Source organism: Bradyrhizobium sp. CB1717 (genome assembly GCF_029714325.1).
Lineage (GTDB): Bacteria > Pseudomonadota > Alphaproteobacteria > Rhizobiales > Xanthobacteraceae > Bradyrhizobium.
Genome location: NZ_CP121666.1, coordinates 9,163,135 through 9,219,981, shown reverse-complemented (window position 1 = coordinate 9,219,981; position 56,847 = coordinate 9,163,135). Strand labels below are relative to the sequence as shown.

The following is a 56,847-nucleotide window of genomic DNA, read 5'->3' as shown; positions in this document are numbered from 1 at the left end:
GCGCAGCCGATGGAGCAGGCCATGAACTGGCTCAATCGCTACGCTCAATTCTGGTCCGACAAATTCGATCGTCTTGCCGCCTTCGTGGAGGAAGAGACATGGCCGACGCAGCCATCAATACCGCCGAACGACCAGCGGAACGCCCAAGCCTCACGCTTACGCGTCGGCTCCGCGCGCGGCCGGAAAAAGTCTTCGCCGCCTGGACGCAAGCCGAAAAGCTAATGCAGTGGTTCGGGCCGCCGAACATGAAGCCGGCGACGCTGCAAGCCGAGCTCGACGTCCGCACCGGCGGCAGCTTTCGCATCAGCTTCGTCCGCGACGACGGCGAGTATTTCGAGGCCGGCGGCACCTATCGCGAGGTGGTGCCGAACGAGCGCCTGGTCTTCACCTGGGCCTGGCACTCGACGCCGGAGCGCGAATCGCTGGTCACGATCTCGTTCAAGCCGGACAGTGCGGGCACCCTGATGGTGTTCCATCACGCCCAGTTCGCCGACGAGACGGCGCGCGACAATCACCTGCGCGGATGGAGCTCGTTCTTCGACAAGCTCGATGCCTTCGTCGCCTGAATTCCAAAGGAGAACGCCATGCAGCAACATCAGGTCGTTTCGCGCGAGCAGTGGATTGCGGCGCGCAAGGCTCATCTCGCTCGTGAGAAGGAGTTGACGCAGGCTCGCGAACGGCTTGCCGACGAGCGTCGCCAGCTTCCCTGGGTGAAGGTCGACAAGACCTATGTCTTCAACGGGCCGAACGGCAAGGTTACGCTCTCCGATCTCTTCAAGGGACGTCCGCAGCTCGTCGTCCAGCACGTGATGTTCGCGCCCGACTGGGACGCGGCCTGCAAGAGCTGCTCGTTCTGGGCCGACGGTTTCGAGCGCATGGTGCCGCATCTGGCCGCGCGCGACACGTCGATGGCCGCGCTGTCGCTGGCGTCAAGCGCAAAGCTCGAGGCCTTCAAGAAGCGGATGGGCTGGACCTTCGACTGGGTCTCCTCAGGCGACAACGATTTCAACCGCGATTACGGCGTAACCTTCTCGCCGGACGAGATCGCGACCGGCAAGCCGATGTACAATTTCGGCACCACGCCGATCTATGGGCCCGAGCTGCCCGGCATCAGCGTGTTCTACCGCAACGAGGCCGGCGAGATCTTCCACACCTATTCCTGCTTCGCCCGTGGCCTCGACATGATGAACGCCGCCTATCAGTATCTCGATCTCACCCCGCTCGGCCGCCACGAGGACGGTCTGCCCTATCCGATGGACTGGGTCCGCCTGCGCGACCAGTACGAGCCGCAGGCGACGAAGGCGGCGTGCTGCCACGGGTGAGGGCCACGCTCGGCGCACATCGGAGGTGTCATCGCCCGGCTTGACCGGGCGATCCAGTACTCCGAGACGGCAGTGCCTGAACCGATAAGTCGCGGCGTACTGGATTCCCCGCCTTCGCGGGAATGACAGCCGAGATTGAAGCGTAGCTCGCACTACCGCTTCGCGTCCACCTGCTCCGTCCCGTTGCACGAGATCAGCATCGTATAGGGCCGGGCGTTGCCGGCGATATCGGTGGTCTTGAGTTCGCTCTTCGGCTCGGCGGTCTGATAGGGCACCACGGAGTTGTCGAGGAAGTCGCGCAGCACGCCGGTCTTGATGGCGAAGTTGATGTTTTCAGGAATGTTGCCGGTCGCAGCGGCGATACGCAATGCCGGGATCTTTCCGGTGACCACGCCCACGATCTGACCAGTGGTATCGAACAGCGGCCCGCCGCTATTGCCGGGCTGTATGGGTGCACTGATTTGCAGGAAACGCGAATCGTTGCGCATGCCGCTGAGCGAGCTGACGATGCCGGTAGTCACGGTGAAATCCGAGCTTAGAAGGCCATGGAAGGGAAAGCCGATTGCGGTGACGGCATCGCCGGAGCGGATTGAACGGTCGCGAATGCGCGCAAAGTCCTTGAATGTCGTCGTCGACGGCGCCTGCAAGAGAGCGAGATCGTTGTTCGCGTCGCTCGACACGACGCGCAGCACCATCGAAGCCTCGCCGGTGAGGTTGCCCTTGATGTCGCCGACGCAGCCGTCGATCACATGGTTGTTGGTGACGATGTGGCCGTTCGCACTCACCACGAAGCCGGTGCCGCTCTTGGCCCTCGCAGGTTTGCCGCTGGCCGGCGGCGGCGCCTGCTTCTCCGCTACCGATGCCGGCTTGGCCGCGCCCTTGGTGAAATCGCCGGCCTTATTGAGCCCGTCGGCTTTCACCCTGGTGACGCAATTGGAGAGGGCCGCGATCACGGGTCCGGTCGAGGTCAGGTCGAAATTCAGGACGGTGCGGCCGCTCGTCGCGACCATCAGGCTGGCCTTCTGAAACGTTCGCACGACATTGGCGGGCATGACGGCCGTGAGCATGTTCGGCTGATTGGCGGTGGCAAACAACCTTGCCTGCTCCTGGCCGTCGAAGATGACGTCGATCGCGGCGCTCTCGCCCTGCTTGAAGCGGTAGCTGGGACTCGCAAAGGCCAGCGACCATGTGCCGGTGGCATTGTAGCCCACCACGAGAATGACGCCGTTGGCGTAGGGCGTCGTCGCCGCACAATGCGAGAACACGCCCGTCTCGTCATTGCTGAAGGCGCCGCCGATCCAGTTGCCGACATTGACGGAACCGTACGGCCCTGCCGCATGCGCCGCTACGACACCCACCTGCAACACGGACGCAACGATCAACGACTTAAGCCACATGCCAGCCCTCGGAACGCTTTTGCGTGCATCTTATCTGCGGGGACGGGCGCCGCGCAACCGACAGTTGTCTGAGCGGATCGAATTCGCCGGCCGCGACTTTTGGCGCTTGCCATTACTTTGCAATCCTATATACTTTGCAATACAAAGTAAGAGGCGTTTGCCCTCGGAAATCTGTGGCGGAGCGAGGTTTTGGCGTTGCCGATGCGCGATCTCGACAAGGCACTGGCTGATATCGTGGCGATCCGCAGCCAGATCGCGGCGGGCACGGCATTCCGCGGCTATGGCCCGGCGACGATGGCGGCGACGGGCGCCGTCGCGCTGATCACCGCGATCCTGCAATTCTGGCTGCTTGGCGATCCGACCAGCGAGCCGGTCGGCTTCTTCTTCGGCTGGCTCATCGCCGCCGTGCTGTCCGGCCTGATCATCGGGATCGAGATGCGGGCGCGCTCGCGCCGTCATCATTCGGGCCTGGCCGATGCCATGATCCACCAGGCGGTCGAGCAGTTTCTGCCCGCCGGCGTCGCCGGCGTGCTGCTTGCGGTGGTGATGTGGAAGTTCGCGAGCGAGACGCTGTGGCTGCTGCCGGGCCTGTGGCAGATCTTGGTGTCGCTCGGCATCTTCGCCTCGGTCCGCTCGCTGCCGCGCACCGTCGCGCTCGCCGGCGCCTGGTATTTCGTGTCCGGCTTCGCGGTCGTGCTGCTCGCAAGTCGAACCCATACGCTGTCGCCATGGACCATGGGGCTGCCCTTCGTGATCGGGCAGTCGGTGATGGCAGGCATTCTGTATTTCGCGTCCGGAGACAACGATGTCGAAGACTGACAGCGCGCCCTTTTCCTATGAAGGGCTCGACCGCGTGATCCACGAGAAGGCAAGGCTCGGGCTGCTGACCTCGCTGATGGCGCATCCCAAAGGGCTGGCGTTCGCCGATCTCAAGCAGCTCTGCGGCCTCACCGACGGCAATCTCAGCCGGCATCTTGCCGTGCTCCAGGAGGCCGGCCTCGTCGAGGTGACCAAGGGCTATGAGGGCAATCGCCCGCATACCACCTGCCGCCTGACGAAAGCCGGCCGCCGTCGCTTCCTCGACTATCTCGCCGTGCTCGAACGCCTGGTGCGCGACGCGGCGAAAGCCGCCGGGCGCGAGGCGCCGCCGCTCGGCCGCCTCGGCATCATCTCGACCTGATCCTCCCCTTTTTTGACCGGAGACTTTGCAATGCAAAGTGAAACCACGTCCCGCAACGAGAAGCTTCATGTCGGCATCATCATGGACGGCAACGGCAGATGGGCCACGCGCCGCGGCCTGTCACGCGTGCGCGGTCACGAGGCCGGCGTCGAAGCCATCCGCCGCATCGTCGAGGCCGCGCCCAAGCAGGGCATCGGCACGCTGACGCTCTATGCGTTCTCCACCGACAATTGGCGGCGACCCAAGGCCGAGGTCGCCGCGCTGATGACCTTGCTGCGCTTCTATCTCGCCAACGAGGTGCAGAGCCTCGTCAGGAACGGCGTGCGTCTCACCGTGATCGGTCGCCGCGACCGGTTGCCTGACGGCATCGCCACCGCGATCACGCGCGCCGAGGAGGCGACCGCCCAGGGCGGCACGTTGCATCTACGTATCGCCGTCGACTACTCCGCGCGCGATGCCATCCTCAACGCGGCGGCCAAGGCGGCGGCGCTGACCAGCCTGACCCGCGAAGCGTTCTCGCAGCTCGTCACCGGCGAGGCCGGCCTTCGCGATGTCGACCTCATCATCCGCACCTCCGGCGAGAAGCGGCTGTCGGACTTCCTGCTCTGGGAAGGCGCCTATGCCGAGCTGCACTTCACCGAGCGGATGTGGCCCGAATTCGAGGCGAGCGATCTCGATGAGGCGCTCGCCGCCTTCCACAACCGCGAGCGCCGCTTTGGCGGCCTGCAGGCCATCCTGCCCGAAGAGGTGCCCTCGCTCTCTCGTGTGTGACGTGCGGCACGGGAAACGAGCTGTTCGTTTTCAGCCGCATGATTGGCAGCGATGTCCAAGCCGCGAGCAGGCGGTCTCGCCAAGCGCCTCCCGCGCCAGTCGCTCCCGCGTTGATTTGCCGCCTGGCACGGATCGTGCTCTAGTATAGGGCGGGGTATCCCCAGCGATGGGAGCTTTCGCAAGATGCGCGCAGTCCTGGATCATTGCACCGGCGGAACGGAACGGCAGGTGGCGGCCGGTACGCTCGTCGTCACCGAGGGGGGCACCAGCGGCCATCTCTACGTGCTGATGCAAGGCAAGCTCGAGGTGCTCAAGGGTGAGATGGTGGTCGCCACCGTCACCGAACCCGGGGCGGTGCTGGGTGAGATGTCCGTGCTGTTGGGCGTGCCGCATACGGCGACGGTGCGCGCCTGCTCCGATGCCGTCATCTATGAGTTCGAGGACGCCGCCTCGTTCCTCAAGCAGGAGCCGGGCATCGCGTTGCTGATCGCAAAGATGCTGGCGCAGCGGCTCAACGTCGCCAACACCTATCTTGCCGATCTCAAGCGGCAATATGCCGGCCACGGCACGCATCTGGCCATGGTCGGCGAGGTGCTCCAGAGCATGATCAACCTGCCGCCGCTTGAGGTCTCGCCAGGCTCGGATCGGCAATCTGATCCAAGAATGTGAGCCAGTCGGGCGGCGACTCGATCGGAGCGGCGGGCCGCTTCAGCGGCGCGGCCAGGTCGATCCACTGCGCTTCGCCGGCCGCCAGCCAGAACGCCTTGTCCGCATCGAAATCCAGCACGATGTAGGTCGGGGGGCGCCCGGGTTGCAGGCCGGTGTTGAAGACCCAGGTCTGGCCCAGCCGGTCGAACCACGATCCATTGCTGATGAAGGGCGATTGATGCACATGGCCCGAGATCACCATCGACGGCTGGTATTGCATGATCCACTGCACCAGCTCGACATCGCCGAAGAAACGCTTGCCGCCCCAGCTCGTCGGTGAGTCCGCCGGCGGCGCATGATGCGCCCAGATCCAGCGCTGCGGCCGGCTGGCGGCGGCATCGCGCAACTGCTCGACGAGGCGTTGCTTGACCTGGGGCCCGTCCCACCACGGGCACACCGTGAACAGGATGTCGCCGATGCTGAGGCTGTCGCCGTCGCAGGCAATGCCGAGCTCGCGCACCTCCGAGATCCAGCGCGAGATCTTTTCGCCCTCCGCATTGCGCTCGTCGAGGTCGTGATTACCGGAGCAGAGGATCACGCGGGTCTTTGCGGCGAGCAGCGAGAGGTATTTCTTCACCACCACGATCTGCGCGCGAAAATCCACCATCGAGCCGATGTCGAGCGCATCGCCGGCGAAGATCAAGAGGTCGAATTGTGGTGCCGCATTGACCAGCCAGTCGAGCTGCGGCAGCGAGTAATGGAGGTCGGCCACCACCAGGCAGCGCATGGAAAATCCGTCAGGTCAGAGCAATCGAAGGCTTGCGAATAAGAGAATATTGCCAAGACTAACGTCCGAAGCAAGAAACAAACCAACACTGCCGCACCGCGGTTAGCTGCTCGGGCCGAAGCCGTCGATCAGTCGTCTGTGGCGCTGCCAAGGACGCCGCGATCGGCCAGAGCCTTGGCAAGCTCCTCGGTGTAGATGATCCGGCTCCATCGATGGAGATGTGCTGGGTAATGGGCATACATGATGTCCAGCATCATATCCGGGGTGTTCAGAAATTGGGATCTGTCGATGCCGAGCAGGGCGGCAATCCTTTCACCTGCCTCGACATGAAAGCTTTGTGGACCACCCTGGGCGTAGAGGGAATTGACCGGCGTGATGACGAGATAGACCTTCGAGCGGTCGAACTTCGAGAGCGTCTTCGACAAGGCGCCGAGCGCCTTCTCGAACTCCGCATTCATCACGAACGGCTTGATCTTGGGATCGGGTTTGAAGAAGACGTGCCCGGGCAGCGTGGCCTTGTAGGCCTCCAGCGATGGAATATCGAGCATCCGATTGGGATCGATCGCGCTGCCGTGCTCGCGCCAGATCGTTGAAATGAACTGGTCCTTGCCGCCGTAGTAGACCGCGTAACCGCCGGGCAGCGGATTGTACACCGCTCGCTCCATCAGCCGTCGGATGTACTCGAGGCCTCCGGCAGGAAACGACAGGCTGGAAGGAGCTTCGAAGTGGTCGGTCCGGATGAAATTCGCCCATTCATTCCATCTTGGATCGCGCTCGTATTGAATCGGATTGAACACCAGAACCAGTTTCCTGGGCTGATGTCCGCGGGCGATCATCTTGTCGAGCATCGCGCCGTAGCCGTCCGGACCGACGAATCCGATGGTGCAAAACGACTCGACATCGGATCCCGGGAACGCCTGCAACAGCGTCGGAATGTGGATTCCCATCAGGCACGAGCTGTCGCCGAGAAACGCGAGATCCGCTGCAGGCAGCCGCTCCGCACGTCTGATCTGTTCCAGGACGATGTAGGTCTCGACGCCGTGAGACCATTGATGCTTGCCCTGCTGGTAGATGTAATGCGCGACGCCGAGAACGAGTGCCGCCAATGCGGCAACCGGAACGAATTTGCGGGCGACGATTCGAATGGCATCGATGAGCGGCCAGCTTGCAATCGCCTGGATCGTGCGCTTCAGGGGCATGGGCTAGAACTGGAAATAGATGAAGGTTGCGTTGACGTGCCCGGATGCCGCGGCCGTCGCAGCCACGAGTACCGCAAGCAGCGGATACTTCATCCAAGCAGGCCAGCGCAGCAGGAAATAGTCTCCGCGTGACTGGAGTTGCCACTCAAGCAGCATCAACGGGCAGGTCAACGACAGAATGGCGAGCACGACGGCGCCGTGCACCGGTGCCCATTCCCATCTCTTGAGTGCGCTGAGCATGCCTATCAGCAAATTCCAGTCTGCCGCACGAAAAAGGAACCAGCCGACGAATACGACCAGCATGGTAAGAGCCCAGCCGGCCGCGCGACCAGCTTTCGAGCCGGGCTCGTCGCCGCCGGAGAACTTGCGCCGTATCCCAAGCGCTGCGCCGTGGAGCAGTCCCCAAAGAACGAATGTCCACGACGCGCCGTGCCAAAGGCCTCCCAGTGCCATGGTCAGCAGCAAGTTCCGGTTCGTGATCAACTCGCCGCCGCGGTTGCCCCCAAGGGGGATGTACAAATAATCCCGTAGCCAGGTGCTGAGGCTGATGTGCCAGCGACGCCAGAACTCGCTGATCGAGACCGACCAGTAGGGATAGCGGAAATTCCAGATCAACTCGAAGCCGAAGAGCAGTGCGATGCCTTTGGCGATGAGGCTGTATCCATTGAAGTCGGCATAGATCTGGATGCCGAATGCGAGCGTGGCGAGCACGACCGACCAGCCGAAGGGCTGCTGTGGAATGAAGAGCGTGTCGACGATGGGCGCGAGATTATCCGCCACCACGACCTTCATGGCGTAGCCGTAGATCAATAGCCAGAGCGCGCGGTCGGCGTGATCGGAGGTGAAGCGTCGCGGCGCCGAGAACTGATCGAGAAGGTTGCTGGCTCTTTCGATCGGCCCCGCCACGAGTTGCGGGAAGAACGCCTTGAAGGCGAGGAACTTGACGAGGCTTTTCTCGGCGGCATGCTTGCCGCGATAAACGTCGACCACATAGGCGATGCCCTGGAACGTGATGAAGGAAATGCCCAGCGGCAGGACGATGCGCAATGTCGGGAGGTTCGGATTCAGTCCCGCGCGGTGAACGATCGCCCCGAACGAATCGACGAAGAAGTTGAAGTATTTGAATATCGCCAGAACGACCATTGCCGCTGCAACGGCGACGAACACCAGAAGCTTTCGGACCGGTTGCCGAGCAGTCGCGATCAGGATCGCGGCGACATAGTTGACGATGGAAATTCCGACAAGCAGAGGCAGAAAGCGCCAGTCCCACCAGCCGTAAAATACGTAGCTCGCGGCCAGGATGATCAGATTCTGAACCGCCAGCCTCGAAGTGGCATGATAGAGCAGGAACGACGCGGGGACCAGGCAAAGGAACGCCACGGAAACGAAGGACATCGTAGGAGAGGCTCTCGGATCTGAGCGGTGGGGCGGGGCCGCTTACAATTCAGTTGGTCTGGACAACGAAACAATCGAAGCGTGGGGCGGGGCTCGTGCGCGGAGGCCGAGAGCGATATAAAATAACAACGTTGAAGTGGAATCAACAGAATGTCGCCGACGGTCTCGTCGGCAAGCCCGCAATATGCTCCTGGCGCGCCGGTGCCGCCCGACATCCCGGGGCTGGACCGGATCGCCGAATTCTGGTGTCGTGGCCTGCCCTCAACACCCCGTGTCCACATGACCTCCTTCAAGACCATTCGTGCCCGCGCCGAGAAGCGCAAGGGCGGGCCCAAGGCGCTCGACAAGCTGATGCCTGACAAGCCCGACCTGAAGGGGCTGGCGAGGCTCGGCGACGACCGCATCCTCGCCGAGATGACCAAGCGGGTGTTTTGCGCCGGCTTTGCCTGGAGCGTGATCGATTCGAAATGGGACGGCTTCGAAGCTGCCTTCCTGCATTTCCAGCCGGCCAAGCTCAGCTTCCAGCCCGAGGACTATTGGGAAGGCCTGCTGCGCGATGCGCGCATCGTGCGCAACGGCGCCAAGATCATGTCGGTGCGCGACAATGCCGCCTTCGTGCAGGAGATCGCGAAGGAGCACGGCAGCTTCGGCAAGTTTCTGGCGAAGTGGCCGCCGTCGAACGAGGTCGGCCTGCTCGACCTGCTCACCAAGCGCGGCAGCCGGTTGGGCGGCAATACCGGCCAGATGCTGCTGCGCTTCGTCGGCTGGGACGGTTTCGTCACCTCCAAGGACGTCGTCGCATGCCTGCGCGATGCCGGCCTCGACATCGCCGAGGAGGTGAAATCGAAGGGCGATCTCGCAAAGGTGCAGGCGCAGTTCAACGCCTGGGCCGAGGAGACCGGACTGCCCTACACATATCTGTCACGCATCTGCGCGCTGTCGGTCGGCGAGAACCGCAGCGAGCATTAGGTCACGAAAATCTCGGAGAAATAGCAAAATGGCCAAAGCCTATTGGGTTGCCACCTACCGCGCGATCAAGAATCCCGACGCGATGGCGGCCTACGCCAAGCTGTCGCGGCCGGCGATCGAGGCGGCGGGAGGCCGGGTACTCGCGCGCGGCGTGCCGGCGGCGGCCTTCGAGCTCGGCCAGATGGAACGCGTCGTTCTCATCGAGTTCGACAGTGTCGAGCAGGCCAAGGCAGCCTATGCAAGCCCGGCCTATCAGGCCGCGCACGACCTGCTCGGCGACGGTGCCGATCGCGACATCCGGATCGTCGAAGCCGCCGATTAGCGCGGTCCGCCGCCGGATCGTGTGCATCGTGTGGCGATCTCGTGCCGCCAGCGCGGCAGATGCAACGCGCGATCACGAAATGCATTTCACTGGAACATTTGTGCGCAGCACCCGTTCGGAAGTCTGAGCCAGGCGGCACAGGCGCAGGGAACGCCCGCTCTGGCCCAAGCCGATGAAACCGGACAGGACAGCAACGGAGCAGCGCATGAAGCTAACATCCGAACAGGTGAAGCAGACCGTTCATCAACTCGGCGCCCAGGTGCTGCCCGACGAACATCCCGCCATGCCTCAGCTCAACAGCATGTTCGGCGAGCACACTTTCTTCGTCGACGAGATGGGCCTCAAGGTGCTCGAACCCACCCCGTCACTCGGAGCAGATCGTCAGAGCGGCGAGGTCGTCAGTCTCGCCGACTGGAGCGATTCGGACCTCACGCGCCTGATGGCGCACGAGCCCGAGCCGACCGGCGTGATCGTAGTGTTCGAGCAGATGAGGCATTGAGCGGTCCGCCAGGGCCGGCGCTTTCGTCGGTGACGGGCTCGAACATCCCGTCACCGTCACGCCTCGACCGGGATCTCGATCGTGATCTGGGTGCCCGGACCGGTCTTGCTCTCGAGCCGCAGGCGCCCGTTGAGCGATGACGCCACCAGGTTGAACGCGATGTGCAGGCCGAGGCCGGCATTGCCCCGCTCGCGCCCCGTCGTGACGAACGGATCGAAGATGTGCGCCTGCAATTCGTCGGGGATCCCGACGCCGTCATCGGTACAGACGAGGCGGACCGATTTCGGCTCGGGCTGGCTGACCGTGATCGCAAACCTGCCGCCCCTCTTGTCGGGATAGGCGTGCCCCGCCGTATTGAGCGCGAGATTGCTGATCACCTGCGCCAGTGCACCAGGATAGCTGTTGAGCCTGATTCCCGCCGGGCACCGGACATCGACCGCTAGAGCATGGTGCGACAGCAGCGGCCCGAGCCTGGACACCAACTCCGACAGCCAATCCCTGAGCTCGAATGTGCGCCGGTCCTCGTCGGCCTGGTTGACGGCGACCTGCCTGAAGCTGTGCACCATTTCCGATGCGCGGTGCAGATTATCGAAGGTCAGGTTGAGCCCCTGCCTGAGCCGGTCGATTCCCTTCGTGAGATCGGATCGCCGCACCGACGTTCCACCCAACGCGTCCGCCATGGCCTGCAGGTCCGTCTGCATGGTGGTCGAGGTCGTCAGCGCCAGGCCGAGCGGGGTGCTGACCTCGTGGGCGACGCCTGCCACCAATTGACCGAGGGAGGCGAGCTTTTCTGCCTGCACGAGGTGCTCCTGGGTTGCTCGCAGATCGCGCAGCGATTTCTCCGAGCGTTCTTTTTCCCGCTGCAGCGCCTCGGACGTCCGGAACTGCTTTCGTGCCCGGTACTCGCGTGCCGCGACGGCGTAGAGCGACAGCGCATAAGCGTTTCCGACCAGGGAGTGATTGATGAAGCGCAAGCCCATCGGCAGCGTCGGCGCGAACGTCTCGGCGACGATCAGCGCCACCCAGGACAGCAGGCAGAAGATCGCCAGCGAGCCGATCCGCAGCGGCAGCATGGTCGAGACGAACAGGATGATCATCATCATGCCGGGCGCGGCAAAGGTGAAGCCCGACGGAAGGACGAGGTAGATGCTGGGCAGGATGCAGCCGGGAATGACGCAATAGACGAGGAAGATCGTCTCCGCCCAAGGCTTCATCCACCGCCGCGACAACAGCGCGGTCAGCGGCAGCAGAATAAAGACCGCCGTGCCGCCGCGGATGGCCAGCGTGGTCGGGACCACCTCGGGGTAGAGCACCCAATCCCATAGCGTGTAGCCGGCATAGGTGGCGGCGCCGAGCAGCATCGCAATCTGCGTCCACCCGAGGCTGCCGCGGACGTATTGGTCGACAAACCGCCGCTCCTCGATCCGGTCTTCGAAGCGCAGTCCCAGGCGTATCAATAAGGCGAGCATTCCGGCATCAATGGCAAAAAGGCATATCCGGTGTCTCTACGACAGGTCGGCCGCCGCGTCGCGGATAAAGATGTCGCGTTTGCCGAGGGCCGGCCGAGCCCGGTTCAGATGCCCAGAGTCAGCTGCGGCTCCGCATCGTTCCCGTCCTGGAGGGAGGATAGCGACACGCCCAGCAGCCTGACGCGCTTGGGCAGGGGCATTTCGATTTCGAGCAGGCCGCAGGCCAGCCGCTCCAGCTCGTCCCGGCCTGCAATCGCCGCGGCGACGGACCTGCTCCGCGTGATGATCTCGAAGTCGGCGAACTTGATCTTCAGGGTGACGGTGCGGCCGCGGTTGCCGGTCGCCTCGCAATGGCGCCAGACCTTGTCGACGAGAGGCTTGAGCTCGGCCGCCAGCGCGTCGAAGGCGTCGAGGTCGATCGAGAACGTGGTCTCTGCGCCGATCGACTTGCGGATCCGGTTGGCCCGGACCGGACGCTCGTCGACGCCGCGCGAGATCCAGTAGTAATACGCACCCGACTTGCCGAAATTCGCGTTCATGAACTCCAGCGTCTGGTTGCGGATGTCGAGGCCGGTGAACAGGCCGAGTGCGTTCATCTTCGCAGCCGTCGCCGGACCGATGCCGTGGAACTTGCCGACGGGCAGCGTCTCGACGAAGGCAGGTCCCATCTCCGGCGAGATCACGAACTGGCCGTTGGGCTTGCGATGATCGGAGGCGAGTTTTGCCAGAAACTTGTTGTAGGAGATGCCGGCCGAGGCATTGAGGCCCGTCTCGGATTTGATCTTCTCGCGGATTCGCCGTGCGACGTCCCGTGCCAGCGGGATGCCTTGCAGGTTTTCGGTCACGTCGAGATAGGCCTCGTCGAGCGACAACGGCTCGATGACAGGCGTGTGCTCGGCAAAGATCTCGCGGATTTGCCTGGAGATCGCCTTGTAGACCTCGAAGCGCGGCTTGACGAAGATCAGGTCGGGGCATTGCCGCTTCGCAGTGACCGACGGCATCGCCGAGCGAACGCCGAACTTGCGCGCCTCATAGCTCGCGGCCGCAACGACGCCGCGTTCGGCGGAGCCTCCGACCGCGACCGGCTTGCCGCGGAGCTCCGGATTGTCACGCTGTTCCACGGACGCATAGAAAGCATCCATGTCGATATGGATGATCTTGCGCACGGGCGAGGCGTCGCCCGTCACCGTGTCGGAATCGCTCATGCCATGATGATACAATCGCGCAAAGCGAAGCGCGAGGTGATGGATGCTTCAGCTGCCCATGTCCGTCGTCGCCGTGGTCGCGTTTGCCGGCGTGCTCAATGCGGCCATCTGACATTTGAATTGAGGCGTTCGGCCTCGACGGGGGGCGCCTCGGATACTCGACCGCCCGCGCGTTGCTCGCCTCAAAGCCTCCGCGGCCGATTTCGTATCCCTACAGATTTGCCGCGAATTCGAACCGATCGGGTTCCCGCGCGATCGCGCTTCGCAAAGCCCTTCGCCCGGTTGCCGCAAAGGGATATGCTAAACTCCGAGTTGACGGTCGGGGCTTCGGAATTGACGCAGACGAAGCTGGGCCGGTCCACCGATATTTCCTCGGTCTCGTGCGAGTCGCTGGCTTCTTTTCGTCCAGGTGCGGATCTGGCACGGCTCGCTATCCGGGGAGGGTAGGTCAGCATGCTCGAGGCATTGCAGTTGATCGCCGATATGAGCTGGATTCAGCTCGCGCTCGCGGTCATTATCTTAGATATTCCCCGCTATACGTTTTCGCTGCTGTCGCTCTCCCTGCTCGGCCTGACCGGCGCGCTGTCTCAACGCGAAACGCCGATCCGCGCATCGGTCAGCGTGATTGTGCCCGCTTTCAACGGTGGTCCCGGGCTGCTTCGTTCGATCGAAGCGCTGCGCCGGCAGACCCTGGCGCCGCTCGAGATCATCGTCGTCGATGATGGCTCCACCGACGACACGCGCGCAATTGCCGAGCAGGCACGCGCGGCGGGGCTGGTGGATATGGTCATCTGCCACGGCACGCGCTGCGGCCGAAGTGCCGCGATCAACGCCGCCGCGCGGTTCGCCAGCGGCGAGCTGCTGCTGACGGTGGATGCCGACACGATGTTCGAACCGGCGGCCGTCGCCGGGCTCGCATCCGCATTCACGGATCCGCGCGTCGCGGGCGCGAGCTGCAATATCGCGATCAGCAATGAAACAGGTTCGATCTGGACGCGGCTGCAAAGCATCGAATATTTGATGTCGATCAGCGCCGGCAGGACCATTCTCGACACCGTCGATGCGATCGCCTGCCTGTCCGGCGCCTGCTCCATGTACCGTCGCGATGTCTTCATGCGACATGGCGGGCTTGACGTTGGTCCGGGCGAGGATCTGGAGTTCAGCCTGCGGCTGCGCCGGCTGGGTTATCTCGTTCGTTTCGTGCCCGAAGCCTGGGTCGAAACGGCAGGACCTGTGAGCGGCCTCGGTCTGCTGCGCCAGCGCGCGCGCTGGGATCGCGACGCCTTGCGAATCCGCCTCATCATGTACGGCGAATTGCGGTTCTTCCATCGCTTCGAGCGGCTGCCCGATACGCTGCAGAGGCTGGATTTCATCCTGTTCGACCTGATTCCCACGCTCAGTTTTCCATTCTACCTCGTCTATCTCCTGGCCTTGCTGGGCACCGACGCCTTCTGGCTTCTCGCCGCGATCTACGTCCTGCTGACGTGGATTTCTTTCTTCAACCTCGGCCTCGCCTTCGCCCTGTTCAAGCGCGCGCCGCGTGTCCTCGATCTCGGGGCCGCGCTGGTCTTCCCGGTCTATCAGAGCGCCTATCTGAAATGCGCCCGGCTGGTCTCCTACTCCTCCGAGATCATCTTCGCCGCGTCCAAGGACGATGACTTCGTGCCGCCGCGCGTACGTCGCGCACTGTTTTCCGGCCCGGAAGGAGCACGCCGATGAATGTCGCGATCAACAGGCTGGACCCGAATGTCCCCGATCCCGTGGAAAGCCGTCGGAGCGCCGCGGGACGGCTCGTGCGCCTCGCCTATGCGACGGGCGTTTTCGGCGTGCTCGCCTTCCTGGTCGTCTATTTTGGCGCGCCACTGGTCTATCTGAGCGGACCTGGGACGGTTTCGTCCCCGCCGCACGTCGTTTCACTTCCCTATCTGGTGCAGGTCGCAGAGGTCATGGTTACGCCGGGCACCACGGTCAAGGCCGGTGACCGGATCGCACAAATCCGATCGCCCGAGCGGGACAACATCGTGGCGACCTACATGCGCGCATTGGCCGACATCGCGAGCCGGCGATCGGAGTTGCGCATCCGGGCCCACGTCGCGCAGGAAACGCTCGAAGCGGCGAAGGCGTACAGGACGTTGACGGAAGAGGCTGTCGACCAGATCGAAGCGTCGAGCGCAGCGAGCCTGGCGTTCCGCCTCGAATTGCTGCGTGAACGCGGCCTCGCGCGCAAGTCCGTCATTTCGCAGGAGGCGGAGATCGCGGAGTCCATCACCCAACTGGCGGACCTGAACGATTTCGGCCAGCAGCTGCGCGACCATCTCGACGACGTCGAGCGGAACTTCGCCGGCGGCCAGGTGCTGGCGCCCATCGCCGGCATCGTTTCGACCAATCTCGCCAATGTCGGTCAATCGCTCGTGGCGGGCACGGCGATCGCCGAAATCCTCGATCCCACCGACGTCTTCGTCGATTGGTACATTCCGAATGCGCGCCTGGTCGAGCCCAGGGTCGGCAATCAGGTGCTCGTGGTGTTCGGCAATCGCCGCATCGCGGGAACGATCGCGGAGATCCTGCCGGTCTCGGTCGTGTATGCCGCAGGCCGGCAACCGCTAACGCGCGAGCGCACGGCTGCCCAGATCGCGCGCATCCGCTTCGTTGCGGACGCCGTTCCGCCGCCGCTGAATTCGACGGTTTACGTTCACATGTACTACACGAGCCTGACGTCCCGATTTGCCGCAGCCTTGGTCCGCCTGCTGGGCCTGCAATAGGCCGGGGACGTCGCATCGAAAGGAAACGAAGGTGCAGATCAGCGCGGATGAAACGATGTGCCCGGTCTGCCGAAATCGTCTCGCGTTCGATCGGATCCTGCATCACATGATCTGCGCCTATGTCGGGCCGTCCAGCGATTTCGTCGAGACAGGCGACTTCTATGTCTGTCCGAAATGCCGGCGCCGCATCGCATCAGGCGACCCGGCCTGCGAAGAGGTCGGCACGAGTGCGCGGTGCAGCGCATGCGGCAAGGAGATGGTCGTGTCACCGGTCGCGGGCGCGATTTGAAATGCTTCAGGTGTCGCCGGTCGTCGTCGCCACGGTCGCGTTTGCCCGCGTGCTCAATACGGCCATCTGACGTTTGAATTGAGGCGTTCAGTCTCGACGCATTCAAAGAGCAATCTCAGCCTTGTGAGTGGCAAGCCCTGGGATGTGGTCCCATATGAGCCCCGGGGAGGACAGCCCATGCAATACAGCTCCGAGCTCATTCAGACGATGCGCCAGGCACTCGAGACCGTGATGGCGAGCGTGCCGGCCCATCAGTCGGTCTTCGGCCTGAAAGCGGCCGTCGCCGAATGCATCCTGAAGGCCGCCGCGCACGGCCAGACGTCATACGACGGACTGGTGGCGTCCGCCTCCGACCAGATCCAGGCGATCGTTTCGATGCTGACGTAGATGTCGGTAGGAATACGACTGCAAGACTGGCGCACCCGACACGATTCGAACGTGTGACCTTTGCCTTCGGAGGGCAACGCTCTATCCAGCTGAGCTACGGGTGCAATGGGGTTCATTTAGCCGATTGGCGAGGGGTGGGCAACCGCTAGCTTTGCCCGGGCTCAGGCGCCCGGTATCGCCCGATTCCCGGTCTTATGCTTCGCTCTTCAGTCCCGGAGGGCGGCCGGTCCCGAGATCTCGCCGGAATCGTTCACAAACATCAACGGGCCCGCCTCCGAGGTGGCGAACACGGCCGCCGTGAGCGGGCCGCCAAAGCAGGCGCCGGTATCCAGGTTCAACCGGTTCGCTCGCAGATCAGGTGTCCGGGACCGGAGTGGCGTATGGCCATGGACAATGAACAGCCCGTGGTCGAGATCGGACGACAAGAAGGGTTCCCGGATCCAGAGCAAGTCTCGCTCGGATTGCGCCGCGAGCGGCACGGCTGGCCTTATTCCGGCGTGAACGAAAAGTCGTCCGTGCTCGATCTTCATGAGCGGAAGTGCGCGGATCCAGTCGAGATGCTCGCTGGGAAAATCGACGGGATCGTCGATCCCGTAACTGTCGAGCGTCTGCTCGCCGCCGTTTCCCCACCAATTCATGAGGTCCTGGTCGGTGCGCTCGATGTCGGCCGCGCGAAGCAGCATCTCCTCATGGTTGCCCCGGAGACAAACGAAGGGGCGGTTCTGCTCTCCTTCGCTGCCGACGAGAAACTCCATCACCTCGCGGCTCTGGGGGCCCCTGTCGATGTAGTCTCCAACAAGGACGAACTGCGCAACCCGCTCGCCGCGAATCTCGTCGCACGCGGCGAGCAGCGATATCAGCTTGTTAAAGCAGCCGTGAATGTCGCCGATCGCGAAGGTGAGCATTTCGTCCTTGGGAAGGGGCAAAATAGGATTCCTCCCGCACGCCAGCTCAGATGGTGAGACCCCTTGGCGTGCCTTTGAACTTGATCCGCTCCCGACCCACGCCGACCTTCGTGAGCGATTCGATGACTCTATGCTTCAGCGTTTTGCCGTCGTCATCCTTGCGATCGCGTTGAACCGCGGTGAAATCATAGACGAGCAACCCGACATTGGCACTGCTCACGTTGAGCTTGGCCCCGTCCGCAACGGCGCCGATCGCCGCAGCCACATTGCGATGTCCGTTGCTCCATTTCGCCATGTCAGCCAGATTCTTCGCAACGCATCGATAGCTGTCATCGATCTCCGTCTTGTGAAGGTCGATCACCTTCTGATAGTCCGCGATCTGACCGACAATATCACCGTTTTCCAGCTCGGGGTTGCTGAACGTCTTGGCCTCCCAGAACACCAGATCCAGGCCGTTCGCCGTCGTTTCGAAGTTCGCCAGGTCCATGCGCGGAAGGTTCCGCTCGACGCCGGGGACGCCGGATGCGTTGATCGCGATCTCGACGTCGACGACGGAGAGATTGGACGTCGCGATCTCGTGCACACCTTCCTTCTCTCGTCCGGAATAGAGCGATGCAGCCCTCTTGAGCTTGTCCAGGGTCATTGCGCCCTCGTATTCGCGCGTCAGCATTCTTTGCTCGGCCTTGCCGAAGGCGAACGTCCCGTCGACAAGCGAAATCTGATCCTTCAAGTCCGGATTCAGGAGATACTTTTCGTGCGTCGTGGCGGTCACTTTCCCGCCCTTGAACGACACCTTGAAGATGGATTGTCCCTGCCAATAGACGTTCAGGTACTCGTCCCGTACGCCGATGATCAGGGAAGGATCGGCGAGAACGTCGCGCCACCAGCCATCCTGCTGGGCGAGTGCCTCAAGTGCCTCGCGAAAGTCGTCTTGCCGGATTCCACGCCTGAAGCTCATCTCATACCTCCCACCATTCGCCATCGCGGCGTCGCGTGACGTTGCCAAAATATTTGCCGAAGCTGTCGCCTTCGAACGTGTGAACGGGCACCAGCCTGTCCGGTTGAATTGCGTTCGAGAGCCGCTTGAGATCCTTGATGCTGGCGTGACCCGAGGTATGGATGATTTCCATGGGAACGCCGCGTGTCGCGAGATCCGCCTTCAGCTTCGCTCCAGGACCATCCTTCAAATATCCGTCCCATTGCGACCAGATCGCCCTGGTGCCGGTCCAGAGATTTGCGGTCTCCACATCGCGGGCCATTGCAGGACGAAACAACATCACAGTGCGATCGGCGATCTCGGAGATGCGCTCGCGGTAGATGCGCGCAGATCTGTACGGCTCCAGAAGATCGAAGCGCTTGTTCCGCACGATCTGTTGCCGCTGATATTCCGGCACATAGACCGACAGATTGGGCCAGCCGACGTTCGGCAAGCGCTCGTTGCCGGTGGCCCGCAATATCTCCATCGCGTAGAGGTCCAGCAGCAGCGTTCGGTCGCTGCGCTTGCAGGCGCGATAGATGCTGACGATGCGATCGATGTTCTGCGCGGAGGCGGAGAGGATGACGAAGCCCGGCGGCCCGAGGCTCTCGGTCAGCCTCGCCTCGATGTCGTCTTCCGTCGGAAATTGCGTGTCTTCGTCAAGGCGGCCGAGGCTCGACCCCTCCATCAGCATCGTATCGACACCGCGGGGCGGATTGCTCACCAATCGCTCGAACAGACCGCCCTTGCGACCATGCGCACGGATATCGCCGCTATAGAACAGCCGCCGGCCGGCGGCCTGGATCAGCAGCGCATAGGCATCATAGGCCGAATGATCGACAAGATAGGGCGTGATGCTGAACGGACCGATCTGGAAGGTCTTGCGATCGGCCAGCTCGAACGAAACATCAGGCACGAAGGCATTGGGCACGAAAGGAGCTGCCGCACGCATGATGCGCGCCGTCGCGGCGCCCATGGCGAGAGGGACGTCGGGTCTGCACAGGGGTAGCAAGCCCCAATGATCGCCGTGCCCGTGCGACAGCACGATTCCACGCAAGGCTGGATCCTCGGCGCGAAGCCCGACCACGGGCGGGAGCAGATCATCGGACGGGCCGTCGGCATCGAGCGGAAGTCCGAGGTCGAGCAGGATTCGCTCGCCCGCGGCCTCGAGCTCAATGCAGGTGCCACCAATTTGCTGCGTTCCGCGGTGGACACGTCCGCGAAACGAACCGGCTTCCTCGGACATCAGCGGTTGGTCTTGATGGCAGGGCCGGGTTCGGCCGGGCAGGTGAGGGCACTGCGCGATGGATTGGGAAACTTCAAAGCGAATACGGCTCCAGGCAATGGCTTATCTATATTCAAACGAGCGCCCGAGAAATTGCGGCTGTTCGAGAAGAAAATGTGCGTGTTGTACCGGTGCAACATCACCCGTTGGCGAGCCCGAACGCAATACAACCTTCGGTGGGATGAGTGTCAGCCTCGGCTGGAGCGACGATTTGCGGCGACTGGAAGCCGGTGCGCGCCGCGATCGGCTCGCACGAACTCGGCCAGTACCCTTTCGGCGCAGATGACGCGGTTGCGGCCGAGCCGCTTGGCGACGTAGAGCGCCTCGTCGGCCTCGCCCAGCAACCGGTCGGGGCCGCCGTCGGCGGCGCCGGGCATGCGGCTGGCGACACCGACGCTGAGGGTGACGTGCTCGCCGGCCCCGCTGGCGCCATGGACGATCCGCAAGGCCATGACGGCGATGCGGATCTCCTCGGCGATGACGCAGGCGGCATCACAATCCATGTCCGGCAGGATCAGGGCGAACTCCTCGCCGCCATAGCGGCTGGCGAGGTCGAGCGGGCGCACGGCGTGGCGGCTGACGACGGCGGCGATCGCGCGCAGGCATTCGTCGCCGGTCTGGTGGCCGTGGTGGTCGTTGAACAGCTTAAAATGATCGACGTCGACGAACAGCAGCGCCATCGGCTTCTGCGTACGCTCCGCGCGGGCCCATTCACTCATCAGCATCTGGTCGAACGAGCGGCGGTTCGACAGGCCGGTGAGCCCGTCCTTGGTCGCGAGCTCCTTCAGCGCCATCTCGGCGCGCTTCTGGTCGGTGAGGTCGCGCAGCGTCTCCACCACGGCGATCAGCTGGCCGGCCTCGTCGTGGATGGGGCCGGCGTCGATGGCGAGATAGAGCTGGTTGCCGAGCTTCGGCATCACGCACCAGTTCTCCGCGGAAAAGCCGAGCCCGTTATGGCCGCGCGCGGCATATTCCGAATAGAACTCCGGCAGCTGCTCGGGACGGTCGCGCGCGACAAGGTCGGCAAGGCAGGGACGCCTGGTTTCATAGAAGGCTTGCCAGTGCTTGCTGGTGCCGATCACCTCGGAGGCGGCGACGCCGGTCAGCCGCTCGCAGGCCCTGTTCCAGATCACGACGCGGCGCTTCGGGTCGATCACGAAGGTCGGCACCACCAGGTGCTGCATCAGCCGCGCGGCATAGGATTCCGCAACGTCGACGCTCCCGGTCTGCGTCTTGCCTGGCTTCGCCATCTCAGGCCACCGCCGCCACCGGCGCGGCATCGCCCTTGCCGAACAATTTTCGCACCTCGGCGGCCGGCTTCGGCGCGCTGAACAGGTAGCCCTGCATCTCGGTGCAGCCGAGATTACGCAGCATCTCGCGCTGGGCATCGGTCTCGACGCCCTCGGCGACCGTGGTCATGCTGCTGGCGGCGGCGATGTTCACCACCGCCTGCACGATCACGGGCGCGCCACTGGTCTCCGCGATGTCGGCGACGAAGCAGCGGTCGATCTTGATCTTGTCGAACGGGAAGCGCTTGAGGTAGCTGAGCGAGGAGTAGCCGGTGCCGAAATCGTCGAGCGCGATGCGTACGCCGATCGCGCGGAGCCGGTGCAGGATCGACAGCGCCGCCTCGTCGTCGCGGATCAGCACGGCCTCGGTGATCTCGAGCTCGAGCCGGCGCGGGTCGAGTCCGGAGGCAGCGAGCGCGCTGGCGATCCTGAGCGCCAGCGTGTCGCATTTGAGCTGCACCGGCGAGACGTTGACTGCAACGCGTATATGCGCCGGCCAGGTCGCGGCTTCGTTGCAGGCCGTGCGCAGCACCCAGTCGCCGAGCTCGTTGATCAGGCCGGTATCCTCTGCGATCGGAATGAACTCCGCCGGCGACACCATGCCGCGCTCGGGGTGGCGCCAACGCAGCAGCGCCTCGCAGCCGGAGACCTCGCCCGAGCGCAGATCGACCAGCGGCTGATAGTGGATCTCGAAGCCACCATTCACCAGGGCCTGGCGCAGATCCTGCTCCATGGTCAGGCGCGCCTTGGCGCTCGCGTCCATCTCCGGTTCGAAGAAGCGGTGGGTGCGGCGCCCCTCGGCCTTGGCGCCGTACATCGCGAGATCGGCATTCTTGATGAGCTGGTCGAGATCAGCTCCGTCCTGCGGCGCCAGCGCGATGCCGATGCTGGCGTCGGTGGAGAGCTGGTGGCCGAGGCAGTTATAGGGCTGGCGGATCGCCTCGTAGATTCGTGTCACGAAGGACAGCACGTCGGCGGAGGACCGGATTCCGGTCTGGATCACCGCGAATTCGTCGCCGCCGAGCCGCGCGATCAGGTCGCCCTTCTTGAGGCAGCCGCGCAGGCGGGTCGCGATCGCCTTCAGCAGCTCGTCGCCGACGTGATGGCCGAGCGAATCGTTGATGCCCTTGAATTCGTCGACGTCGATATAGAGCAGCGCGAACTGCGCGCCGCTCGCGACCTTCGCCAGCTCGCGCTCGATCTGCTCGCGGAACAGCGTCCGGTTCGGCAGGTCGGTCAGCGCATCGTAATGCGCCATATGCGCGATCTTCTCGTGGGCACGCCGCCGCTCGGTGACGTCCTCGACGACACTGATGAGGTAGCGCGGCTCGCCGGACTTGTCGCGAATGCCGATCCGGGTCGAGGTGATGTAGCGCGCTCCCTTGGTCTGGCTTCGCCAGGCATGCTCGTCCTTGAATAATCCCTCGGCGGCCTGAAGCGCCTTGCTGTCGTCCTCGGTGACGAGCCTGGCCTCCTCGTCCGGGTAGAGGTCGAAGGGGGTCTTGCCGACGATCTCGTCACTGGACTGGCCGAACTGCTCCTCGGCGGTGCGGTTCACCAGCAGATATTGCCGCGTTCCGGCGTCCTTCACCGTGATCTGGGAGGGAATATGATCGATGATCTCGCGCAGGAACATGTAGTTGCGGTCGCGCTCCTGCTCCAGATTGCGCCGCTCGGTGATCTCCTCGATCGTGGCGACCCAGCCGCCCTGCGCGAGCGGAGTGTTGATGACCTGGAAGGCGCGGCCGTTGGGCAACTCGTGGATCCTGGTGGAGACCGTACCTTCGGCGACCACCCGCATCACATCGGCGCAAAACGCCTCGACGTCGCCGCCGAACGCGCCACGCTCCTTGCGATGAGACATCGCCTCGCGGATGTGACAGCCGGGCTTGATGACGTCGTGGGAGAGGCCGAACATGTCGGCGTAGCGGCGGTTGCAGGTGACGATGTAGCCGGCAGCGTCGTACAGGATCAGTCCTTGCGACATGTTGTTGAGGGCGGTGTCGAGCCGCAGCCGCTCCGCCTCGATCCGCTCCTGGGCCTCGCGGTTTTGCCGGTGGATCTGGCGTATGATCAGATAGAGGATCAGCGCGATCACCGCGGCCGAAAGTGCGGCCGTGGTGACCATGAAGCCGGTCTGCTGCCGCCAGTCCGCAAGCGCTGCAGCCGTGGTGTTGGTGGCGACGATGACCAGCGGGAAATGCTTCAGCGACGCCGCCGAGCCGAGCCGCTCCTCGTGGTCAACCGGGCTCTTGACGCGAAGCGTGTGCTGGCCGCCTTTGGTCAGTACCTTCCGCATCAGCGGTGCATCCTTGAAGCTCCTGCCGATCAGCTCCTCGACATGAGGGTAGCGGGCCAGCATCTTGCCTTCGCGGTCGAACAGCGAGATCGCCGTTCCTTCCGCAAGTGTCACGGATGCGAAATAGTTCTGGTAGCTGTCCGGATCGATCCGTCGGACCATCGCGCCGAAGAAGGTGCCGTCGGTGCCGTTGAGCCGGCGCGCGACGACCGTGGTCCATTTGCCGATGATGAAGCTGCGGACGGATTCCAGCAGCACCGGCTCGGACATCGGGTCTGTTTTGAGCGTCTGGAAATAGGCGCGCGAGGAAATATTGATCTTGGGGAGCGGCTGGCTCCGCGACCAGTTGATCAGCTCGCCATCGGCGTCGTAGATCGCGATGTCGCCGAGATAGGAGATCGAACTGATCTTGCTGCGCAGCATCTGGTTCGTGGCGGGACTGGACATGCGCTCGCGGAACATCGCCGGCGAGGTGATCTCCGGCAGGTTCATCTGCCCGATCAGATCGGCGGCGACGACGTCCGAATCCACGAATTGCTGATCGAAATGCCGCGCGATCAGCTGCACGGTGTTTTCCAGCTCGCGCTCGCGGTTGACCAGGGTCCGCTCGCGGAATTCGCCGACGGCCATGGCGGTCACGGCGAAGATTCCCGCGACCAGCAGCACGCCGCACAGGGTCAGCCACAGCACCGGACCGCGCCGCGTCGCTGCCTCCCAGCCGCCTCTGGCGGCCAGGAACATTCCGGTTGCGACCCTAGCAATGACCTGGCGCATTCCCCCTCCCTGGAGGAACACGAATACACCGCACAAATGGCCCAAACCTTAGGAAAACCAGTTACCTAAGGATTAAATCCGGTTGCGCTGTCCCGCCCGCGCGCCGCGAGGCGCGAAGCACGCCGCAGTTGCGTTGCGCCCGCGGCAATCGCTGCGCTGCATCATTAATCAATGCTTAATGCGAGGCGCCTGCGGTGTTCTTGCCGCCGCCATGACGCAGCCGTCCGACCACGCCGGTCGGAAAGAAATAGACGCTGGCGATGAAGAGCAGCCCGAGCCACAGCAGCCAGCGGTCGGGATGCAAAAGTCCCGGCAGCAGCGGCAGGCCGGCTTCCGACGCCGCCTTCGAGGCGACGCCCATCAGCGACTGCAGATAGTTCTGCGCGAGAATGAAGATGGTGGCGCCGATGATCGCGCCGTAGATCGTCCCCATGCCGCCGATCACCACCATCAGCAGGATGTCCAGCATGATGGAGAAGCTGAGGGAGGTGTCGGGACCTGCATAGCGCAGCCACAATGCGTTCAGGATGCCGGCGCTGGCGGCGACGAGGGCCGCGAGGCAGTTGGCGTAAGTCAAATGGAAGACGGTGCGGAAGCCGAGCGCCTCGGCGCGAAACCGGTTCTCGCGGATCGCCTGCAGCACGCGCCCGAACGGCGAGTTCACCACCCGCAGCAAGGCGAGGATCATCAGCGCGGAGATCGCGAAGACCAGATAGAAGGTCAGGATGCGGCCGTTGACCTCGAAGCCGAACAGGTTCTTGGAGATCAACACCGTGCCGGGACGCAGCAGTTCGGGGAGCTGGAAGCTGCGCCCGTCCTCGCCGCCCGTGAGCCATGAGAGCTGCGAGGCCAGCACCTGGAAGGCGGAGGCGACCGCGAGCGTGATCATGGCAAAGAAGATCGCGGCGACCCGCAGCGAGAACAGGCCGATGGCAAGCGCAAGCAGGGCCGCCAGCGGCAGGCCGGTGACGATGCCGGTTGCGACCGCCGCCCAGTTCGGGCCCATGCCGTACAGCGCGATCGCGATGGCGTAGCTGCCGATGCCGTAGAACATGGTGTGGGCAAACGACACCGAGCCGGTATAGCCGAGCAGCAAATCGTAGGAGGCAACCAGCGCGGCGAAGACGCAGATCTTGGCCGCGACGTTCAGTGCCTTGGCGCCCGGAAACAGGAACGGCGTTGCCGCCAGCGCCAGGATGATGACGACGAGGAGGAGCGTGAGAACGCGGCTGCGCGGCGGATCGCCGGAGAGGATCATCATCGGCTGGTCACCGCATAGAGGCCGCGCGGCCGCCACATCAGAATGGCGACCATCAGCAGGATGTTGGAGACGAGGGCGAGTTTCGGCACCAGGAAGCCGCCGTAGTTGGCGACCATGGCCACGAGGATCGCGCCGATGAAGCAGCCGCCGATCGACCCGAGGCCGCCGATGATGACGACGATGAAGATCAAGACGGTGAGGTCGTCGCTCATGGAGGCGTGCACCTGCTCGCGATAGAGCGCCCACATCACGCCGCCGAGGCCGGCCAGCGCCGATCCCGTCATGAACACGCCGAGGAACAGGCGTCGGATGCGATAGCCGAGCGCCTCGACCATCTCGCGGTTCTCGACGCCGGCGCGGATTAACAGGCCAAGCTTGGTGCGGTTGAGCACGAGCTGGATCGCGATGAAGACGGCGAGCCCGATCAGCATCGCCAGCACGCGGTACTTGGCGATCGCGACGTCGCCGAGGATGAAGGAGCCGCGCAGCGAGGCGGGCAGCGGCATCGGGATGATCTGCGGCCCCCACAGCGCATAGAGCGTCTGCTCGGCGACGATCAGGCCGCCGGTCGTCATCAGGATCTGCTTCAGATGCTGGCCGTAGACCGGCAGGATCAGCACGCGCTCGACGACCAGGCCGAGCGCGCCCGACACGGCCATCGACAGCAGCGCGGCCGGGGCCAGCACCGCAAGGTTGATCCAGAGCGAATCCGCCTGGATCGACGCCGCGAACGGCGCCAGCACCAGGGTTGCGACATAGGCGCCGACGGCAATGAAGGCGCCGTGGCCGAAATTCAGCACGTCCATCAGGCCGAACACCAGCGTGAGGCCCGAGGCCATGATGAAGATCATCATGCCCATGGCAAGGCTCGCGGCGGTCAGCGTCAGCCAGGAAGAAGTCGATCCGATCAGCGGGATCATCAGCAGCGCGAGCGCGATCGGCAGGAGCACCGGCGCGATGTCGCGCTTCGGCTTCGGCAGGGGATCGTTTGCGGCAAGGTCAGTCACTGATGTGCCTCCAGGCTCAGGCCGAGCAGCCGCTCCTGCAGCGGCACGTCGGCGGCGAGCGCCGCCATCTCGCCGCGATGGACGATGGTGCCGTTGTCCATCACCAGCACATTGTCGCCGAGCTCGCGGGCGGCAAAGAAATTCTGTTCGACCAGCAGAATCGTCGCGCCCTTGCGCTTGATCTCCTTCAAGCACTCGATCAGCGCCATCACGATGGCCGGCGCCAGCCCTTTGGTCGGCTCGTCGATCAGGAGCAGCTTGCGCGGCTCGATGATGGCGCGCGCGATCGACAACATTTGTTTCTGCCCGCCCGAGAGGCTTCCCGCCCGCGACAGCCAGAACCGGCGCAGCGCCGGGAAGAAGCCGAAAATCCAGTCGAGCTGGGTGTCGTCCAGCGGCCCGTCGCGGGCCGCCAGCACGAGATTCTCCTTCACCGTGAGGTCGGAGAACACGGCCATGCTCTCCGGAACGTAGCCGACGCCGAGCCGGGCGATGTCGGGCGTGGCGCGGCTTTCGATGCGCATCCCGGCGAGGCTGATCTCACCGCTGGACGCCTGCCACAGCCCCATGATGGTGCGCAGCGTCGTGGTCTTGCCGGCACCGTTGCGGCCGAGCAGCATCGTGACCTGTCCTTGCGGGACGGCGAGATCGATGCCCTGCAGGATGTGATAGCGCCCGATATGGGTGTGCACGCCGGAGAGTTTGAGCAGGTCGGTCATGCTGCGCTCTTCGGTGCAACGCCGAGATAGGCCTCCTGCACGATCGGCGAGGCAATCACCTCGGCAGGCGGGCCATCTGCAACAAGTTGTCCGTTATGCAGCACGATGATGCGGTCGGCGAGCGAGCGCACCACGTCCATCTTGTGCTCGACCAGCAGGATGATCTTGCTCTCGTCCTGCTTGAGCTGCGCGATGAGGTTGAGGACAACAGGCACTTCGTCGATGCTCATGCCGGCCGTCGGCTCGTCGAACATGAACACCTTCGGCTCCAGCGCGATCATCAGCGCGACCTCGAGCTTGCGCTGGTCGCCATGCGACAGCGCGGTTGCGGCAACGCCGCGGCGATTGCCGAGTGCGACCTGGTCGAGGATGGCGTCGGCACGTGCGATCAGGTCGCCGCGCACCATCCAGGGCCGCAGCATGTCGTAATGCGTGCCGTTCGCCGCCTGCACCGCGAGGCGGACGTTCTCTTCCACGGTGAGGTTCGGAAAGAGATTTGTCAGTTGGAACGCGCGCCCGAGACCCGCACGGGTCCGCAGCGGCGCGGAGTGCTGGGTGATGTCGGTGCCGTCAAACAGGATGCTGCCGCTCGATGCGCGGAGCTGGCCCGAGATCAGATTGAAATAGGTGGTCTTGCCGGCGCCGTTCGGCCCGACGATGGCGGTGAGCTCGCCCGGGCGGAACGTGCAGGTGACGTTGTTGACCGCGACATGGCCGCCGAAGCGGATGGTGAGGTCCCGGGTTTCGAGGGTGAGCGTCATTGTTTGGCAAATGATGAGATGAGGAAGTATCCGCGATCACAGTGGGCGCCCTCCCCCGCTTGCGGGGGAGGGGTGGGGAGAGGGTGTTTCCGCACGCGAGAACCCCCAAGGGGAGAGAGCCCTCTCCCGGCCTCCCCCCCCCCGCAAGCGGGGGAGGTGAAGTAAGAAACGTCAGCGCTTGTTCTTGACCGGGACGTCCATGTCCTCGATCTTCAGCTCGCGCACCGGCTCGAGCACGGCCCAAGCGACGTTCGGATCGACCTTGACCTTGAAGTGATACATGCTCTGCAGCGCCTGATGGTCTTCTTTGCGGAACACCATCTTGCCCTTCGGCGTGTCGAACTCCAGGCCTTCCATCGCGCTGATCAGCTTCTCGGTGTCGGTCGACTTCGCCTTGGTGACGGCGGCGACGACGGACATCGCGGCGGCGAAGCCGCCCGCGGTGAAGAAGTCCGGCGGAGTTTTGAAGCGCTTCTGGTGCTCGGCGACCAGCCAGTCGTTCACCGGATTCTTCGGGATCTCATAGTAGTAATAGGTCGCGCCTTCCATGCCGGGCAGGCCCTTATAGGCGGCGAGCGCGGGCAGGATGTTGCCGCCGGTGGACAGCTCGATGCCGTAACGCTTCGGATCCATGTCCTGAAGCTTTGCCAGCGGATTGCCGGCGCCGGCCCAGATCACCCAGATCACCTTGCGGCCCGGCTTGTCCTTCAACGCGTCGAACAGGCGCTGGCCGACCGCGGTGAAGTCGGTGGTCGAGGTCGGCGCATATTCTTCCGCAGCCAGCGTCGCGCCGGTCTTGGCCAGCGCCTCCTTGAAGGCGGCGACGCCGTCGCGGCCGAAGGCGTAGTCCTGTGCCAGCGTCGCGACGGTGACGCCCTGCTTGCCGATCGCGACCGCGTTGGAGATCGCGTCCTGCGACGAATTGCGCGCGGTGCGGAAGATGTAGCGATTCCATTTCTCGCCGGTAATCTGGTCCGCGACGGCGGGCTCGACGATCAGGATCTTCTTGTTCTCCTCGGCGACCGGAAGAATCGCCAGCGCCGCAGCCGACGAGGTCGTGCCGATGGCGATGTCGGCCTTGTCGTCCTGATAGGCTTCCGCGAGCGCGGCCTTGGACAGGTCCGGCTTGCCCTGGTCGTCCTTGGTGATGACGACGATCTTGCGACCGTCGAGCGTCATGGTGCCCTTGGTGGCGTATTCAAAACCCATCTGCAGGCCGGTCTCGGTCTGCTTGGCATAGGCTTCCAGCGGACCGGTCTTGCCGTAGATCAGCGCGACCTTGAGATCGTCGGCCTGTGCGGAGGTACTCGCGGCGAGGGCGAGGATGGTTGTTGTTATGATGAATGATCGACGCACGATGGTCCCTCCTGATTCAAAGTTTCTCGGCAACAGCGATTTGCACAACACTACGAACATTGCAATTGAACCTCCGGCCGAGCGCGTCGGCCTTTCGAGCCTGCATCATTTTTGGGCTTGCCGCATGGTGTGCGATACGTCGGCCCCCTCGGCCTGACGTCGATCCGATTGCGCCTCCTCCGCGCTCTCGAAAATATGCGGCGCGACGCCGCGCTTCTCCAGGGCTTCGCCGAGCTTGATGCGCAGGAAGCCCGACGTGGTGTAGCGCGACACCCCGGAATAGAAACGGTCGACCAGGCCGCGCACCATGGCCGAATAATCGTCCATCAGCTCCGGCAGGATGGAAAAGTTGTCATAATTGACGATGGCGTAGACCCGGCGGCCGAGCGGCGCGAGCTTCGCCTCGACGATGGCTGCGATGGTATCGATCTCCGCCTTGCTGCGCAGCGGATAGCGCTCCAGATTGACGAAGAACAGGTTCTGCTGCTCGTCCAGTGTGAAGCGCTGGTCGAGCGGGATGGTGAGCAGGCGCTCGCGCAGATCCATGGGGCCGTCGCGGAAGATGCGGGCGTCCATCAGGGCAGGGTCGCGCGGGATCAGCGGCTTGAAATCCATCAGGCGCAGGATGTCGCGCTCGATGTCGATGCCGGGCGCGACTTCGGTGAGCTCGAGCCCATCGGGCCTGAGCTCGAGCACGCAGCGTTCGGTGACATAGAGCGTGCGTTGCTTGCGCGCGGCGGCGAACGGGCCGCTGAAGGTGACGTGCTCGACCTTGTCGACGAATTTGCGCGACTTTGCTTCGTCGAGGATGGCGAGCTTGCCGTCAGTCACCGCGACGCGCTGCTTGCCCGCGCCGAAGGTACCGACGAACACGACCTCCTTGGCGTTCTGGCTGATGTTGATGAAGCCGCCGGCGCCGGCAAGCTTCGGCCCGAACTTGCTGACATTGAGATTGCCGGCACGGTCGACCTGGGCGAGGCCGAGGAACGCGGCATCCAGGCCGCCGCCGTCGTAGAAATCGAACTGATTGGGCTGGTCGATCACCGCCTGCGTGTTGATCGCCGCGCCGAAATCGATGCCGCTTGCCGGGATGCCGCCGATCACGCCCGGCTCCGCCGTCAGCGTGATGAGGTCGATGATCCGCTCTTCATTGGCGACCGAAGCGATGCCCTCGGGCATGCCGATGCCGAGATTGACGACGCTGTTGGCCTTGAGCTCCAGGGCGGCGCGCCGGGCGATGATCTTGCGCTCGCTGACCGGCATCACCGGCAGGGAGGCGGCGCGGACCCGGATCTCGCTGCTGAAGGCGGGATTGTATTGCGTGCCGAAGGTCTGCCAGTGGTTCTCGGGTCTCGCCACCACGACGCAGTCGACGAGGATGCCGGGGATCTTGACCTGGCGCGGATTGAGGCTGCCGCTCTCGGCGACGCGCTCGACCTGGGCGATGACGATGCCGCCGGAATTATGCGCCGCCATGGCGATGGCGAGCGCCTCCAGCGTCAGCGCCTCTTTCTCCATGGTGAGGTTGCCGTCGGGATCCCCTGTGGTGGCGCGGATGATCCCGACATTGATCGGGAACGTCTTGTACAGCAGGCACTCTTCGCCGCGCAGCGTGATCAGCTCCACCATGTCCTCGGTGGTGCGCGCATTCAGCTTGCCGCCGCCGTGCCGGGGATCGACGAAGGTGCCCATGCCGACGCGGGTGATGTGGCCGGGCCGGCGCGCCGCGATGTCGCGGAACAGGTGGGTGATCACGCCCTGCGGCAGATTATAGGCCTCGATCTGGTTGGCGATCGCGAGCTGCTGCAGTTTTGGCGCAAGGCCCCAATGCCCGCCGATCACGCGCCGGACCAGGCCTTCATGCGCCAAATGATTGAGGCCGCGGTGCTTGCCGTCGCCCTGGCCGGCCGCATAGACCAGCGTCAGGTTGCGCGGCTTGCCTTGCGTGTAGGGCGCATCGCCCTCGTTGGAGAGATAGAGCTCCTCCAGTGCGATCGCGATCTCCTCGGCAAAGCCGATGCCGACGAAGCCGCCGGTGGCCACCGTGTCGCCGTCACGGATCAGCATGACGGCTTCCGCCGCGGTGACGACTTTGCCCTTCTCGGCGTTGCGCAAATAGGGCAAGGCAGGATGCTGGCTCATGGCATTCCCTCCTATGTCTGTTGCGGACCGCATGCCGGTTCTTCTCGCTTGCCTCTATTCGTATCGCGTGGAGCGGCTGGCGACCAGCCGCTCCGGCGTCGCGGAGGGGCGCATTCAGCCCGTTCAGGGCTGGGCGACCTTGCGGGTTTCGGTGGCGAAATAGACCGAGACGATCGTGATGAGCGCCAGTGCGATCATGTAGAGCGAGATCGGCCAGGTCGCCGGCGCATAGGCCGTCATCAACCCCGTCGCGATCAGCGGCGACAGCGCGCCGGCAAAGATCGAGGCGAGGTTGTAGCCGAGCGAGACGCCGCTATAGCGCACCTTGGTGCCGAAAAGCTCCGACAGGAAGCTCGCCTGCGGCCCGTACATCGCGGCATGGCCGACGGCGAGACCGAGCACGATCGCGATCCAGGCGTATTGCGCGTTCTTGGTCGCAAGCAGCATGAACAGCGGGAACGACATCAGCGCCGAGAACACCGCGCCGAAGATGTAGATCGGCCGCCGCCCGAGCCGGTCGGAGAGCGCGCCGAAGGCGGGGATGGTGAAGGTCTCGATCGCCGCGCCGATCAGCACGCCGTTGAGCATGTCCTGCTTGTTCATGCCGAGCGTTTGCGTGGCATAGGCGAGCACGAAGGTCGCGTAGATGTAGAAGAAGCCGTTCTCGGCGAAGCGCGCGCCCATCGCGAGCAGGATGTTCTTGGGATACATCCTGATCGCTTCGAGGATCGGCATCTTCACTTCCTGCTTGGTGTCCTTGACCTTCTGGAACTCCGGCGATTCCGCGATGGTGAAGCGGATCCACAGCCCGACCAGCACCAGCGCGATCGAGAACAGGAACGGAATGCGCCAGCCCCAGGCATAGAGCTGCGCGTCGGTCAGCAGCGCCGACACCACCGAGAACACCAGCGTGCCGAGCACGAGGCCGAGCGGGGCGCCGAGCTGCGGCCAGCTGCCGTAAAAGCCGCGTCTGTCTGCGGGCGCGTGCTCGACCGCCATCAGCACCGCGCCGCCCCATTCGCCGCCAAGGCCAAAGCCCTGGATCAGCCGGCAGGTGACGAGCAGGATCGCGGCCCAGATGCCAGCGGTCTCGTAGGTCGGCAGGAAGCCGATCGCCGCCGTCGCCGCGCCCATGATCAGCAGCGTCAGATAGAGCATGGTCTTGCGGCCGATCTTGTCGCCGTAGTGCCCGAACACGACGCCGCCGAGCGGGCGCGCGATGAAGCCGAGCGCGTAGGTCGCGAACGCCAGCAGCGTTCCCATCATCGGGTCGAAGGTCGGAAAGAACAGCTTGTTGAAGATCAGCGCCGCGGCGGTGCCGTAGAGGAAGAAGTCGTACCACTCGATCGCCGTGCCGATCAGGCTCGCGGTGGCGACCGTGACGTGCGAGGGCTGTCTCGTCTGAAGCTGATGGACCGAGATCGCTTCACTCATCTTGCGTCCTCCCTGGTTGCGAATGCGCATGTGCAGCATGCGTCATTGTGCGGAGCGAAGAGCAAGCTCCGCGCCAGATGCCGCAGGTTTGCCAAATTGGCTGAAAACCCAGCAGATTCAGTGAATGCTATGGGAAAGAGCGGCCAGATCGCGTGTCAGGATTCCGAGACTCCGGACACCCAGAGTCTCGAAACTCAGACGGAGGCCGGTCCCGCGGCGAGGCCGAACTTGGCGAGCTTCTTGTAGAAGGTCGCGCGCGAGATCCGCAGCATCTTGGCGGCCTCCGAGATCTGGCCGTTGCTGGCGGCGAGCGCCTGCTCGAGCGTGTGCTTCTCGAATTCGGCCTCGGCCTCGGCATAGGGCACGACGAGACCGGCCGGCCGCACCAGTGCTGCAAGCCTGACCTCGGCGCCGACGGGGAGGATGCGGAGGAAGTCGTCGCCGGTCAGCCGCCCGGAATCGCTGAGGATCAGCGCGCGCTCGAGGATGTTGCGGAGCTCGCGGACATTGCCTGGCCAGTCATAGCGGGCGAGCTCGGCCAGCGCGCTCGGCGTGATCTTAGCCTTGACGTAGTCGCCGGACGCGCTGATGTCGTCGAGCAGCCGGGCGCAGATGTCGGGGAGATCGTCCAGGCACTGACGCAGCGGCGGCAGGTCGACCGAGAGCACGTTGAGGCGATAATAGAGATCGGCGCGAAACGCGCCGTCGCTGACGCGCTTGCGCAGGTCCACATTGGTCGCGGCGATGACACGGACGTCGACCTTGCTGATCTTGTCCGAGCCGAGCGGCTCGATCTCGCGCTCCTGCAGCACGCGCAGGAGTTTTGCCTGGAGCTGCAGCGGCATCTCGCCGATCTCGTCGAGGAACAGCGTGCCGCCGTCGGCGACCCGGAATTTGCCCTCTCGGCCTTTGCGGTCGGCGCCGGTATAGGCGCCGGGAACGGTGCCGAAGAATTCGGACTCGATCAGCGTTTCCGGGATCGCCGCGACATTGACGCTGACGAACGGCTTGTCGGCGCGGGAGGAGGCGTTGTGGATCGCCTGCGCCAGCATTTCCTTGCCCGTACCGGTCTCGCCGGTGAGCAGCACCGTGACGCTTTGCCGTGCGGCGCGGCCCGCGAGCTCCTTGGCCTGCGCGATTCCCGGCGTCGTGCCGACGAAATCGGCGAAGGTGAAGCGCGCCGCGCGGGCGTTGGACAACTGCCGTCGCGCCAGCCGCAAATCACTTTCGAGCTGGGCGACGCGGGCGAGCAGGGGTTTAAGACTCTCCAGATGGTCATAGAGTACGAAGCCGATCGCACCGATGACCTTGCGGTTCTCGTCCTCGATCGGCATGCGCGTCACCACGAGCTGCTCGCCGCCGAGCTCCATGATGTCGAGCAGGATCGGCTCGCCGGTCTCGGCCACCTTCCGCATCAGGCTGTTCGGAATGATCTCCTCGATCGGCCGGCCGATCGCTTCCGCCGTGTGCTTGAGGCCGAGCGAGGCCAGATATTTCTCGTTGACGTAGACGACGCGCCCGCCGCGATCGATCGCAATCGCGCCCTCGCAGAGGTTCTCCAGCCGCTCGAACAGCGTCACCATCGCGCGGGCACGGAGATAGGCGGGATCGCTGACGGCAGAAGTAGGGACGGACATGGCGTGCCTCGCGGGAAGCCCGCCTGTGTATTACCAAAAGGGTAGTAATTTCAAAGGGGGAATTGGTGGGTCAAGGAGCAACTCATTCTCAGCCGTCGTCCTGGACAAGCGAGCAAAGCGAGCGCCGATCCAGGACCCATTACCCCAGGGAGAGGTTTGGCGAGGACTCGTGGTTACCATCCCGCATCACGACATCTCCCTGGGGTAATGGGATCCTGGCTTTCGCCAGGACGACACGGAGATTGGTGCGCCGCTGTCGACCTACCGTCGATACCCGCTCGCCCGCGAATAGCCCTGGCGGTTCTGCTGCATCGGGCGGCTGGCGACGCTGCCGCGCGCCTCGCTGGAGGCAGGCGTTGCGAGCTTCAGCTCCTCCAGGAAGATCGGGCGGGAGAAGTAATAGCCCTGCGCGTAGCGGATCTTGGTCGCGGCCTGGAGATAAGCCAGCTCCTCGTAGGATTCGAGGCCTTCGGCGATCACGGTGATGCCGAGCGCTTCACTTAAGGATTCGATCGCGCGCAGAATGCCCTGGCTGCGCGGGCGCTTGTGGATGTCAGTGATGAAGGAGCGGTCGATCTTGATCTCGTCCGCGGTGATGTCCGCGAGCGCCGAGAGCGAGGAATAGCCGGTGCCGAAATCGTCGATCGAGATGCCGACGCCGAGCTTGCGGAACAACGGCAGGATCTCGGCCTGGAAATGATTCTTGGCGACGAAGGCGTCTTCCGTCACCTCGATCATGAAGCGCTGCGGAAAGCCGGTATCTTCCAGCGCCCGCGCGAAGCTGCGCATGAACTCGGGATTGCCGGCCTGCTTGGCGGCGACGTTGATGCTGATGGTCGCTTCCGCGCCGAAGGTGTCGTTGATCAGGTCGATCGACTTGACGATCTCGGCGAGCACGAGATGGGTCAGCTCGTCGATCAGGCCGAGCTCGCCGGCGAGGTTGATGAACGAGCCCGGCGCCTGGATCACGCCCTCGTCGTCGCGAAGGCGCACCAGGGCCTCGATGCCCTTCACGGCCTGCGTACGGATGTCGACCTTGGACTGGAAGGCGCAGCAGAAGCGCTTTTCCAGGATGGCGAGCCGCAGCGACTGTTCGATCTTGCTCCGCGCCAGCGCCTCGCGCTCCATGCTGGCGTCGAAGAACGCGACCAGTCCCTTGCCGTTGTTCTTGATGCGGTACATCGCGATGTCGGCGTTCTGCCGCAGCGTCTCGAAGCTGCGCCCGTGGTCGGGATAGAGGCTGATGCCGACCGAAGTCGAAGCGAAGACTTCCGAATGGTCGATGAAGAAGGGCGCGGTCAGCCGTTCCAGCGTCGACTGCATGAACTCGGCGACTTCCTCCTGGCCCTGGATCGGGGAGAGCAGCAGCAGGAATTCGTCGCCGGAGATGCGCGACAGCATGTCGGAATCGCGCAAGTCCCGCCCGAGCCGCTTCGACAGCTCGACCAGCAGCGCATCGCCCACGGCGTGGCCGTAATAGTCGTTGATGTGCTTGAAATTGTCGACGTCGAGAAAGGCCAGCGCGAAGCGCTCGCTGCTGCGATCGCGCGCGAGCAGGCTGTTTGCGCGATGCTCGATCACGCGGCGCGAGGGCAGGCCGGTCAGCTCGTCGAAATAGGCCGAGCGGAACAGCTGATCCTCGAAATTCTTCTGCTCGGTGATGTCGGAGGAGGCCGAGATCAGGAGCTCGCGTCCGGCGAGGCGAACGGGACGATGGGTCGTGAGCAGCACCTGGCGTGCGGCGCCGTCGTGAAGCGCTTCCTCGGTGACGACGGCCTGGCCGACGCTGAGCGCCTTGCGGCAGGCTTCGCGGCGCGGCGCCAGATCCGGCGCCGGACGGCTGCCGTCCATGCCGAGCTGGGCCGCAGCGGCATCGTTAACCAGCAGAAGCTCGCCATGGGCGTCCTGCACGGTCAGGCCGGCCGGCAGCATTCTAACGATTTCCTTGAGAAATCCGAGTTCGGCTTCATTCGCGCCGGAATATTTGTTGTCGTTCATAGAAGTCATGAATCTTGTTGTTCAGCGCGCCTTTGCAATGCACGCAATCATGCGTAGTTCCCTCTTAAGTTTGGTTAAGGGGTGCGGAGAAATACGGGGGTGTTTTGCGGCGATGCGACGCGCGCAGAAAATCGTCATTAACAGAGCGTCAACGGCACGCGCGAAAGCGCGCGTGACCTTCGCGCATCTCTTTCGTTTGTTTCGAGTCTAGCCGCCCTTGGGGATGCGGCATTGCATGATGCAATGCAGGCCGGACTTGAGATAGGAGATCTCGGTTCTGCCATCGAAAGCCGAAAGTGCCGATTTCAGCAGCTTGGTGCCGAAGCCGGGCTCGGACACTTTGTCCACGCTCGGCCCTTCGGTTTCGTCCCAGGTGACGGTCAGGCGGTCCTCGCTGACGGTCCATGACACCTGCAACAGACCGCGGGGCGCGGAGAATGCGCCATACTTTCCTGCATTGGTGGCGAGCTCGTGAAACATCAATGACAGCGTGACCGCGAGCTTCGGCGGCAGGAACAGCCGGTCGCCGTTGAGGGTGAAGCGGACATGGCCGTAGGGCCCGAGCTCGGCGATCAAGAGGTCGCGGATATCGCAGCCCCCCTTGTCGATCCGCGAGATCAGATCGTCGGTCGTGGCCAGCGAACGCAGCCGCGGATCGATCCGGGCCCAGACCTGTGGCTGGTCGTGCAGCACCTGATGAATCACGGCGTGCACGGTCGAGAGCTTGTTCTTCAGCCGGTGCTGCAGCTCGTCGACCAGCAGCTTGCGATACTCTTCCTCCTCGATCAGGCGCTTCGAGATCCGGCGCTGCTCGATCAGGAGCGTGCGATAATGTTCGACGCCCCAGATGGTGAGTGCACAGACCACCCAGTACAGCGCCAGCAGGGCAAAGCGGGCGTTGTCGGCAATGGCATCGCTGAAATTCAGGACCACGCCGAGCACGCCGCCGATGATCGCCGTCACGATGCCGATCCGAAAACCTCCGAAGGCAGCGGCGAAGAACACGGCCGGAAAATAGGGGGTGAAATAGACGTCGGGCCGGACATGGGCGAGGCCCCAGCGCGTCAGCGTCGCAACCAGCAGGCAGGTGATCGCAAAGGCGACGCTCAGGCCGAGCGACGGCGGTGCCGCGCCCTGCCAGCCCTTGCGGAACTCCTCGATCAGCTTCTCCATGCGCAGCCCGGTTGCGACGTGCGGCCGCCTTGAATGTTACGCATGTCGGGCGCGCAAGCAAAGCTTGCCTTGTCGGAAGCCGGCAGGAATAGTGACTGTCGCGGCGCCGACTGTCGCGGTGCCGTCGTCGATCGGTGTTCGCCGTTTGGCGTCAAGGGGTTCGAAAGCAGGGACATTCCATGGGCAGGCTAGACGGCAAGGTGGCGGTGATCACGGGCGCGACCAGCGGGATCGGATTGCGGACTGCGGAAGTCTTCGTTGCCGAAGGTGCCAAAATTGTGATCGCCGGGCGGCGCATACCGGAAGGCGAGGCGCTGGCGCGGCAGCTCGGGGAAAACTGCGTCTTCCGCCAGACCGACGTGACGGTCGAAGCGCAGATGCAGGCGCTGATCGCGCTTGCGGTGGAGAGGTTCGGCCGCATCGATTGCCTTTTCAACAATGCCGGCGGCCCGGCGCAGACCGGCGGCATCGAGGGTCTCGAGGTCGACCGCTTCGACGCGGCGATGGCGACGCTGGTGCGCAGCGTCATGCTCGGCATGAAGCACGCCGCACCTTATATGAAGATGCAGGGATCTGGCAGCATCATCAACAATGGCAGCATTGCTGGCCGCCTCGCCGGGTTTTCCTCGTCGATCGTCTATGGCGCGGCCAAGGCTGCGGTGATCCATCTTACCAAATGCGTGGCGATGGAGCTCGGCGAGTCCAATGTGCGCGTCAACTCGATCTCGCCCGGCGCGATCGCGACCGGAATTTTCGGCAAGGCTCTGGGGCTATCGACCGACGCCGCGGAGAAGACGCCGGCGGTGATGCGCGAGGTCTACAAGACCGCGCAGCCGATCCCGCGCGCAGGTCTCCCTGATGACATCGCCCATGCCGCGGTGTTCCTGGCCAGCGACGAATCCAGCTTCATCAACGGCCACGACCTCGTCATCGACGGCGCCATGACCGGCGGCCGCAACTGGAGCCAGCAGCAGCAGGGCTTGAGCGCCTTGCGCAAGGCGTTCGATCAGGGGACGTAGGAGCTACGGCGACGGTGCCGTAGGGTGGGCAAAGGCGCGCCCTTCGCGCGCCGTGCCCACCACGGCTTCCTTCACGAGAGATCGTGGGCACGGCGCTCCGCGCCTTTGCCCACCCTACGAGGCTGGGTTTCCGTCATTGCGAGGAGCCCTTGCGACGAAGCAATCCAGACCGTTTCCGCGGAGACAGCCTGGATTGCTTCACTTCGCTCGCAATGACGGTGGCGGCCCTAAATCGCCTTCACCGTCACCCGCAGCCCGTCTCGCGGCTTCGGGATCGGCCACATCTGCCAGTCCGGCTTGTAGCCCGGCGCCAGCGACACCTCGATGTTCTGCAAAAAGTGCCGCGCGAAGCACTTCGCCTGCATATAGGCGAAGTGGAGGCCTAGGCACATATGGGCACCGCCGCCGAACGGGACCCAGGCGAAGCGGTGGCGGCCACGCTGCGCCTCTTCGGTGAAACGCAGGGGATCGAAGCGATCCGGCTCCGGCCAGATGTCCTTCATGTGGTGCGTGTAGAGCGGGTTGACCCCGACCGCGGTGCCGGCGGGAATCGTATAGCCCCTGAAGGTGAAATCGCGCATCGCCCGGCGCGGCATCGAGGGCACCGGCGGCTTGATCCGCAGCGCTTCCTTGAAGGCCATCTCCGACAGCGGCATCTTTTCGAGATCGTCGAAGCTGCTGGGCGCGCCGGGGGCAAGCCCGAGCGCCAGAACCTCCGCGCGCAGCCTGTCCTGCCAGTCCGGGTTCGCGGCGAGCTCGCCGATGAAGGAGGTGAGCGACGAGGTCAGCGTGTCGTGCGCGGCCATCATCAGGAAGCTCATATGGTCGATGATGTCCTGCTCGGACAGCAGCGCGCCATCCTCATGAGTGGCGCGGCAGAGCTGCGAGAACAGATCGTCGCCGCCGTGATTGCCGCGGCGGAGCGGGATCTGCTGGCGGAAATAAGCGACGATGCGCTTGCGCCCCGCAACGCCGCGCGCCATCTGCGTGCCCGGCAGCGGCCTGCGGATCGGGGCGACGGCGGCCGCGACCATGTCGACGAAGGCGCGGTTGATCTCGTCGACCTCCGGCCCGATATCGGCGCCGAGGAAGGACGCGGCGGCGAGATCGAGCGTCAGCTGCTTCATCGCCGGATAAAGCTGCATCTCGCCGGGCTTCGCCTTCCACTGCGCGACGCGCGCGGCGATGCCGCGGTCGAGGTCGCTGAGATAGGATTTCATCGGTCCGGACTTGAACGCGACCGACAGCGTCTTGCGATGCAGACGGTGCTCGTCGAAATCGAGCAGCATCAGCCCGCGCGGAAACAACAGCCCGAGCACCTTGTTCCAGCCATGGGTCGAGGAGAACAGTTTCTGCTGGTCGAACATCACGAGCTCGTTGGCTTCGGGTCCGAGCAGCACGACGTTGGTCTCGCCGAACACATGGGTGCGGTAGACCGGGCCGTACTTGGCGCCGTTGGCCTCGATATGTCCCTTGGGATCGGCCAGCACCTGAAAGGTCTTGCCGATGATCGGCCAGCCCTCGTCGCCGGGGATATGCGTCAGCTCGTTACGCCTCGGTGCGGTGAACGGAAGCGCAGGGGCGGCCACATTCTGCATCGACATGAGGATTGCTCCGTTGGCAGACCCGGACAACATAGCACATCGGGGCGCGATGACGCTGCGGTCGTCTTGCGCACAAAATCGTCACACACTCCTCGTCGTCCCGGCCTAGTGCGCAATTGCGCACTAGGCCGGGACGACGTGGAGATTGTTTCGCAGGCCTACCGCTTCGCCGCTTCCTTCTGCAGATCCGGTGCGTTGACGGCGGGAATGGCGACGCGGCCGGGGCCGGTCACTTTCAGCGCCTCGGCGGCCTTCTCGTTCTCCATGATCTTGGCCATCACGGCCTGGCCCGCACGCTCGAAGATCGCGCGGTTCTCAATCACGAATTTTTGCGACTTGCGTAGGGAGGCGATGTAGCCGTTGATCTCCGGCACCACATAGCGCGCCACCATGTCCCAGCTCCGGCGCGTGTTTTCCGGATTGGCCCAGTCGTGCACGAAGCCGATGATGGCGCCGACGCCGCCGGAGACCTCCATCACGTTCTTGATGGTTTTGACGAGATCGTCCGGCGTGCCGATGGTTGAGGCCGCGCCTTCGACGAACGCGGTCTTGTCCACGGCCTCGTCGGGCGAGGAGAATGCGGTCAGGCCCGGCCGCTGCAGCGTGCCGACATTATATTCGTTGTGCCAGCGCATGAGCCCGGCGCCGGCCTCCTTGCGGGCCTGCTCGCGGGTCTCGGCGATGTGGAAGGTGAGCAGCACGCGCCAGTCGGCGCGGTTGACCTTCGTGCCGTGCTTCTTGGCGGCATCCTCGGCGAACTGCCATTGCTGTTGCAGTGACATCAGGCCCTGCGTCGTCATCGAGCCCAGCGAGATGATGCCGATGCCGTATTTGCCGGCGAGCGTCATGCCCGACGGCGAGATCTGCGAGGCCACCACGAACGGCATCTCCTCCTGCAAGGGGAGGATCTGCAGCGCGGCGTCGTTCATGGTGAACCAGTCGCTCTTCGCCGTGACCCGCTCGCCGTTGAACAGGCGGCGGATCACGCCGATCGCCTCGTCCTGGCGGTCGCGCTGAGTCATCGGGTCGATGCCGAGCGTGTGCGCGTCGGAAGCCAACGCGCCGGGACCGGAGCCGAAGATGGCGCGGCCGCCGGTCATGTGGTCGAGCTGCACCATGCGCTGGGCAACGTTGTAGGGATGGTGATAGGGCAGCGAGATGACGCCGGTGCCGAGCTTGATCCGCTTGGTGCGCTCGCCGGCCGCGGCCAGGAACATCTCGGGCGAGGCGATCATCTCCCAGCCGGAGGAATGGTGCTCGCCGCACCAGAACTCGTCATAGCCGAGCGCGTCCAGCCGCTCGACGAGGTCGAGATCGCGCCGGAACTGCAGCATCGGATGCTCCCCGATCGGGTGATGCGGGGCAAGAAAGGCTCCGAACTTCAGGCGCGCCATGGCGTTCTCTCCGGCTGAATTTTCTGTTTGTTGGTGCGGTGAGGCTACGTGCTGAAACAAGCGAACGCAATCGCGCGATGTCCCGCGCAGCGGAATGCAGCTATGTGCTGATGCTGCCGCTTCTGCCTCTCCCCGTTCTTACGGGGAGAGGGTTGGGGTGAGGGGCAGTCTCCGCGGAGACGGAGGTAATTGGGTTCTCGAGATGCCCCACACCGTCATTGCGAGCGCAGCGAAGCAATCCAGTGTGTTTCCGCGGAGGGATTCTGGATTGCTTCGCTGCGCTCGCAATGACGTGTTGAGAGAGCACCGTCGCAATGGACAGCGCGACTCGCGGAGAGTCCCCCTCACCCGGCATTCAAACGGCGTTTGAATTCCGGCCTCTCCCCGCGCGCGGGCAGAGGCGAAAGCCCGCCGCTACCGCGTCATCCTGTTCCACGCATCCAGGCCGGCGATCTTGTAGGCCTCGGCCAGCGTCGGATAATTGAACGTGTTCTGGATGAAATAGTCGATCGTGCCTTTGAGATTCAGCACGGCCTGGCCGATATGGATCAGCTCGGTGGCGCCTTCGCCCAGAATATGCACGCCGAGCAGGCGGCGCGTCTTGGTCGAGAAGATCATCTTCATCATGCCGCTGTTCAGCCCCATGATGTGGCCGCGCGAGGTCTCGCGGAAGCGGGCGATGCCGACCTCGTAGGGAATGCCGCGCGTGCGGACCTCTTCTTCGGTGAGACCGGCGGTCGAGATCTCCGGCACCGAATAGATCCCGTAGGGAAAGAATTCCGGCGGCGCCAGCGGCTCCATGCCGAGCGCATGGCAGGCCGCGACGCGGCCCTGCTCCATCGAGGTCGAGGCAAGGCTCGGAAAGCCGATCACGTCGCCGGCGGCGTAGATGTGCGGCACGCTGGTCTGCAAGGTCACGGGATCGACCGTGATGCGGCCGCGATGGTCGACGGCGATGCCGGCGGCCTCGAGGTTGAGCCGGTCGGTGGCGCCGACGCGGCCCGCTGCGAACAGCAGCATCTCCGTGGTGACGTGGCGCCCGTCCGACAGATGCGTGACGATGTGGCCCTGCGCATTCTTCTCGATCGACGTCACCTTGGAGCCGAGCCGCAGCGCGACGTTGCGGTCGCGCAGCTCGTGCATGAACTCGTCGATCAATTCCTTGTCGATGAAATCGAGGAAGGTCGGCCGCGGCTCGATCAGGGTCACGGGCACGTCGAGTGCGCTGAAGATGGTGGCATATTCGACGCCGATCACGCCGGCGCCAATCACGGCGAGGCTGCGCGGCAGTTTCGGCAGCTCGATGATCTCGTCGCTGTCGAGCACGCTCGCGCCGTCGAACGGCACATAGTCGGGACGGAACGGGCGTGTGCCGCAGGCGATCAGGATGAAGGCGGCGGACACCACCTTGGTCTCGCCGATTGAGCTCGTGATCTCGACCTCATGCGGCGAGACCAGGCGCGCCTCGCCATTGGCGGTGCGGACGAGGTTGCGGCTGAACTGATGCTCGAGCACCTCGACCTCGTGATCGAGCGTCTTCTGCAGCCGGGTCATCAGGTCGCTGGCCGCGATGTCCTGTTTCACCCGATAGGAGCGGCCGTAAAAGCCGCGCTCGCGCCAGCCGGACAGGTTGAGCACGGTTTCGCGCAGCGTCTTCGAGGGGATGGTGCCGGTGTGGACGGAGACGCCGCCGACCCGCCGGCCCTTCTCCACCACCAGCACGGACTTGCCGAGCTTGGCACATTGCACCGCGGCCCGGCGCCCCGACGGGCCCGAGCCGATCACCACCATGTCGTAGTCGTACATCGGAAGACTTCCGAACCCCTGCAAATCCAGCGGGAACCGACATGCAGCAATCGGGCCAAAGCAAGTCCTACCTCCGAGGTAATCGCGCGGATGACCGCGATTTGCGAGTCTTGCGCGCAAATAAATCGCCGAAGGTTCGCGCGAAAATGCATCAAACCGTCACAAAGCCAATCGATTCGACCCGCCGCTGGTGGGTGCTGGCGATCGTCGTCGCCGCCCAGTTCATGTTCGGCGTCGATGCCTTCATCGTGAACGTCGCGATCCCTACCATCGCGGTGGATCTGAAGGCGTCGCCGGCGCAGATCGAATCCGTCATCGCGATCTATCTGATCGCCTATGCCACGCTGGTCGTCACCGGCGGCCGGCTCGGCGACATCCACGGCACCAAGGCTGTCTTCCTGGCCGGCGTGCTCGGCTTCACGGCGACCTCGCTGTGGTGCGGGCTCGCACAATCCGGCGTCGAGCTCATCGTCGCGCGGCTGGCGCAGGGCGCGACCGCAGCGCTGATGGTGCCGCAGGTGCTGGCGACGCTGCATCTTCTGTTCACCGACGAGACGCGCAACCGTGCCTTCGCCATCTACGGCATCGTGCTCGGGCTCGCGGGCGCTGCGGGCTTCTTGCTCGGCGGTCTCCTTGTCACGCTCGATCTCGCCGGCACCGGCTGGCGGTCGGTGTTCTTCGTCAACGTTCCCTTTGGCCTCGTCATCGCCGCGGCGGCCTGGCGCATCATGCCGTCGGTGCCACGACGGGCAGGGACCAGGCTCGACGTCAAGGGCAGCGTGGTCCTGTTCGCGGGATTGCTGTGCCTGATCGGGCCGCTGCTGTTCGGCCATGATGTCGGCTGGGCGCCGTGGCTGTGGGCCGTAATGGTGATCGGCGTCGCCATCCTTCTGGCGTTCCTGAAGCTCGAGCATGGCGTTGCGGGTGCCGGCGGCATGCCGCTGATCGATTTGACGCTGCTGACGGACGCCGCCTTCCTGCGCGGCCTTGGCGCGGCGTTCTTTTTCTTCCTCGCCAATCTCTCGTTCTATCTGGTCATGACGCTGTTCATGCAGCGCGGCCTGGAGATTCCGCCGCTTGCGGCCGGAATGGCCTCCATTCCACTTGCCATCGCTTTCGTCGTGGCCTCACGCCATAGCGGCGCTCGCGCTCGGCATCGCGGCACCAGGGTGTTGATCGAGGGCTGCGCGTTGCAGATCGCAGGCCTCGGCGCGCTCGCGCTTCTTGTGCTCTATGTTGACACGCCATCGCCGCTCGCACTCGCGCTGACCATGAGCATCTTCGGGTATGGCCAGGGACTCGTGATGGCCCCGCTGTCCGGCGCCGTGCTCTCGACTGTCAAACCTGTCGCCGCAGGCTCGGCCTCCGGCATGTACGGCACGACAGCACAGATCGGAAATGCGGCCGGAGTGGCCGCAATCGGCGCGGTATTCTTCGCGATCGAATCACTGCAATCAGCGCGCGCAGGATTTCTCGTCTCGCTCGCGCTGTTTGTGACGTTAATCATGATCTGCACCGTATTTCTGACGTGGATGCGCCGCGCATCTGCATCAAGTTGAAGCATTGCGGTTAATGCGTGCGGATTTCTGCTGAATTTCCAGTGATTTTCGCGGGATCGACAGCACACGGCCTTTTTATTTCGCAATGCAGCAACTATCTGGTTGGGCTGTACGTTGAACGTCGCCCATCAGGAAGTTGCCGTGTCGTTAGCAAGAAATGTCGATTTGTTGAGACGTCTGCCGAAGCTGGACGGTCTGCGCCTTGCCGAGTTCGGCCGCAGCCCTGATTCATCCAGCCCGCTGGAAGAGGTCACGGGCTTCGGCGACAATCCCGGAGCCCTGCGCATGTTCGCGTTCGTGCCGGCGAAGTTGCAGAAGCCGCGCGCGCTGGTCGTCGTGCTGCATGGCTGCGGACAGACGGCGGCGGGTTACGATCTCGGTGCCGGCTGGTCGACGCTCGCGCGGCATTACGGCTTCGCGCTGCTGATGCCCGAGCAGCAGCGCGTCAACAACGGCAACACCTGCTTTAACTGGTTCAATCCGGAAGACACCGCGCGGGACAGCGGCGAAGCGCGCTCGATCCGCGAGATGATCGCGCATATGGCGGATGCACATCGCATCGATCCCAGGCGCATCTTCATCACCGGCCTCTCCGCCGGTGGCGGCATGACGTCGGTGATGCTCGCGACCTATCCGGAAGTCTTTGCGGCCGGCGCGATCATTGCCGGACTGCCTTACGGCATCGCGTCGAACTTGCGCGAGGCGCTGGACGGCATGTTTTATTCGCCGCAGAGGCCCGATCGCGAGCTCGGCGATTTCGTGCGGCGCGCCTCGAACCATCGTGGTCCCTGGCCGAGGATCTCGGTGTGGCACGGCAGCGCCGACCGCACCGTCAATCCCGGCAATGCCAACGAGATCGTCAAGCAGTGGCTCGACCTGCACGATCTGCCCGCCGTGCCGATGGCCGAGACCAATGTCGACGGCTATCCGCGCCAGGCCTGGTGGAACAAGGACGGCGAGACGCTGGTCGAGTCCTACGCTATCACCGACATGGCCCACGGCACGCCGCTTGGGCTGGCCGACAACGACCAGCGCTACGGCATGGAGGGCGCGTTCCTGATCGAGGCCGGCATCTCCTCGTCCTATCACATCGCAAAATTTTTCGGCCTGACCGGCTGGATCGCGGAGGCGAAGAAGGCGGCGAAGCCGGCGCTGACGCCCGCGCCACATCTCGCCCGCTCGATCCGCACCGCGGTCGCCGAGCAACCGGCCGAGCTGAACCGCGAAAAGTCTCACGGCTTCGATCTCGGCCAGATCATCACCCGCGCGCTGACCGCTGCGGGATTGATGAAGTAGTTTGGGCTAAACGAAACATGTTTCGCCGTCGTCCTGGCTTTCGCCAGGACGACATTGAGATAATTTACCCCGTCTGATCGATCACCTCGATCGGCGTCACCGTCACCTCGCCGCCGGCGACTTTCCGCGTCGTCTCCTGATAGGCCCTGAAGAAGTCGCGCGATTGCAAAGCCTTCTGCGCTGCATCGTCGCTGACGCTGGCGAGGTGGAAATAGCTGCCGTCGTCGCGGGCCTTGAGGACGCGATAGCCGATCCGACCCTTCAGCTCCGGATCGCCGTCGATCGCCTTGATGAAGCGGCCGATGTCCCGGTGCCATTCCTCCGTCGTACCGTTCTTGAACTGATATCTGATCATGAAGTGCTTCATGTGACGCTCCCTGTTCGTCATGTGCGTCATCATCTGCGCCTTGCGCGCGATCTCGCAAGTATGGACAAAATTGATAGTATGGACTTTTTCGCGATCGATCCTATCCTGGCATCTGGCTTGGCTGGCGCATGGAGGAGACGACATGGCGAAGGCAAGAGCGATCGCGCCGCGCGCCTGTCCGGTCGCGGCGTTTCAGAAGATGATCAGCGGCAAGTACAAGCTGCGCATCGTCTGGGATCTCAAGGACGGCCCGCGCCGCTACGGCGAGATCAGGAGCGGCCTGCTGCGCGGCACTGAAGGCAGCGCCGAGATCACCCCGCGCGTGCTCAGCCGCGAATTGAAGGCGCTGACGATGAGCGGCCTGATCGACCGCAAGGATTTTGGCGAGGTGCCGCCGAAGGTCGAGTATCGCCTGACGCGGAAGGGTAGGAGCTTCGTCCCCGTGGTTGCAGCGATCCGCGAATGGGGTGAACGAAACCTCGGCGAGCCCGTGCTCACCGAGGCCGCCGAATAAAACTCACATCTCGCCGGTGATGAACGGATTGGTCATCCGCTCCTGGCCGATGCTCGAGCCGGCGCCGTGGCCGCAGATGAAGCCGACATCGTCGCCGAGCGGCAGCAATTTTGTCAGAATCGAGTTGATCAGCGTCGCGTGACTGCCGCCGGGCAGGTCCGTGCGTCCCACCGAGCCCGCGAACAGGACGTCGCCGACATGGGCGAAACGCAGGTCCTTGTTAAAGAACACCACGCTGCCCGGCGAGTGGCCGGGGCAGTGCAGGATGTCGAACGTGAGGCCACCGATCGACACGCTGTCGCCTTCCTCGAGCCAGCGGTCCGGCGCGAAATTGCGCACGCCGGTCATGCCGAAGCGCGCGCCGCTCTCGACCACGTTGTCGAGCAGGAACTTGTCGGCCTGATGCGGCCCCTCGATCGGCACTTTCAGCGCATCGCGCAGCTCCGCCGCGCCGCCGACATGGTCGATATGGCCGTGGGTCAGCCAGATCTTCTCCACGGTGACGCCGGTCTGCTTGATCGCATCCAGGATCTTCGGCACGTCGCCGCCGGGATCGATCACCACGGCCTTCTTGCTGGGCTCGTCCCAGATGATGGTGCAGTTCTGCTCGAACAGCGTCACGGGGACGATGATCGCGCCCGCCTTGGCCTGCGAGGATTCCTGCGAGGAATCTTGGGTGTCATTTTGCTCGGTCATGGCGCCACAATGCCGATTTTTGCTGCGGCGCCAAGCAAAATAGTCGTGCGCGAACCCCGGGGGAACGGCAGACCGTCCCCGGGGGAACGGCAGACGTCCCCGGGGCGCCGCTGTTACCGCTTGATCTGCGCCTTCAACGTCTCCTGCACGACCCCGTCGAAGGACGACGTCTTCGGTGACTTCGCCGCCTGATCGGCGATGTACTTGTCACGCTTGGTGACCAGCGCAGCGAGCTTCTCGTTCAGCGCCTTGCGCTGCTCGATCTGCTTGGATACCTCGGCCTCACGCTGCTCGGGTTTCATCGCGCGCAGATTTTCGGGCAGGTCGGCCTCAGCGACCGCGGTAACGCTTGTCCTGCCCTTGGCGGCATCGGCGACGAGATCGCCGCCGCCGGTCACGGCTTCCGCGGTCGATGCGGATCGCTTGCCGATATAGCTCGCCATGTCGGCGGCCGTTGAGGGTGCAGATGCCGCCACGCCGGCCGACTGCCGCATCTTCAGCTCGGTATGCTTCTGCCGCTCGCGCGGGCCATAGGGGATCACCGTGCCGTTGAGCTGCTGCTGCAGGATGATGATGTCCTGGTCGTACGGAGTCTCGATGATGACGACCTGCCCGCCGTCCTGCGGAATCGGGATGAAACGGCCGTTGCCGATCTGCGCGATGTTGCGCCACACCCGCTCGGTGTCGCGGGCATCGCCGGCGAGCACAGCATTGACGATGATGTCCTTCTGCTTGGCGACCGCGAGCGTCGTCGGATATTTGGTGTCCTGCGCGTAGTCCATGTGCGGCGGCGCATCGCCAACCAGAAACACGATGTGCCTGACGTCGCTGCCCGTCGTCCATTGCAGCTTGTTGACGGCAACATCGAGCGCCTCGTTGACGCTTTCGGGCCAGTCGCCGCCGCCGCGCGCCTTCAACTCCAGGAGATTGGCGTACAGATCCTGGATGTCGCGGGTCAGCTCGATCTTCGACGTCACGTAATCGTCACCGATGTCGCGATAGGCGACGAGGCCCATGCGGATATCGGCGTCCGGATTGGAGTCGACGATCGTCGTGGCGATCGACCAGATCTTTCGCTTGGCGCCCTCGATCAGGCGGGCCATCGATCCCGTGGTATCGAGCACGAAGGCGACCTCGACGGTCGGCTTGGCGAAGGCAGGAGAGGTTCCGGCCGAGAATGGCAGGGTGGCGAGAGCGAAGGCGAGCGAGCACAGTGTGATGCGTGACCTCATGGGTCCCTCCAGTGGTTTCGTCCCTCGGAACCAAGGTTCCACTGGCATCGCGGTAGGTTGAGGCCGGAACGCAGGCGCAACTGGCGCGAAATTGCGGCGTTTCCCGGGGAACCCTGGGCCTGCGGCGTCAGACGACGGCCTGCCGCGCTGCAGGCGCCACATCGCCGTCCCAAAGCCTTGTTCGTCTGCCCCTTCTCGTGAACCGTTGGCGCGATCCGGCGTTGCTGTCCGCGCGAAGTACATTCGGGGGACGATCTTGGCTCAGAGCGACGACAATTGGTGGCGCGACGGCATCTTCTATCAGATCTATCCGCGCTCCTTTCAGGACTCAGACGGTGACGGCGTCGGCGACCTCGCCGGCATCCTGAAGCGGCTGCCTTATGTGAAATCGCTCGGCGTCGACGCGATCTGGCTGTCGCCGATCTTCCCCTCGCCGATGGCCGATTTCGGCTACGACATCTCTGACTATACCGGCATCGAGCCGCTGTTCGGCACGATGGCGGATTTCGACGCGCTGCTCGCGGCCGCCCATGACAACGGCCTGAAGCTGATCCTCGACCTCGTGCCCAACCACACCTCGGACCAGCATCCCTGGTTCGTCGAGAGCCGCGCCTCGCGCGACAATTCCAGGCGCGACTGGTACATCTGGCGCGACCCGAAGCCGGACGGCAGTGCGCCGAACAACTGGCTCTCCGAGTTCGGCGGCAGCGCCTGGGCTTTCGACGAGACCACGGGGCAGTATTACTACCACGCCTTCCTGGCCCAGCAGCCGGACCTCAACTGGCGCAATCCCGATGTCCGCGCAGCGATCTACGACGTGATGCGGTTCTGGCTGGAGAGGGGCGTCGACGGCTTTCGCGTCGACGTGATCTGGCACCTGATCAAGGACGCCGAATTCCGCGACAATCCGCCGAACCCGCATTACGTCGAGGGCCGGCCGCCCAACGAAAAGATCCTGACGCAATATTCCACCGACCAGGACGAGGTGCATGACGTGATCGCGCAGATGCGACGCGTCACCGATGCGTATCGCGCCCGCGTGCTGATCGGCGAGATCTATCTGCCGCTGCACCGGTTGATGGCCTATTACGGCAACGACCTCACCGGCGCGCAGATGCCGTTCAATTTCGCGCTGCTCTCGACCTTCTGGAGCGCGCGCTCGATCGAGACGATCATCGAGGATTACGAGAAGACGCTGCCGAAGGGCGCCTGGCCGAACTGGGTGCTCGGCAATCACGATCGCCCGCGCGTGGCCAGCCGGGTCGGTCCCGAGCAGGCCCGCGTCGCCGCCATGCTGCTGCTGACCTTGCGCGGCACGCCGACGCTCTATTATGGCGACGAGATCGGCATGCATCAGCTTGCGATCGCGCCGGAGGACGTGCGCGATCCCTTCGAGAAGAACGTGCCCGGCATCGGGGTGGGGCGCGACGGTTGCCGCACGCCGATGCAATGGGACTCGTCGAACTTCGCCGGCTTTTCGGAAGTGAGGCCCTGGCTGCCGCTGCCCGAGGATCATATCCGCGAGAACGTCGCCAATCTCGAAGCCGATCCGCGCTCGATCCTCAACCTCTACAAGCGCCTGATCGCGTTGCGGAGGGATTGCCCGCCGCTGGTTGCCGGCGATTATCATCCGATCGCGGCGCAAGGCGACTTGCTGATCTACCGCCGCGTGGCAGAAGGCAGGGCGGTGATCGTGGTGCTCAATCTCGGCCCCGACCCGATCGCCGTGACGACGAGCGCGATCCGCTTCGGCAGCGAGATATTGTTGTCGACGTTCCTGGATCGCGAGGGGGAGATGCTGGAAGGCGTGCTGGATCTGCGCGGGAATGAGGGAGTGGTGGTGCAGTCACCAACCTAGCCGTTGCTTTCGCCAGGGAGAATGGTGGAGGAGGTGGCCACCGCTATCTCCTCGTCATTGCGAGCGAAGCGAAGCAATCCAGACTGCCTCTGCGGAAAGATTCTGGATTGCTTCGCTTCGCTCGCAATGACGATCGTTGAAACGGCGGAGCAAACTACGGCATCCCGACCTACCCCGGACGCTTCTTCCCCCGTACCGTCGCGTCGTCGATATCGCTTCGCTTCAGCAGATAATCCAGCCCGCCGACGCGGTACCAGCGATAGCCATAGGGCTCCAGCACGACGCGGTGCTGGCCGCGCTTGTCGGCGTGGCTGTGGTCTTCCGCGAGCAGATTGATGAGGTGCGCGCCGGTCTCGCCTGATAGTCCCGCCGAGAACGCGATTTCGCGCGGCTTCTCGTCGAGATTGTGCACGAACAGCACGGAATTGTTGCGCCAGTCGTAGCGCATGATGAACACGGCGGGATCGCGAACAGGAATCACAGTGAAATCGCCCCAGCCGACCTCCGGCACTTCTTTCCGCATGCGGACGATACGCTCGGTCCAGTTCAGCATGGAGTTGGGATCGCGCCGCTGCTTGGCGACATTGACGTGCGGAAAGCCGTAAGGTCCCCCGTCGATGACAGGGCAGGCCGGCTTGTCGCTCTTGGTGAAGCCGCCGTGCGGCTCGGTCGACCATTGCATCGGCGTGCGCGCGCAATTGCGCTCGGGCTGCGAGAGATCGTCGCCCATCGCGATCTCGTCGCCGTAACGGATCACAGGCGTTCCCGGCAGCGTGCACATCAGGCTGTAGGCGAGCTCGAGCCGCCGGCGGTCGCCGCCCAGCATCGGCGCGAGGCGGCGGCGGATGCCGCGGTCATAGAGCTGCATGTCCTTGTCGGGACCGAAGCATTTGAACACCGTGTCGCGCTGCGTCTTGGTCAGCCGTCCCAGATCGAGCTCGTCGTGATTGCGCAGGAACAGGCCCCATTGCGCCGAGGCGGGGCGTGGCTTGGTCGCCTTCAGCGCCTTCGCCAGCGGGCGCGAATCGGCCGAGGCCAGCGCGTAGAACAGATGCTGGTTGACGTGGAAGTTGAACATCATGTGCATGCGGTCGGCATCGCGGCCGAAATATTCCATGTCGGTTTTCGGCAGCACATTGGCTTCGGCGAGGATGATCGCGTCGCCCTGCCGCCATTGCAGGAATTCGCGGAACGCGCGCAGCATCTCGTATTGCTCGACCGGCTTCTTCACCTTCGCGCCCTTGGTCGCGATGATGAAGGGCACGGCGTCCATGCGGAAGCCGGAGACGCCGAGCTGGATCCAGAAGCCCATGATCTTGAGGATCTCGGCCTGCACATGCGGATTCGACGTGTTGAGATCGGGCTGGAAATCGTAGAAGCGATGGAAGTAATACGCGCCGGCTTCCTTGTCGCGCGTCCAGGTCGATTTCTGCACGCCGGGAAACACCATGCCCTTGTTGGCGCCGGCCGGCTTCTTGTCGGACCAGACATACCAGTCGCGATAGGGCGAGCTCTTGTCGCGCCGCGCCTCCTTGAACCAGTGATGCTGGTCGGAGGTGTGGTTGACGACGAGGTCGATGATGATTCGGATGCCGCGCTGTTTGCAGCCGTGGGCGAACTCGACGAAATCGCCGAGCGTGCCATAGCGGGAATCGACGCTGTAATAATCGGCGATGTCGTAGCCGTCGTCGCGGCCGGGCGAGGTCTGGAACGGCATCAGCCAGATCGTGGTGATGCCGAGCCCGTGCAGATAATCGAGCCGGCGCAAGAGGCCCTTGAAGTCGCCGACACCGTCGCCGTTGGAGTCCATGTAGGAGCCGACGGAGAGGCAATAAATCACGCCGTTCTTGTACCAGAGATCGTCGATCATGCGCGAGCAGCCGGTGGTTCCGCCGAGGTGCGGCGGCTTCGTGATAAGTGCGTGGGGAAGGGGAGGTTCCCGAGTGTCGTCCCGGCCTAGTGCGCAATTGCGCACGGGGGCCGGGACGACACTGAGAATGGAATCGGCTATCCTCCCGCCATGGACAACACCGCCCGCATCGCCCTCGTGCCGCCGCCGGATCGCCGCCAGTCCGAGACGGCGCTGGCCATCGCGCGCGGCACCGCGCGGCTGTTACGTTCGCTCGGCTTCACCTGCATCAGCGAATTGCCGCTGCCGTCGGGCCGGCGTGCGGATCTGGTGGCGCTGAACGAGCGCGGCGAGATCTGGATCGTCGAGATCAAGTCGTCGGTCGAGGATTTGCGCGCCGACCAGAAATGGCACGAATACCGCGCCCATTGCGACCGGCTGTTCTTCGCCTTCACGCAGGATCTGCCGTGCGAGATCTTTCCCGAAGACACCGGCCTGATCATCGCCGACGCCTACGGCGCGCACATGCATTGCGAGGCGCCCGAGCACAAGCTCGCCGCCGCCACGCGCAAGCAGATGACGGTGCGGTTTGCGATGGCGGCGGCCTTGCGGATCAACCGCCTGGTCGATCCGCAGGGCCACGCGGATTTCTGGGAATAGACTGCCTTCGTAGCCCGGATGAAGCGAAGCGCAATCCGGGAGAGGTGCAGCCGGTCGCGAGAATCCCGGATTACGCTGCGCTCCATCCGGGCTACGCAATGCCGTAGGGTGGGCAAAGCGTAGCGTGCCCACCAAACCAGTCGATCATGATCGGAGAGAAATGGTGGGCACGGCGCTGTGCGCCTTTGCCCACCCTACGAGACCTGTGTCCCCTTCATCCCCGCGCAACGGCGAAGCCGTTGTCGCTGGAGGTGCGAGCGCAGCGAGCCTCGAAGGATGCACGGCCCCGATGCAGCCGGGCCGTCGCCCTTCGAGGGCCGCCGAAGAGGCGGCCACCTCAGGGTGACGGTGAAAGAGTGTAGAGCGCGAAATTACCGCGGCGCGCGCTTCGCCAGAATGCGCTGCAGCGTGCGCCGGTGCATGTTCAGTCGCCGCGCCGTTTCCGAGACGTTGCGGTTGCACATCTCGTAGATGCGCTGGATGTGCTCCCAGCGCACGCGGTCGGCGGACATCGGGTTGGTCGGCAGCTCGGACTTTTCCGCGCTGGTCGAGAGCAGTGCGGCGACGACGTCGTCGGCATCCGCGGGCTTCGAGAGATAATCGATCGCGCCCATCTTCACCGCGGTCACGGCGGTGGCGATGTTGCCATAGCCGGTCAGCACGATCGCGCGTGCATCTGGGCGCTTCTTCTTCAGCGCCGAGACCACGTCGAGACCATTGCCGTCACCGAGCCGCAAGTCGACAACCGCGAATGCGGGTGCTGCCTTGCCGATCTGCGCGAGACCGTCCGAGACCGTGTCGCACGACGTCACCGAAAAGCCGCGGGTCTCCATCGCGCGCGACAAGCGCTCCAGAAACGGCTTGTCGTCCTCCACGATGAGAAGCGAGCGGTCGGCCTGTTCATTCAGTTCGGCGATGGCGTTCAAGGTGTTGTCCTCTCTCCAGCGCGTTTACATATGGCCTCGCAATCGGGCGGTGCCAAGGCCGCCAATGGTCGATCGGCCCATTTGTGCGACGCAAGGTCGCGGTCTATCCTATTGTTTCTTCGAGCGTCTCGATAGCCTCAAAACGCGGCCTGGGCCACGTGATGTGCACCACCGCGCCGTGTTCCGGGAAGATCCGGTTGGTAAACGAGACCTTGGCGCCGGTGCGCTCGAGCAGGGTGCGTGCGATGAACACGCCGAGGCCGAGGCCGCGCCGCTCGCCGCCGACGTCATCCTGGGCGCGTCGCCGCGACAAATACGGCTCGCCGATCCGGTTGAGGATGTCAGGCGGAATGCCCGGGCCGTCGTCGGAGATCAGGAGCTCGATCGTGTCCTTGTTCCACCAGGCGTTCACCTCGACGGTGGTATGGGCGAAATCGACTGCATTCTCGACGATGTTGCCGACACCGTAGAGGATCGCCGGGTTGCGTGAGCCGACCGGCTCGGCGACCACGGCCACCGCGATCCGCACCTTGATGTCGACGCCGAAATCGCGGTGCGGGGCCACCACCTCCTCGATCAGCTCCGACAGCTTCATGCGGTCGAACGGTGCGCCGGTGGAGGAGAGCTGGGTGATCTTGCTGAGGATGTCGCGGCAGCGCTGGGTCTGCTCGCGCAGCGTCTTCAGGTCTGCGGCAAAGATCGGATCCTTCACCGTCTTTTCCAGCTCGCGCGAGATCAGGAAGATGGTCGCGAGCGGCGTGCCGAGCTCGTGCGCGGCCGCGGCGGCGAGGCCGTCGAGCTGGGTCAGATGCTGCTCGCGCGTCAGCACCAGCTCAGTCGCGGCCAGCGCGTCCGCGAGCTTGCGCGCCTCCTCGGTCACCTGGAACGAGTAGAGGCTGGTGACGCCGATCGCGAGCACGATCGAGAGCCAGACGCCGACGAGATAGATCGGCGGCAGCACCAGGGGATCGTCGGAGTCCCAGGGCAGCGGCAGGTGGAAGAAGAACAGCACCGAGGCGCAGGCGACGGCGAGCAGGCCGAGGCCGAAGGTGAAGCGGGCCGGCAGCGCCGTCGCCGAGATCAGCACGGGTGCGAGAAACAGGAACGAGAACGGGTTCTGCAGTCCGCCGGTGAAGAACAACAGCCCCGCCAGCTCCACGATGTTGAGCGCCAGCAGGCCGGCCGCCTGCATCGGCTCCAGCCGCTGCATCGGATTTGCAGCGGTCTGGAGGCCCAGATTGAGCGCGGCCGACAGCGCGATGATGCTGACACAGGGAACGATCTCGACGTTGAACTCCAGCCCCTGCGCCACGATGAAGATCGCAGCGAGCTGGCCCAGCACCGCGAGCCAGCGCAGCCGCAGAATGGTGTCGAGGCGGATGTGCCGCTGCGCGTGGCGGAAGTCGGAAGCGGCAATTTCGGTCATATCAGCCAATGTGGCGGTGCTTTCTGGATCACAAACGCTGGGCTCGCGGAACCACCCCGATTACAAGCCTTGCGCTATCAGCTGCAATAGCAGAAGAACGGCCCAGCATGACCGAGAATGACAAGGCTTCAAGTCGGCCGACTGTCGCGGAGCACGTTTCCTCCGCGGCGATTGCGGTCGATCACCTCGTCAAGGTCTACAAGCAGACCCGCGCCGTCGACGACATCTCCTTTTCGCTGCCGCGCGGCAGCATCACCGGGCTCCTGGGCGGCAACGGCGCCGGCAAGACCACGACCATCGCGATGATCATGGGCCTCGTGCTGCCGACCTCCGGCCGCGTGCAGGTGCTCGGGCATCGCATGCCCGAGGAGAGCGCTGCCGTGCTGGGGCGGATGAATTTCGAGAGCCCCTATGTCGACATGCCGATGCGGCTCACGGTGCGGCAGAACCTCACCATCTTCGGCAAGCTCTATGCGGTCAGGAATCTGTCCGACCGCATTGCGGAGCTCGCCGACGATCTCGACCTCACCGATTTCATCGACCGCGCCAACGGAAAACTCTCCGCCGGACAGAAGACCCGCGTCGCGCTGGCGAAAGCGCTGATCAACCAGCCCGAGCTGCTCTTGCTCGACGAGCCGACCGCCTCGCTCGATCCTGACACCGCCGACTGGGTCCGGGCGCATATGGAGCGCTATCGCAAGCAGAACAACGCCACCATCCTGCTGGCCTCGCACAACATGCTCGAGGTCGAGCGGCTCTGCGACCGCGTCATCATCATGAAGCGCGGCCGCATCGAGGACGACGACACGCCTGCGGCCATCATGACGCGCTACAACCGCACCACCCTGGAAGAGGTGTTTCTCGACGTCGCCCGCGGCCGGGTGAACGGTGCGAAGGAGGCGGCAAGATGAGCATGCGGAACCGTAGCCCGGATGGAGCGAAGCGCAATCCGGGACCCCTGTCGCTCGTGGCGCGATTCCCGGATTTCGCTTCGCTCCATCCGGGCTACGCGGTGCAGCCATGA

The 56,847-nt window shown here is 64.1% G+C and carries 52 protein-coding genes and 1 tRNA gene (2 of these 53 cut by a window edge); 22 read left to right on the top strand and 31 right to left on the bottom strand.

The features are described 5' to 3' along the window. The 3 genes in view from QA649_RS42820 to QA649_RS42810 are tightly spaced (at most 18 nt apart) and all read left to right on the top strand, a layout consistent with a single transcriptional unit that may run on beyond the window. A protein-coding gene (locus QA649_RS42820) for a metalloregulator ArsR/SmtB family transcription factor (RefSeq protein ID WP_283022418.1) crosses the window boundary here: on the top strand, positions 1-222 show its 3' end. 231 nt of this gene lie to the left of the window's left edge; only the last 222 of its 453 coding nucleotides appear in the window; the start codon falls outside the window, past its left edge; it ends in the stop codon at positions 220-222. Continuing rightward, a complete protein-coding gene (locus QA649_RS42815; RefSeq protein WP_283022417.1) occupies positions 222-566 on the top strand; it encodes an SRPBCC domain-containing protein in 345 nt (114 codons plus the stop codon). Before QA649_RS42820 ends, QA649_RS42815 begins: the two co-directional genes overlap by 1 nt. Positions 567-584: 18 nt before the next feature. Continuing rightward, entirely contained in the window at positions 585-1,322 is a 738-nt protein-coding gene (locus tag QA649_RS42810; protein WP_283022416.1) for a thioredoxin family protein, read from the top strand. A 152-nt stretch (positions 1,323-1,474) separates the two neighbouring features. Here the strand turns inward: QA649_RS42810 and QA649_RS42805 are convergent, their stop codons facing one another. Beyond that, positions 1,475-2,719 (bottom strand): serine protease, encoded by a 1,245-nt coding sequence (locus QA649_RS42805; protein WP_283022415.1) that lies wholly within the window; start codon positions 2,717-2,719, stop codon positions 1,475-1,477. 201 nt (positions 2,720-2,920) lie between these two features. Here QA649_RS42805 and QA649_RS42800 point away from each other — a divergent pair, with 201 nt between their 5' ends. The 4 genes from QA649_RS42800 to QA649_RS42785 all read left to right on the top strand — a co-directional run bounded on the left by QA649_RS42800 (position 2,921) and on the right by QA649_RS42785 (position 5,339). Continuing rightward, a complete protein-coding gene (locus tag QA649_RS42800) occupies positions 2,921-3,538 on the top strand; it encodes a hypothetical protein (protein WP_260387221.1) in 618 nt (205 codons plus the stop codon). Further along, positions 3,525-3,899 carry a transcriptional regulator gene (locus QA649_RS42795; RefSeq protein WP_018644262.1) on the top strand — a complete coding sequence of 125 codons (375 nt, stop codon included), beginning with the start codon at positions 3,525-3,527 and terminating at the stop codon, positions 3,897-3,899. The genes QA649_RS42800 and QA649_RS42795 overlap by 14 nt, the downstream gene beginning before the upstream one ends. 30 nt (positions 3,900-3,929) lie before the next feature. Continuing rightward, positions 3,930-4,670 (top strand): di-trans,poly-cis-decaprenylcistransferase, encoded by a 741-nt coding sequence (locus tag QA649_RS42790; protein WP_283022414.1) that lies wholly within the window; start codon positions 3,930-3,932, stop codon positions 4,668-4,670. Between the two features lie 183 nt (positions 4,671-4,853). Beyond that, positions 4,854-5,339, top strand: a complete 486-nt coding sequence (locus QA649_RS42785) for a cyclic nucleotide-binding domain-containing protein (protein ID WP_283022413.1) — start codon at positions 4,854-4,856, stop codon at positions 5,337-5,339. On the opposite strand, the gene QA649_RS42780 is transcribed toward QA649_RS42785, so the two are convergent. The 3 genes from QA649_RS42780 to QA649_RS42770 form a co-directional block, all read right to left on the bottom strand. Continuing rightward, positions 5,278-6,105 carry a metallophosphoesterase family protein gene (locus tag QA649_RS42780; RefSeq protein ID WP_283022412.1) on the bottom strand — a complete coding sequence of 276 codons (828 nt, stop codon included), beginning with the start codon at positions 6,103-6,105 and terminating at the stop codon, positions 5,278-5,280. The genes QA649_RS42785 and QA649_RS42780 overlap by 62 nt on opposite strands. Before the next feature lie 128 nt (positions 6,106-6,233). Further along, positions 6,234-7,304, bottom strand: coding sequence for a hypothetical protein (locus QA649_RS42775; protein ID WP_283022411.1), 1,071 nt, complete (start codon positions 7,302-7,304; stop codon positions 6,234-6,236). 3 nt (positions 7,305-7,307) lie between these two features. Continuing rightward, positions 7,308-8,699 carry an MBOAT family O-acyltransferase gene (locus QA649_RS42770; protein WP_283022410.1) on the bottom strand — a complete coding sequence of 464 codons (1,392 nt, stop codon included), beginning with the start codon at positions 8,697-8,699 and terminating at the stop codon, positions 7,308-7,310. 279 nt (positions 8,700-8,978) lie between these two features. Here QA649_RS42770 and QA649_RS42765 point away from each other — a divergent pair, with 279 nt between their 5' ends. From QA649_RS42765 to QA649_RS42755, 3 genes are all read left to right on the top strand, one after another. Then, positions 8,979-9,668, top strand: a complete 690-nt coding sequence (locus QA649_RS42765) for a DNA-3-methyladenine glycosylase I (protein ID WP_283026224.1) — start codon at positions 8,979-8,981, stop codon at positions 9,666-9,668. A 28-nt stretch (positions 9,669-9,696) separates the two neighbouring features. Next, entirely contained in the window at positions 9,697-9,990 is a 294-nt protein-coding gene (locus QA649_RS42760; RefSeq protein ID WP_211414644.1) for a DUF1330 domain-containing protein, read from the top strand. A 205-nt stretch (positions 9,991-10,195) separates the two neighbouring features. Then, positions 10,196-10,489: a hypothetical protein gene (locus tag QA649_RS42755; RefSeq protein WP_020607946.1), complete on the top strand. Its 294-nt coding sequence runs from the start codon at positions 10,196-10,198 to the stop codon at positions 10,487-10,489. Positions 10,490-10,545: 56 nt separating this feature from the next. Here the strand turns inward: QA649_RS42755 and QA649_RS42750 are convergent, their stop codons facing one another. Continuing rightward, entirely contained in the window at positions 10,546-11,958 is a 1,413-nt protein-coding gene (locus QA649_RS42750; protein WP_283022409.1) for a HAMP domain-containing sensor histidine kinase, read from the bottom strand. A 104-nt stretch (positions 11,959-12,062) separates the two neighbouring features. Beyond that, a complete protein-coding gene (dinB, locus tag QA649_RS42745) occupies positions 12,063-13,163 on the bottom strand; it encodes a DNA polymerase IV (protein ID WP_283022408.1) in 1,101 nt (366 codons plus the stop codon). Between the two features lie 453 nt (positions 13,164-13,616). On the opposite strand from dinB, the gene QA649_RS42740 reads away from it, so the two are divergent. The 4 genes from QA649_RS42740 (at position 13,617) to QA649_RS42725 (ending at position 16,601) form a co-directional block, all read left to right on the top strand. Further along, the gene (locus QA649_RS42740) at positions 13,617-14,882 is read left to right on the top strand and encodes a glycosyltransferase family 2 protein (RefSeq protein WP_283022407.1); all 1,266 of its coding nucleotides are present in this window, start codon (positions 13,617-13,619) and stop codon (positions 14,880-14,882) included. Next, entirely contained in the window at positions 14,879-15,925 is a 1,047-nt protein-coding gene (locus QA649_RS42735; protein WP_283022406.1) for an HlyD family efflux transporter periplasmic adaptor subunit, read from the top strand. The genes QA649_RS42740 and QA649_RS42735 overlap by 4 nt, the downstream gene beginning before the upstream one ends. Before the next feature lie 31 nt (positions 15,926-15,956). Then, a complete protein-coding gene (locus QA649_RS42730; RefSeq protein ID WP_283022405.1) occupies positions 15,957-16,214 on the top strand; it encodes a hypothetical protein in 258 nt (85 codons plus the stop codon). A gap of 177 nt (positions 16,215-16,391) precedes the next feature. Beyond that, complete coding sequence (locus tag QA649_RS42725) at positions 16,392-16,601, top strand: hypothetical protein (protein WP_018644275.1); 210 nt, start codon at positions 16,392-16,394, stop codon at positions 16,599-16,601. Positions 16,602-16,628: 27 nt separating this feature from the next. On the opposite strand, the gene QA649_RS42720 is transcribed toward QA649_RS42725, so the two are convergent. From QA649_RS42720 to QA649_RS42645, 16 genes are all read right to left on the bottom strand, one after another. Next, positions 16,629-16,705: transfer RNA gene (locus QA649_RS42720), tRNA-Arg, on the bottom strand. A 102-nt stretch (positions 16,706-16,807) separates the two neighbouring features. Then, positions 16,808-17,527, bottom strand: a complete 720-nt coding sequence (locus QA649_RS42715) for a metallophosphoesterase family protein (RefSeq protein ID WP_283022404.1) — start codon at positions 17,525-17,527, stop codon at positions 16,808-16,810. Between the two features lie 25 nt (positions 17,528-17,552). After that, entirely contained in the window at positions 17,553-18,464 is a 912-nt protein-coding gene (locus tag QA649_RS42710) for a hypothetical protein (RefSeq protein ID WP_283022403.1), read from the bottom strand. 1 nt (position 18,465) lies between these two features. Continuing rightward, positions 18,466-19,728 carry an MBL fold metallo-hydrolase gene (locus tag QA649_RS42705; RefSeq protein WP_283022402.1) on the bottom strand — a complete coding sequence of 421 codons (1,263 nt, stop codon included), beginning with the start codon at positions 19,726-19,728 and terminating at the stop codon, positions 18,466-18,468. A gap of 227 nt (positions 19,729-19,955) precedes the next feature. Then, complete coding sequence (locus QA649_RS42700; protein WP_283022401.1) at positions 19,956-21,017, bottom strand: diguanylate cyclase; 1,062 nt, start codon at positions 21,015-21,017, stop codon at positions 19,956-19,958. 1 nt (position 21,018) lies between these two features. Further along, a complete protein-coding gene (locus QA649_RS42695; protein ID WP_283022400.1) occupies positions 21,019-24,129 on the bottom strand; it encodes an EAL domain-containing protein in 3,111 nt (1,036 codons plus the stop codon). A 175-nt stretch (positions 24,130-24,304) separates the two neighbouring features. Further along, positions 24,305-25,390 carry a branched-chain amino acid ABC transporter permease gene (locus QA649_RS42690; protein WP_283022399.1) on the bottom strand — a complete coding sequence of 362 codons (1,086 nt, stop codon included), beginning with the start codon at positions 25,388-25,390 and terminating at the stop codon, positions 24,305-24,307. After that, entirely contained in the window at positions 25,387-26,397 is a 1,011-nt protein-coding gene (locus tag QA649_RS42685) for a branched-chain amino acid ABC transporter permease (RefSeq protein ID WP_260387202.1), read from the bottom strand. Before QA649_RS42685 ends, QA649_RS42690 begins: the two co-directional genes overlap by 4 nt. Continuing rightward, the gene (locus QA649_RS42680; RefSeq protein ID WP_283022398.1) at positions 26,394-27,116 is read right to left on the bottom strand and encodes an ABC transporter ATP-binding protein; all 723 of its coding nucleotides are present in this window, start codon (positions 27,114-27,116) and stop codon (positions 26,394-26,396) included. Before QA649_RS42680 ends, QA649_RS42685 begins: the two co-directional genes overlap by 4 nt. Then, the gene (locus QA649_RS42675) at positions 27,113-27,877 is read right to left on the bottom strand and encodes an ABC transporter ATP-binding protein (protein ID WP_283022397.1); all 765 of its coding nucleotides are present in this window, start codon (positions 27,875-27,877) and stop codon (positions 27,113-27,115) included. Before QA649_RS42675 ends, QA649_RS42680 begins: the two co-directional genes overlap by 4 nt. 171 nt (positions 27,878-28,048) lie before the next feature. Next, positions 28,049-29,233 (bottom strand): substrate-binding domain-containing protein, encoded by a 1,185-nt coding sequence (locus QA649_RS42670; RefSeq protein ID WP_283022396.1) that lies wholly within the window; start codon positions 29,231-29,233, stop codon positions 28,049-28,051. Between the two features lie 105 nt (positions 29,234-29,338). Further along, a complete protein-coding gene (locus tag QA649_RS42665; protein WP_283022395.1) occupies positions 29,339-31,375 on the bottom strand; it encodes an acyl CoA:acetate/3-ketoacid CoA transferase in 2,037 nt (678 codons plus the stop codon). Between the two features lie 123 nt (positions 31,376-31,498). Then, complete coding sequence (locus tag QA649_RS42660; protein WP_283022394.1) at positions 31,499-32,809, bottom strand: MFS transporter; 1,311 nt, start codon at positions 32,807-32,809, stop codon at positions 31,499-31,501. Positions 32,810-33,003: 194 nt separating this feature from the next. Beyond that, a complete protein-coding gene (locus tag QA649_RS42655; RefSeq protein WP_283022393.1) occupies positions 33,004-34,446 on the bottom strand; it encodes a sigma 54-interacting transcriptional regulator in 1,443 nt (480 codons plus the stop codon). Positions 34,447-34,707: 261 nt separating this feature from the next. Continuing rightward, positions 34,708-36,444 (bottom strand): EAL domain-containing protein, encoded by a 1,737-nt coding sequence (locus QA649_RS42650; protein ID WP_283026223.1) that lies wholly within the window; start codon positions 36,442-36,444, stop codon positions 34,708-34,710. A gap of 207 nt (positions 36,445-36,651) precedes the next feature. Continuing rightward, on the bottom strand, positions 36,652-37,617 hold the full coding sequence (locus tag QA649_RS42645) for a sensor histidine kinase (protein ID WP_283022392.1): 966 nt from the start codon (positions 37,615-37,617) through the stop codon (positions 36,652-36,654). Between the two features lie 179 nt (positions 37,618-37,796). Here QA649_RS42645 and QA649_RS42640 point away from each other — a divergent pair, with 179 nt between their 5' ends. Next, positions 37,797-38,636, top strand: a complete 840-nt coding sequence (locus QA649_RS42640) for a glucose 1-dehydrogenase (protein WP_283022391.1) — start codon at positions 37,797-37,799, stop codon at positions 38,634-38,636. Positions 38,637-38,863: 227 nt separating this feature from the next. Here QA649_RS42640 and QA649_RS42635 read toward each other — a convergent pair whose 3' ends face one another. The 3 genes from QA649_RS42635 to sthA all read right to left on the bottom strand — a co-directional run bounded on the left by QA649_RS42635 (position 38,864) and on the right by sthA (position 43,440). Continuing rightward, entirely contained in the window at positions 38,864-40,240 is a 1,377-nt protein-coding gene (locus QA649_RS42635) for a cytochrome P450 (RefSeq protein WP_283022390.1), read from the bottom strand. Between the two features lie 158 nt (positions 40,241-40,398). Then, complete coding sequence (locus tag QA649_RS42630; RefSeq protein ID WP_283022389.1) at positions 40,399-41,634, bottom strand: LLM class flavin-dependent oxidoreductase; 1,236 nt, start codon at positions 41,632-41,634, stop codon at positions 40,399-40,401. 414 nt (positions 41,635-42,048) lie between these two features. Next, positions 42,049-43,440, bottom strand: a complete 1,392-nt coding sequence (gene sthA, locus QA649_RS42625) for a Si-specific NAD(P)(+) transhydrogenase (RefSeq protein WP_283022388.1) — start codon at positions 43,438-43,440, stop codon at positions 42,049-42,051. 146 nt (positions 43,441-43,586) lie between these two features. Between sthA and QA649_RS42620 the strand changes: the two genes are divergently transcribed. Both QA649_RS42620 and QA649_RS42615 read left to right on the top strand, forming a co-directional pair. Next, complete coding sequence (locus QA649_RS42620) at positions 43,587-44,999, top strand: MFS transporter (protein WP_283022387.1); 1,413 nt, start codon at positions 43,587-43,589, stop codon at positions 44,997-44,999. A gap of 141 nt (positions 45,000-45,140) precedes the next feature. Next, the gene (locus QA649_RS42615; protein WP_283022386.1) at positions 45,141-46,295 is read left to right on the top strand and encodes a PHB depolymerase family esterase; all 1,155 of its coding nucleotides are present in this window, start codon (positions 45,141-45,143) and stop codon (positions 46,293-46,295) included. Between the two features lie 64 nt (positions 46,296-46,359). Here QA649_RS42615 and QA649_RS42610 read toward each other — a convergent pair whose 3' ends face one another. After that, positions 46,360-46,662: a hypothetical protein gene (locus tag QA649_RS42610; protein ID WP_283022385.1), complete on the bottom strand. Its 303-nt coding sequence runs from the start codon at positions 46,660-46,662 to the stop codon at positions 46,360-46,362. Positions 46,663-46,804: 142 nt separating this feature from the next. On the opposite strand from QA649_RS42610, the gene QA649_RS42605 reads away from it, so the two are divergent. Then, positions 46,805-47,176: a helix-turn-helix domain-containing protein gene (locus QA649_RS42605; protein ID WP_283022384.1), complete on the top strand. Its 372-nt coding sequence runs from the start codon at positions 46,805-46,807 to the stop codon at positions 47,174-47,176. A 3-nt stretch (positions 47,177-47,179) separates the two neighbouring features. Here the strand turns inward: QA649_RS42605 and QA649_RS42600 are convergent, their stop codons facing one another. Together QA649_RS42600 and QA649_RS42595 are read right to left on the bottom strand one after the other, a co-directional pair. Then, positions 47,180-47,872 (bottom strand): MBL fold metallo-hydrolase, encoded by a 693-nt coding sequence (locus QA649_RS42600; protein ID WP_283022383.1) that lies wholly within the window; start codon positions 47,870-47,872, stop codon positions 47,180-47,182. 113 nt (positions 47,873-47,985) lie between these two features. Continuing rightward, positions 47,986-49,104: a vWA domain-containing protein gene (locus tag QA649_RS42595; RefSeq protein ID WP_283022382.1), complete on the bottom strand. Its 1,119-nt coding sequence runs from the start codon at positions 49,102-49,104 to the stop codon at positions 47,986-47,988. Positions 49,105-49,360: 256 nt separating this feature from the next. Between QA649_RS42595 and QA649_RS42590 the strand changes: the two genes are divergently transcribed. After that, the gene (locus tag QA649_RS42590; protein WP_283022381.1) at positions 49,361-50,962 is read left to right on the top strand and encodes an alpha-amylase family glycosyl hydrolase; all 1,602 of its coding nucleotides are present in this window, start codon (positions 49,361-49,363) and stop codon (positions 50,960-50,962) included. Between the two features lie 169 nt (positions 50,963-51,131). Here QA649_RS42590 and QA649_RS42585 read toward each other — a convergent pair whose 3' ends face one another. Then, positions 51,132-52,832 carry an alpha-amylase family protein gene (locus tag QA649_RS42585; protein WP_283022380.1) on the bottom strand — a complete coding sequence of 567 codons (1,701 nt, stop codon included), beginning with the start codon at positions 52,830-52,832 and terminating at the stop codon, positions 51,132-51,134. A gap of 150 nt (positions 52,833-52,982) precedes the next feature. On the opposite strand from QA649_RS42585, the gene QA649_RS42580 reads away from it, so the two are divergent. Then, positions 52,983-53,471, top strand: coding sequence for an MmcB family DNA repair protein (locus QA649_RS42580; RefSeq protein ID WP_260387182.1), 489 nt, complete (start codon positions 52,983-52,985; stop codon positions 53,469-53,471). A 371-nt stretch (positions 53,472-53,842) separates the two neighbouring features. Here QA649_RS42580 and QA649_RS42575 read toward each other — a convergent pair whose 3' ends face one another. Next, complete coding sequence (locus QA649_RS42575) at positions 53,843-54,397, bottom strand: ActR/PrrA/RegA family redox response regulator transcription factor (protein ID WP_018644326.1); 555 nt, start codon at positions 54,395-54,397, stop codon at positions 53,843-53,845. A 103-nt stretch (positions 54,398-54,500) separates the two neighbouring features. Beyond that, a complete protein-coding gene (locus tag QA649_RS42570; protein WP_283022379.1) occupies positions 54,501-55,823 on the bottom strand; it encodes an ActS/PrrB/RegB family redox-sensitive histidine kinase in 1,323 nt (440 codons plus the stop codon). 107 nt (positions 55,824-55,930) lie between these two features. On the opposite strand from QA649_RS42570, the gene QA649_RS42565 reads away from it, so the two are divergent. Both QA649_RS42565 and QA649_RS42560 read left to right on the top strand, forming a co-directional pair. Beyond that, the gene (locus QA649_RS42565; RefSeq protein ID WP_283022378.1) at positions 55,931-56,734 is read left to right on the top strand and encodes an ABC transporter ATP-binding protein; all 804 of its coding nucleotides are present in this window, start codon (positions 55,931-55,933) and stop codon (positions 56,732-56,734) included. Positions 56,735-56,843: 109 nt separating this feature from the next. Continuing rightward, positions 56,844-56,847, top strand: the 5' end (the start) of a protein-coding gene (locus QA649_RS42560; RefSeq protein ID WP_283022377.1) for an ABC transporter permease. The gene runs 815 nt beyond the window's last position; 4 of the gene's 819 nt are visible here — the first part of the coding sequence; its start codon is at positions 56,844-56,846; its stop codon lies off the right edge, out of view.

Excerpts from the sequence above, each read along its gene's own strand:
- QA649_RS42815 (WP_283022417.1), top strand. The coding sequence starts at position 222 with ATGCAGTGGTTCGGGCCGCCGAACATGAAGCCGGCGACGCTGCAAGCC.
- QA649_RS42810 (WP_283022416.1), top strand. The coding sequence starts at position 585 with ATGCAGCAACATCAGGTCGTTTCGCGCGAGCAGTGGATTGCGGCGCGC.
- QA649_RS42805 (WP_283022415.1), bottom strand. The coding sequence starts at position 2,719 with ATGTGGCTTAAGTCGTTGATCGTTGCGTCCGTGTTGCAGGTGGGTGTC.
- QA649_RS42800 (WP_260387221.1), top strand. The coding sequence starts at position 2,921 with ATGCGCGATCTCGACAAGGCACTGGCTGATATCGTGGCGATCCGCAGC.
- QA649_RS42795 (WP_018644262.1), top strand. The coding sequence starts at position 3,525 with ATGTCGAAGACTGACAGCGCGCCCTTTTCCTATGAAGGGCTCGACCGC.
- QA649_RS42790 (WP_283022414.1), top strand. The coding sequence starts at position 3,930 with ATGCAAAGTGAAACCACGTCCCGCAACGAGAAGCTTCATGTCGGCATC.
- QA649_RS42785 (WP_283022413.1), top strand. The coding sequence starts at position 4,854 with ATGCGCGCAGTCCTGGATCATTGCACCGGCGGAACGGAACGGCAGGTG.
- QA649_RS42780 (WP_283022412.1), bottom strand. The coding sequence starts at position 6,105 with ATGCGCTGCCTGGTGGTGGCCGACCTCCATTACTCGCTGCCGCAGCTC.
- QA649_RS42775 (WP_283022411.1), bottom strand. The coding sequence starts at position 7,304 with ATGCCCCTGAAGCGCACGATCCAGGCGATTGCAAGCTGGCCGCTCATC.
- QA649_RS42770 (WP_283022410.1), bottom strand. The coding sequence starts at position 8,699 with ATGTCCTTCGTTTCCGTGGCGTTCCTTTGCCTGGTCCCCGCGTCGTTC.
- QA649_RS42765 (WP_283026224.1), top strand. The coding sequence starts at position 8,979 with ATGACCTCCTTCAAGACCATTCGTGCCCGCGCCGAGAAGCGCAAGGGC.
- QA649_RS42760 (WP_211414644.1), top strand. The coding sequence starts at position 9,697 with ATGGCCAAAGCCTATTGGGTTGCCACCTACCGCGCGATCAAGAATCCC.
- QA649_RS42755 (WP_020607946.1), top strand. The coding sequence starts at position 10,196 with ATGAAGCTAACATCCGAACAGGTGAAGCAGACCGTTCATCAACTCGGC.
- QA649_RS42750 (WP_283022409.1), bottom strand. The coding sequence starts at position 11,958 with ATGCTCGCCTTATTGATACGCCTGGGACTGCGCTTCGAAGACCGGATC.
- dinB (WP_283022408.1), bottom strand. The coding sequence starts at position 13,163 with ATGAGCGATTCCGACACGGTGACGGGCGACGCCTCGCCCGTGCGCAAG.
- QA649_RS42740 (WP_283022407.1), top strand. The coding sequence starts at position 13,617 with ATGCTCGAGGCATTGCAGTTGATCGCCGATATGAGCTGGATTCAGCTC.
- QA649_RS42735 (WP_283022406.1), top strand. The coding sequence starts at position 14,879 with ATGAATGTCGCGATCAACAGGCTGGACCCGAATGTCCCCGATCCCGTG.
- QA649_RS42725 (WP_018644275.1), top strand. The coding sequence starts at position 16,392 with ATGCAATACAGCTCCGAGCTCATTCAGACGATGCGCCAGGCACTCGAG.
- QA649_RS42710 (WP_283022403.1), bottom strand. The coding sequence starts at position 18,464 with ATGAGCTTCAGGCGTGGAATCCGGCAAGACGACTTTCGCGAGGCACTT.
- QA649_RS42705 (WP_283022402.1), bottom strand. The coding sequence starts at position 19,728 with ATGTCCGAGGAAGCCGGTTCGTTTCGCGGACGTGTCCACCGCGGAACG.
- QA649_RS42700 (WP_283022401.1), bottom strand. The coding sequence starts at position 21,017 with ATGGCGAAGCCAGGCAAGACGCAGACCGGGAGCGTCGACGTTGCGGAA.
- QA649_RS42695 (WP_283022400.1), bottom strand. The coding sequence starts at position 24,129 with ATGCGCCAGGTCATTGCTAGGGTCGCAACCGGAATGTTCCTGGCCGCC.
- QA649_RS42690 (WP_283022399.1), bottom strand. The coding sequence starts at position 25,390 with ATGATGATCCTCTCCGGCGATCCGCCGCGCAGCCGCGTTCTCACGCTC.
- QA649_RS42680 (WP_283022398.1), bottom strand. The coding sequence starts at position 27,116 with ATGACCGACCTGCTCAAACTCTCCGGCGTGCACACCCATATCGGGCGC.
- QA649_RS42675 (WP_283022397.1), bottom strand. The coding sequence starts at position 27,877 with ATGACGCTCACCCTCGAAACCCGGGACCTCACCATCCGCTTCGGCGGC.
- QA649_RS42665 (WP_283022395.1), bottom strand. The coding sequence starts at position 31,375 with ATGAGCCAGCATCCTGCCTTGCCCTATTTGCGCAACGCCGAGAAGGGC.
- QA649_RS42660 (WP_283022394.1), bottom strand. The coding sequence starts at position 32,809 with ATGAGTGAAGCGATCTCGGTCCATCAGCTTCAGACGAGACAGCCCTCG.
- QA649_RS42655 (WP_283022393.1), bottom strand. The coding sequence starts at position 34,446 with ATGTCCGTCCCTACTTCTGCCGTCAGCGATCCCGCCTATCTCCGTGCC.
- QA649_RS42650 (WP_283026223.1), bottom strand. The coding sequence starts at position 36,444 with ATGAACGACAACAAATATTCCGGCGCGAATGAAGCCGAACTCGGATTT.
- QA649_RS42645 (WP_283022392.1), bottom strand. The coding sequence starts at position 37,617 with ATGGAGAAGCTGATCGAGGAGTTCCGCAAGGGCTGGCAGGGCGCGGCA.
- QA649_RS42640 (WP_283022391.1), top strand. The coding sequence starts at position 37,797 with ATGGGCAGGCTAGACGGCAAGGTGGCGGTGATCACGGGCGCGACCAGC.
- QA649_RS42635 (WP_283022390.1), bottom strand. The coding sequence starts at position 40,240 with ATGTCGATGCAGAATGTGGCCGCCCCTGCGCTTCCGTTCACCGCACCG.
- QA649_RS42630 (WP_283022389.1), bottom strand. The coding sequence starts at position 41,634 with ATGGCGCGCCTGAAGTTCGGAGCCTTTCTTGCCCCGCATCACCCGATC.
- sthA (WP_283022388.1), bottom strand. The coding sequence starts at position 43,440 with ATGTACGACTACGACATGGTGGTGATCGGCTCGGGCCCGTCGGGGCGC.
- QA649_RS42620 (WP_283022387.1), top strand. The coding sequence starts at position 43,587 with ATGCATCAAACCGTCACAAAGCCAATCGATTCGACCCGCCGCTGGTGG.
- QA649_RS42610 (WP_283022385.1), bottom strand. The coding sequence starts at position 46,662 with ATGAAGCACTTCATGATCAGATATCAGTTCAAGAACGGTACGACGGAG.
- QA649_RS42605 (WP_283022384.1), top strand. The coding sequence starts at position 46,805 with ATGGCGAAGGCAAGAGCGATCGCGCCGCGCGCCTGTCCGGTCGCGGCG.
- QA649_RS42600 (WP_283022383.1), bottom strand. The coding sequence starts at position 47,872 with ATGACCGAGCAAAATGACACCCAAGATTCCTCGCAGGAATCCTCGCAG.
- QA649_RS42595 (WP_283022382.1), bottom strand. The coding sequence starts at position 49,104 with ATGAGGTCACGCATCACACTGTGCTCGCTCGCCTTCGCTCTCGCCACC.
- QA649_RS42585 (WP_283022380.1), bottom strand. The coding sequence starts at position 52,832 with ATGATCGACGATCTCTGGTACAAGAACGGCGTGATTTATTGCCTCTCC.
- QA649_RS42580 (WP_260387182.1), top strand. The coding sequence starts at position 52,983 with ATGGACAACACCGCCCGCATCGCCCTCGTGCCGCCGCCGGATCGCCGC.
- QA649_RS42570 (WP_283022379.1), bottom strand. The coding sequence starts at position 55,823 with ATGACCGAAATTGCCGCTTCCGACTTCCGCCACGCGCAGCGGCACATC.
- QA649_RS42565 (WP_283022378.1), top strand. The coding sequence starts at position 55,931 with ATGACCGAGAATGACAAGGCTTCAAGTCGGCCGACTGTCGCGGAGCAC.